The 54,423-nt window shown below is 61.6% G+C and carries 61 protein-coding genes and 1 riboswitch (2 of these 62 only partly in view); of the genes, 35 read left to right on the top strand and 26 right to left on the bottom strand.

What is annotated here, in order from left to right:
- Positions 1-238, bottom strand: the 5' portion of a protein-coding gene (locus J5N58_RS13070) for a DUF1049 domain-containing protein (RefSeq protein ID WP_112827684.1). Its footprint begins 107 nt before the window's first position; only the first 238 of its 345 coding nucleotides appear in the window; it begins with the start codon at positions 236-238; its stop codon lies off the left edge, out of view.
- A gap of 104 nt (positions 239-342) precedes the next feature.
- Positions 343-645 carry an integration host factor subunit beta gene (locus J5N58_RS13065; protein WP_028738774.1) on the bottom strand — a complete coding sequence of 101 codons (303 nt, stop codon included), beginning with the start codon at positions 643-645 and terminating at the stop codon, positions 343-345.
- Between the two features lie 336 nt (positions 646-981).
- Between J5N58_RS13065 and lptC the strand changes: the two genes are divergently transcribed.
- The 6 genes from lptC (at position 982) to ptsN (ending at position 6,124) form a co-directional block, all read left to right on the top strand.
- Positions 982-1,647 (top strand): LPS export ABC transporter periplasmic protein LptC, encoded by a 666-nt coding sequence (lptC, locus tag J5N58_RS13060; protein WP_112827683.1) that lies wholly within the window; start codon positions 982-984, stop codon positions 1,645-1,647.
- Between the two features lie 14 nt (positions 1,648-1,661).
- Positions 1,662-2,225, top strand: coding sequence for an LptA/OstA family protein (locus J5N58_RS13055; protein ID WP_112827682.1), 564 nt, complete (start codon positions 1,662-1,664; stop codon positions 2,223-2,225).
- Positions 2,226-2,307: 82 nt separating this feature from the next.
- A complete protein-coding gene (lptB, locus tag J5N58_RS13050) occupies positions 2,308-3,054 on the top strand; it encodes an LPS export ABC transporter ATP-binding protein (protein ID WP_162748240.1) in 747 nt (248 codons plus the stop codon).
- A gap of 157 nt (positions 3,055-3,211) precedes the next feature.
- Entirely contained in the window at positions 3,212-4,765 is a 1,554-nt protein-coding gene (rpoN, locus tag J5N58_RS13045) for an RNA polymerase factor sigma-54 (RefSeq protein WP_244711084.1), read from the top strand.
- Positions 4,766-4,999: 234 nt separating this feature from the next.
- Positions 5,000-5,584, top strand: coding sequence for a ribosome hibernation-promoting factor, HPF/YfiA family (gene hpf / locus J5N58_RS13040; RefSeq protein WP_112827679.1), 585 nt, complete (start codon positions 5,000-5,002; stop codon positions 5,582-5,584).
- A gap of 75 nt (positions 5,585-5,659) precedes the next feature.
- The gene (ptsN, locus tag J5N58_RS13035) at positions 5,660-6,124 is read left to right on the top strand and encodes a PTS IIA-like nitrogen regulatory protein PtsN (protein ID WP_112827678.1); all 465 of its coding nucleotides are present in this window, start codon (positions 5,660-5,662) and stop codon (positions 6,122-6,124) included.
- A gap of 65 nt (positions 6,125-6,189) precedes the next feature.
- On the opposite strand, the gene grpE is transcribed toward ptsN, so the two are convergent.
- A complete protein-coding gene (grpE, locus tag J5N58_RS13030; RefSeq protein WP_414901845.1) occupies positions 6,190-6,849 on the bottom strand; it encodes a nucleotide exchange factor GrpE in 660 nt (219 codons plus the stop codon).
- 85 nt (positions 6,850-6,934) lie between these two features.
- Complete coding sequence (gene hrcA / locus J5N58_RS13025) at positions 6,935-8,023, bottom strand: heat-inducible transcriptional repressor HrcA (protein WP_112827676.1); 1,089 nt, start codon at positions 8,021-8,023, stop codon at positions 6,935-6,937.
- Between the two features lie 171 nt (positions 8,024-8,194).
- Between hrcA and rph the strand changes: the two genes are divergently transcribed.
- From rph to hemW, 4 genes are read left to right on the top strand one after another with little or no spacing between them, the layout of a single operon-like run.
- Positions 8,195-8,911, top strand: coding sequence for a ribonuclease PH (gene rph / locus J5N58_RS13020; protein ID WP_113338396.1), 717 nt, complete (start codon positions 8,195-8,197; stop codon positions 8,909-8,911).
- 23 nt (positions 8,912-8,934) lie between these two features.
- Complete coding sequence (locus J5N58_RS13015) at positions 8,935-9,351, top strand: VOC family protein (RefSeq protein ID WP_112827674.1); 417 nt, start codon at positions 8,935-8,937, stop codon at positions 9,349-9,351.
- Positions 9,352-9,361: 10 nt separating this feature from the next.
- Positions 9,362-10,006 carry an RdgB/HAM1 family non-canonical purine NTP pyrophosphatase gene (gene rdgB / locus J5N58_RS13010; protein ID WP_244711082.1) on the top strand — a complete coding sequence of 215 codons (645 nt, stop codon included), beginning with the start codon at positions 9,362-9,364 and terminating at the stop codon, positions 10,004-10,006.
- A gap of 8 nt (positions 10,007-10,014) precedes the next feature.
- Positions 10,015-11,196 carry a radical SAM family heme chaperone HemW gene (hemW, locus tag J5N58_RS13005; protein WP_113467039.1) on the top strand — a complete coding sequence of 394 codons (1,182 nt, stop codon included), beginning with the start codon at positions 10,015-10,017 and terminating at the stop codon, positions 11,194-11,196.
- A 124-nt stretch (positions 11,197-11,320) separates the two neighbouring features.
- Here hemW and J5N58_RS13000 read toward each other — a convergent pair whose 3' ends face one another.
- From J5N58_RS13000 to mutM, 5 genes are all read right to left on the bottom strand, one after another.
- Complete coding sequence (locus J5N58_RS13000) at positions 11,321-11,905, bottom strand: class I SAM-dependent methyltransferase (protein ID WP_113467040.1); 585 nt, start codon at positions 11,903-11,905, stop codon at positions 11,321-11,323.
- Positions 11,906-11,969: 64 nt separating this feature from the next.
- Entirely contained in the window at positions 11,970-13,529 is a 1,560-nt protein-coding gene (dnaA, locus tag J5N58_RS12995; RefSeq protein WP_244711079.1) for a chromosomal replication initiator protein DnaA, read from the bottom strand.
- An 819-nt stretch (positions 13,530-14,348) separates the two neighbouring features.
- Entirely contained in the window at positions 14,349-14,615 is a 267-nt protein-coding gene (gene rpsT / locus J5N58_RS12990) for a 30S ribosomal protein S20 (protein WP_112827669.1), read from the bottom strand.
- A gap of 193 nt (positions 14,616-14,808) precedes the next feature.
- Positions 14,809-15,582, bottom strand: coding sequence for an enoyl-CoA hydratase (locus J5N58_RS12985; RefSeq protein ID WP_112827668.1), 774 nt, complete (start codon positions 15,580-15,582; stop codon positions 14,809-14,811).
- A gap of 22 nt (positions 15,583-15,604) precedes the next feature.
- Complete coding sequence (gene mutM, locus J5N58_RS12980) at positions 15,605-16,495, bottom strand: bifunctional DNA-formamidopyrimidine glycosylase/DNA-(apurinic or apyrimidinic site) lyase (RefSeq protein ID WP_112827667.1); 891 nt, start codon at positions 16,493-16,495, stop codon at positions 15,605-15,607.
- Positions 16,496-16,641: 146 nt separating this feature from the next.
- Here mutM and ubiE point away from each other — a divergent pair, with 146 nt between their 5' ends.
- From ubiE to J5N58_RS12955, 5 genes are all read left to right on the top strand, one after another.
- On the top strand, positions 16,642-17,418 hold the full coding sequence (gene ubiE, locus J5N58_RS12975) for a bifunctional demethylmenaquinone methyltransferase/2-methoxy-6-polyprenyl-1,4-benzoquinol methylase UbiE (protein ID WP_112827666.1): 777 nt from the start codon (positions 16,642-16,644) through the stop codon (positions 17,416-17,418).
- A gap of 5 nt (positions 17,419-17,423) precedes the next feature.
- On the top strand, positions 17,424-18,998 hold the full coding sequence (gene ubiB, locus J5N58_RS12970) for a 2-polyprenylphenol 6-hydroxylase (protein WP_112827665.1): 1,575 nt from the start codon (positions 17,424-17,426) through the stop codon (positions 18,996-18,998).
- 113 nt (positions 18,999-19,111) lie between these two features.
- Positions 19,112-19,972 carry a ModD protein gene (gene modD, locus J5N58_RS12965; RefSeq protein WP_244711077.1) on the top strand — a complete coding sequence of 287 codons (861 nt, stop codon included), beginning with the start codon at positions 19,112-19,114 and terminating at the stop codon, positions 19,970-19,972.
- A gap of 82 nt (positions 19,973-20,054) precedes the next feature.
- The gene (gene coaBC, locus J5N58_RS12960) at positions 20,055-21,275 is read left to right on the top strand and encodes a bifunctional phosphopantothenoylcysteine decarboxylase/phosphopantothenate--cysteine ligase CoaBC (RefSeq protein ID WP_244711075.1); all 1,221 of its coding nucleotides are present in this window, start codon (positions 20,055-20,057) and stop codon (positions 21,273-21,275) included.
- The gene (locus J5N58_RS12955) at positions 21,272-21,790 is read left to right on the top strand and encodes a GNAT family N-acetyltransferase (protein ID WP_112827662.1); all 519 of its coding nucleotides are present in this window, start codon (positions 21,272-21,274) and stop codon (positions 21,788-21,790) included. Before coaBC ends, J5N58_RS12955 begins: the two co-directional genes overlap by 4 nt.
- A gap of 7 nt (positions 21,791-21,797) precedes the next feature.
- Here J5N58_RS12955 and J5N58_RS12950 read toward each other — a convergent pair whose 3' ends face one another.
- Positions 21,798-22,610, bottom strand: coding sequence for a class II glutamine amidotransferase (locus J5N58_RS12950; protein ID WP_244711072.1), 813 nt, complete (start codon positions 22,608-22,610; stop codon positions 21,798-21,800).
- Positions 22,611-22,878: 268 nt separating this feature from the next.
- On the opposite strand from J5N58_RS12950, the gene J5N58_RS12945 reads away from it, so the two are divergent.
- Positions 22,879-23,790 carry a pirin family protein gene (locus J5N58_RS12945; RefSeq protein ID WP_113443815.1) on the top strand — a complete coding sequence of 304 codons (912 nt, stop codon included), beginning with the start codon at positions 22,879-22,881 and terminating at the stop codon, positions 23,788-23,790.
- 139 nt (positions 23,791-23,929) lie between these two features.
- Positions 23,930-24,460, top strand: coding sequence for a flavin reductase family protein (locus J5N58_RS12940; RefSeq protein WP_113338409.1), 531 nt, complete (start codon positions 23,930-23,932; stop codon positions 24,458-24,460).
- Here the strand turns inward: J5N58_RS12940 and thiD are convergent.
- The 3 genes from thiD to thiM are packed head-to-tail and all read right to left on the bottom strand — an operon-like array spanning position 24,435 to position 26,697.
- Positions 24,435-25,265, bottom strand: coding sequence for a bifunctional hydroxymethylpyrimidine kinase/phosphomethylpyrimidine kinase (gene thiD / locus J5N58_RS12935; RefSeq protein WP_112827658.1), 831 nt, complete (start codon positions 25,263-25,265; stop codon positions 24,435-24,437). The two genes, J5N58_RS12940 and thiD, sit on opposite strands and share 26 nt — an antisense overlap.
- On the bottom strand, positions 25,262-25,897 hold the full coding sequence (thiE, locus tag J5N58_RS12930) for a thiamine phosphate synthase (protein WP_112827657.1): 636 nt from the start codon (positions 25,895-25,897) through the stop codon (positions 25,262-25,264). The genes thiD and thiE overlap by 4 nt, the downstream gene beginning before the upstream one ends.
- Positions 25,894-26,697 (bottom strand): hydroxyethylthiazole kinase, encoded by an 804-nt coding sequence (gene thiM / locus J5N58_RS12925; protein WP_244711069.1) that lies wholly within the window; start codon positions 26,695-26,697, stop codon positions 25,894-25,896. Before thiM ends, thiE begins: the two co-directional genes overlap by 4 nt.
- Before the next feature lie 55 nt (positions 26,698-26,752).
- Positions 26,753-26,849, bottom strand: a riboswitch (TPP riboswitch).
- A 160-nt stretch (positions 26,850-27,009) separates the two neighbouring features.
- Between thiM and J5N58_RS12920 the strand changes: the two genes are divergently transcribed.
- Positions 27,010-27,684 (top strand): HAD-IA family hydrolase, encoded by a 675-nt coding sequence (locus J5N58_RS12920; protein WP_244711067.1) that lies wholly within the window; start codon positions 27,010-27,012, stop codon positions 27,682-27,684.
- A 31-nt stretch (positions 27,685-27,715) separates the two neighbouring features.
- On the opposite strand, the gene J5N58_RS12915 is transcribed toward J5N58_RS12920, so the two are convergent.
- Positions 27,716-29,299, bottom strand: coding sequence for a peptide chain release factor 3 (locus J5N58_RS12915; RefSeq protein ID WP_113437236.1), 1,584 nt, complete (start codon positions 29,297-29,299; stop codon positions 27,716-27,718).
- A 92-nt stretch (positions 29,300-29,391) separates the two neighbouring features.
- On the opposite strand from J5N58_RS12915, the gene dut reads away from it, so the two are divergent.
- Together dut and J5N58_RS12905 are read left to right on the top strand one after the other, a co-directional pair.
- Positions 29,392-29,865 carry a dUTP diphosphatase gene (gene dut, locus J5N58_RS12910; RefSeq protein ID WP_113467050.1) on the top strand — a complete coding sequence of 158 codons (474 nt, stop codon included), beginning with the start codon at positions 29,392-29,394 and terminating at the stop codon, positions 29,863-29,865.
- The gene (locus tag J5N58_RS12905) at positions 29,862-30,752 is read left to right on the top strand and encodes a GNAT family N-acetyltransferase (protein WP_244711065.1); all 891 of its coding nucleotides are present in this window, start codon (positions 29,862-29,864) and stop codon (positions 30,750-30,752) included. Before dut ends, J5N58_RS12905 begins: the two co-directional genes overlap by 4 nt.
- A 7-nt stretch (positions 30,753-30,759) precedes the next feature.
- Here J5N58_RS12905 and J5N58_RS12900 read toward each other — a convergent pair whose 3' ends face one another.
- A complete protein-coding gene (locus J5N58_RS12900) occupies positions 30,760-31,215 on the bottom strand; it encodes an Lrp/AsnC family transcriptional regulator (RefSeq protein ID WP_244711062.1) in 456 nt (151 codons plus the stop codon).
- Positions 31,216-31,323: 108 nt separating this feature from the next.
- On the opposite strand from J5N58_RS12900, the gene J5N58_RS12895 reads away from it, so the two are divergent.
- Positions 31,324-32,238 carry a DMT family transporter gene (locus J5N58_RS12895; protein ID WP_244711060.1) on the top strand — a complete coding sequence of 305 codons (915 nt, stop codon included), beginning with the start codon at positions 31,324-31,326 and terminating at the stop codon, positions 32,236-32,238.
- A gap of 85 nt (positions 32,239-32,323) precedes the next feature.
- Here the strand turns inward: J5N58_RS12895 and J5N58_RS12890 are convergent, their stop codons facing one another.
- Positions 32,324-32,956, bottom strand: coding sequence for a LysE family translocator (locus J5N58_RS12890; RefSeq protein ID WP_244711058.1), 633 nt, complete (start codon positions 32,954-32,956; stop codon positions 32,324-32,326).
- A gap of 203 nt (positions 32,957-33,159) precedes the next feature.
- On the opposite strand from J5N58_RS12890, the gene J5N58_RS12885 reads away from it, so the two are divergent.
- The gene (locus tag J5N58_RS12885) at positions 33,160-33,774 is read left to right on the top strand and encodes a LysE family translocator (protein WP_112827649.1); all 615 of its coding nucleotides are present in this window, start codon (positions 33,160-33,162) and stop codon (positions 33,772-33,774) included.
- A 144-nt stretch (positions 33,775-33,918) separates the two neighbouring features.
- Positions 33,919-34,887 carry a cysteine synthase A gene (cysK, locus tag J5N58_RS12880; RefSeq protein ID WP_113338419.1) on the top strand — a complete coding sequence of 323 codons (969 nt, stop codon included), beginning with the start codon at positions 33,919-33,921 and terminating at the stop codon, positions 34,885-34,887.
- Positions 34,888-34,964: 77 nt separating this feature from the next.
- Here the strand turns inward: cysK and J5N58_RS12875 are convergent, their stop codons facing one another.
- The 9 genes from J5N58_RS12875 to rsmI form a co-directional block, all read right to left on the bottom strand.
- Positions 34,965-36,497, bottom strand: a complete 1,533-nt coding sequence (locus J5N58_RS12875; RefSeq protein WP_112827647.1) for a YifB family Mg chelatase-like AAA ATPase — start codon at positions 36,495-36,497, stop codon at positions 34,965-34,967.
- Between the two features lie 201 nt (positions 36,498-36,698).
- Entirely contained in the window at positions 36,699-37,646 is a 948-nt protein-coding gene (gene gshB, locus J5N58_RS12870; protein ID WP_244711055.1) for a glutathione synthase, read from the bottom strand.
- Positions 37,647-37,736: 90 nt separating this feature from the next.
- Positions 37,737-38,210: a cupin domain-containing protein gene (locus J5N58_RS12865; protein ID WP_244711224.1), complete on the bottom strand. Its 474-nt coding sequence runs from the start codon at positions 38,208-38,210 to the stop codon at positions 37,737-37,739.
- A gap of 162 nt (positions 38,211-38,372) precedes the next feature.
- Positions 38,373-39,488, bottom strand: coding sequence for a sn-glycerol-3-phosphate import ATP-binding protein UgpC (locus tag J5N58_RS12860; RefSeq protein ID WP_113443819.1), 1,116 nt, complete (start codon positions 39,486-39,488; stop codon positions 38,373-38,375).
- 14 nt (positions 39,489-39,502) lie between these two features.
- Positions 39,503-40,345: a sn-glycerol-3-phosphate ABC transporter permease UgpE gene (gene ugpE, locus J5N58_RS12855; protein ID WP_112827644.1), complete on the bottom strand. Its 843-nt coding sequence runs from the start codon at positions 40,343-40,345 to the stop codon at positions 39,503-39,505.
- Between the two features lie 10 nt (positions 40,346-40,355).
- Positions 40,356-41,237 carry an ABC transporter permease subunit gene (locus tag J5N58_RS12850; RefSeq protein WP_112827643.1) on the bottom strand — a complete coding sequence of 294 codons (882 nt, stop codon included), beginning with the start codon at positions 41,235-41,237 and terminating at the stop codon, positions 40,356-40,358.
- 70 nt (positions 41,238-41,307) lie between these two features.
- Positions 41,308-42,606 carry an extracellular solute-binding protein gene (locus J5N58_RS12845; RefSeq protein WP_113438951.1) on the bottom strand — a complete coding sequence of 433 codons (1,299 nt, stop codon included), beginning with the start codon at positions 42,604-42,606 and terminating at the stop codon, positions 41,308-41,310.
- 125 nt (positions 42,607-42,731) lie between these two features.
- Entirely contained in the window at positions 42,732-43,130 is a 399-nt protein-coding gene (locus J5N58_RS12840) for a YraN family protein (protein ID WP_113437240.1), read from the bottom strand.
- The gene (gene rsmI / locus J5N58_RS12835) at positions 43,127-44,038 is read right to left on the bottom strand and encodes a 16S rRNA (cytidine(1402)-2'-O)-methyltransferase (protein ID WP_113443820.1); all 912 of its coding nucleotides are present in this window, start codon (positions 44,036-44,038) and stop codon (positions 43,127-43,129) included. Before rsmI ends, J5N58_RS12840 begins: the two co-directional genes overlap by 4 nt.
- Positions 44,039-44,288: 250 nt before the next feature.
- Here rsmI and dnaN point away from each other — a divergent pair, with 250 nt between their 5' ends.
- The 7 genes from dnaN to J5N58_RS12800 all read left to right on the top strand — a co-directional run bounded on the left by dnaN (position 44,289) and on the right by J5N58_RS12800 (position 49,218).
- On the top strand, positions 44,289-45,407 hold the full coding sequence (gene dnaN, locus J5N58_RS12830) for a DNA polymerase III subunit beta (RefSeq protein ID WP_113443821.1): 1,119 nt from the start codon (positions 44,289-44,291) through the stop codon (positions 45,405-45,407).
- Positions 45,408-45,528: 121 nt separating this feature from the next.
- The gene (pmtA, locus tag J5N58_RS12825; RefSeq protein ID WP_113443822.1) at positions 45,529-46,125 is read left to right on the top strand and encodes a phospholipid N-methyltransferase PmtA; all 597 of its coding nucleotides are present in this window, start codon (positions 45,529-45,531) and stop codon (positions 46,123-46,125) included.
- A gap of 6 nt (positions 46,126-46,131) precedes the next feature.
- The gene (locus J5N58_RS12820) at positions 46,132-46,722 is read left to right on the top strand and encodes a histidine phosphatase family protein (protein ID WP_113443823.1); all 591 of its coding nucleotides are present in this window, start codon (positions 46,132-46,134) and stop codon (positions 46,720-46,722) included.
- Entirely contained in the window at positions 46,719-47,414 is a 696-nt protein-coding gene (gene pyrF, locus J5N58_RS12815) for an orotidine-5'-phosphate decarboxylase (protein ID WP_162757454.1), read from the top strand. The genes J5N58_RS12820 and pyrF overlap by 4 nt, the downstream gene beginning before the upstream one ends.
- A gap of 72 nt (positions 47,415-47,486) precedes the next feature.
- Positions 47,487-47,774: a DUF1330 domain-containing protein gene (locus tag J5N58_RS12810; protein WP_112827635.1), complete on the top strand. Its 288-nt coding sequence runs from the start codon at positions 47,487-47,489 to the stop codon at positions 47,772-47,774.
- Between the two features lie 113 nt (positions 47,775-47,887).
- Complete coding sequence (locus J5N58_RS12805) at positions 47,888-48,868, top strand: complex I NDUFA9 subunit family protein (RefSeq protein ID WP_113443840.1); 981 nt, start codon at positions 47,888-47,890, stop codon at positions 48,866-48,868.
- Positions 48,869-49,059: 191 nt separating this feature from the next.
- A complete protein-coding gene (locus tag J5N58_RS12800; protein ID WP_244711053.1) occupies positions 49,060-49,218 on the top strand; it encodes a hypothetical protein in 159 nt (52 codons plus the stop codon).
- 72 nt (positions 49,219-49,290) lie between these two features.
- Here the strand turns inward: J5N58_RS12800 and J5N58_RS12795 are convergent, their stop codons facing one another.
- Complete coding sequence (locus J5N58_RS12795) at positions 49,291-50,097, bottom strand: undecaprenyl-diphosphate phosphatase (RefSeq protein WP_112827634.1); 807 nt, start codon at positions 50,095-50,097, stop codon at positions 49,291-49,293.
- A 141-nt stretch (positions 50,098-50,238) separates the two neighbouring features.
- Here J5N58_RS12795 and J5N58_RS12790 point away from each other — a divergent pair, with 141 nt between their 5' ends.
- The 5 genes from J5N58_RS12790 to J5N58_RS12770 form a co-directional block, all read left to right on the top strand.
- A complete protein-coding gene (locus J5N58_RS12790; protein ID WP_112827633.1) occupies positions 50,239-50,931 on the top strand; it encodes a glutathione S-transferase family protein in 693 nt (230 codons plus the stop codon).
- A 10-nt stretch (positions 50,932-50,941) separates the two neighbouring features.
- Entirely contained in the window at positions 50,942-52,087 is a 1,146-nt protein-coding gene (gene queG, locus J5N58_RS12785) for a tRNA epoxyqueuosine(34) reductase QueG (RefSeq protein ID WP_244711050.1), read from the top strand.
- A 12-nt stretch (positions 52,088-52,099) separates the two neighbouring features.
- Positions 52,100-52,975, top strand: coding sequence for an SDR family oxidoreductase (locus J5N58_RS12780; RefSeq protein ID WP_113443841.1), 876 nt, complete (start codon positions 52,100-52,102; stop codon positions 52,973-52,975).
- A 364-nt stretch (positions 52,976-53,339) separates the two neighbouring features.
- Positions 53,340-53,702: a septal ring lytic transglycosylase RlpA family protein gene (locus tag J5N58_RS12775; RefSeq protein WP_113443825.1), complete on the top strand. Its 363-nt coding sequence runs from the start codon at positions 53,340-53,342 to the stop codon at positions 53,700-53,702.
- Between the two features lie 108 nt (positions 53,703-53,810).
- Positions 53,811-54,423, top strand: partial view of an RsmB/NOP family class I SAM-dependent RNA methyltransferase gene (locus J5N58_RS12770; protein WP_113443826.1) — the beginning only. 677 nt of this gene lie beyond the right edge of the window; 613 of the gene's 1,290 nt are visible here — the first part of the coding sequence; it begins with the start codon at positions 53,811-53,813; its stop codon lies beyond the right edge, outside the window.

Genomic DNA, 54,423 nt, shown 5'->3' with positions numbered 1-54,423 from the left:
GTGCGCGCTTGCGATATTTGCCCTGGGTAAACCAGGTAACGGCCGAACCGAGCAACAGGCCGAAAATTACCGCCGAGAAGAGAAATACGAAGAAAGGCGCCGAAATCGAGAGCATCTGATCATCGGGCTGAAACGGATTGAGCGCCAGCCTGACCGTCTGCCGGTTGGCCACAGACAAAACGATCAACACGATTCCGAGAGGTACGAGGATGACCAGACCGAAAATTTTCTTGACCATCGCAAACTCCCGGCGGCAACCGCCCTTTGCTCACATTCCATTCGGACCGCACATTCGCACTGCCCGAGCACGCCCCGCTGCGAGTACCGCGGAGCTGCTTTCGTTCACTCGTCGCCTTCGTCGGCCATGCCGGGATTGAGCCGCTCGCGCAATTCCTTGCCGGTCTTGAAGAAGGGCACCCACTTTTCCTCGACGAAGACTGTTTCACCGGTGCGGGGGTTGCGTCCCGAGCGCGAAGGGCGATTCTTTACCGAAAATGCACCGAAACCACGCAGTTCGACACGGTTTCCGGCCGCAAGCGCATCGGTAATCTCATCAAGAACGGCGTTGACGATATTTTCGACATCGCGGTGATAGAGATGCGGATTGCGCGCTGCGACTATCTGCACCAGTTCCGACTTAATCACGCCCGCCCCCTTGAATGACTTTCCGAATTTGTCGACGGTCCAAGGGTGCCAAACCCAAAAAGGACCGTCAAGGAACAACTTAGCGCGGCAAAATGCCTGCGCCAAGTCGTGCTAAGACATCACAATCGTGGGGGATAATCAACCTTGAAGGCCGTCGCCGGCGCGAGTGCCCGATTAGGGATCGGCCTCGATATCGGCCAAGTCTTGCGCCACAAGGGCCGAGCTTGTATCTCCACATCGAATTTCCATATTGGCAAGCATATGCAATAATGCGAAACGTCCCGTCGAATTTGGCGGCATATCCTTCCGGCGTACGATACCGAACAGGCCTCATTCATGTTGAAACGCACAGACGAACATGCGACGACCGCTGGCCGCCGGCCGGATGGTGACGCTTATCGCACAGCGTTACACCATTCGGCGCGCGTGCGTCGCCTCAAGGTCCTGCTGCCGGTTTCCGCCCTGCTGATCTCGCTTGCCTTTATCGGCGTTTCCCTTGTCCGCGCCTACCTCCCGGCAGAACTGAAGATCGAGTCCGCCAAGATCGAAAACGGCAAGGTCGTGATGGAAAAACCTGCCATCGCCGGCCGCAATTCCGACGGCATCAATTATTCCATGCGCGCGGAACGGGCGCTGCAGGACATCAAGAACCCCAATATCATCGCGCTTGAAACCATCGCCGCCGCCGTGCCGCTGAACGAGAATACCGTCGCCATGGTCAAGGCGCTGAGCGGCGTCTTCGACCGCTCCTCCGATCTTCTCAACATGGACAAGCCCTTCACCATCAAGCTGAGTTCCGGCCTGGAGGCGAGCTTCAATTCCGCTCATCTCGACATCAAGGGCGGGAAGATGGAAACCAACGATCAGGTGACCATCAAGATGAATGAAGCGGCAATTGTTGCGCAGGCGCTCAAGATAACGGATAAGGGACGCATTATCAGTTTTTCAGGAGGTGTTCGTGTAAACGTCGACCCCTCCACCATTCACAAGACGGACAAATGAGAGCCGGACCAGTCATGCATTGCTGCAGTATTTACAAAACGCTCACCCTGGCTGGCCTGCTCGTCGCGACGGGCCTCCTTCCGCTTGCTGCCCCGACGGAGGCACTCGCCCAGGCGACCAAGAGCAAGATGGACGGCCTGAAGCTTTCCAACGATCAGCCGATCCAGATCGAAAGCGACCAGCTTGAGATCCGGGAACAGGATAAAACGGCCCTGTTCTCGGGCAACGTCAAGGTCGTGCAGGGCACGACCACGCTGCAGTCCGGCAACATGACGGTCAAGTACCGCGGGGAAGGTACCAGCGTGACGAGCGGCAATGCCGACATCGAGAACATCGATGTGACCGACAAAGTCTTCCTGTCTTCGGGCACGCAGCAGGCAACGGCCGACCGCGGGCATTTCGACATGGATAGCCAGGTCTTCACGCTTGAGGGCGATCGGGTGGTGCTGTCCGAGGGGCAGAACGTCTTCGTCGGTTGCAGACTGACGGTGCAGATGAACTCCGGAGAAGCCAAACTGGACGCTTGCGGCGGGCGCGTTCAGATCCAGCTCGACCCGAAATCCCAGCAAAAGCAATAGTATCGGCCCGGACGTGAAAATTCCCGCACTCTCAGGTTTGCTCGGCGGCGGTCGCGCAGCGCAGTCGCAATTTGACGCCGAAATGCGCCGCGACAAGACCCGTTACGAAGGCACGCTGATTGCCCACGGTCTGACGAAGACATACGGCACGCGGCGTGTCGTGAACGGTGTATCGCTTGTCGTGCGGCGCGGCGAGGCCGTTGGCCTGCTCGGTCCGAACGGCGCCGGAAAGACGACTTGTTTCTACATGATTACCGGGCTGGTGCCCGTCGACGTCGGCACCATCGCGATCAACGGCAACGACGTGAGCGGCATGCCGATGTACAGGCGTGCGCGGCTCGGAGTAGGCTACCTGCCGCAGGAAGCCTCGATCTTTCGCGGGCTTTCCGTCGAAGACAACATCCGGGCCGTCCTGGAAGTACATGAAAAGGACCGCAGGAAGCGCGAGGCCAAGCTCGACGAACTGCTTGCGGAATTCCATATCGAGAAACTTCGCAAATCCGCAGCCGTCGCGCTTTCCGGCGGCGAGCGACGGCGTCTTGAAATCGCGCGGGCGCTTGCGACCGATCCGACCTTCATGCTGCTCGACGAGCCCTTTGCGGGCGTCGATCCCATTTCGGTGTCGGATATCCAGAACCTCGTGCGCCATTTGACGGCTCGCGGCATCGGCGTGCTGATTACCGATCACAACGTCCGCGAGACGCTTGGCCTGATTGACCGCGCCTATATCATTCACGCCGGTGAAGTCCTGACCCACGGCCGCGCCAACGATATCGTCAACAATCCCGACGTGCGGCGCCTCTACCTTGGCGACAAGTTCAGCCTCTGATAGGCTGCCGGACAAGAAATTCTCCCCAGCCGACCATAGTTCGGCTTGACCAAACCCGATAAAAAAGCAATTTTTGGGCCAGTTGGAAATTTCTCATCTGGCCGCAGCCCGCGGCGTGGGGAATCCGGAGGGATTGTAGGGGAGTTTCGCGTCCGTCATGGCTTTGTCAGCCAATCTTTTCCTGCGCCAGAGCCAATCGCTCGTCATGACACCGCAACTGATGCAATCCATCCAGTTGCTGCAAATGACTCATCTGGAACTCATCCAGTTCATTTCCCAGGAAGTAGAAAAGAACCCTCTGCTTGAATTGGCGTCAGATGACGCGGATTTGGGCGCTGGCCTCCCGTCCGGCGGCGAAACGGAAGGAAGCGGATCGGACGCGGCAGCGGATGACGATCGCGCATCGTCCCTGTCCAGCGACTGGTACGAGCCGGGGCAGGCGAACGCCCTTAACGAGCGGCTCGATTCCAATTTCGATTCCGCCCTTGCCGACGAGGCCTCGGCGACGCGCGCCGATGCGCCGGAACTGCTTGGCCAGTGGAAGTCGATGCCGGGGAGCACCGGCGAAAACGGAGAGGCCTATGATCTCGACGATTTCGTTGCCGGACAAATCAGCCTTCGCGATCACCTGAACCAGCAAATCCCCTTTGCCCTCGTCAACGCCGGCGACAGGATGATCGCTTCGGTCCTTCTCGACCATCTCGATGAGGCCGGCTATCTGAGAGCCGATCTCGACGAGATCGCAACACGCCTCGGCGACGATGTGGCCGACGTCGAGGCCGTGCTGGAGGTGCTGCAGACGCTCGATCCGCCGGGCGTCTTCGCCCGTTCGCTCAGCGAATGCCTTTCCATCCAGCTCAGGCAGCGCGACCGGCTCGATCCGGCGATGGCCGCGCTGGTTGACAATCTCGAGCTTCTCGCCAAGCGCGACTTCAATACGTTGAAAAGACTGTGCGGCGTCGACGAGGAGGATCTTGTCGATATGCTGGCGGAAATCCGCAAGCTGCATCCGAAACCCGGCAGCGGTTTCGAAGCGGGGGGGCTTGAAACCGTCATTCCCGATATCGTCGTTCGCGCCATGCCGGATGGCAGCTGGCGCGTCGAACTCAATGCCGATGCCCTGCCCCGGGTTCTGGTCAATCAGAATTATGCAACGGCGGTCAGCAGGAATGGCGGCACAACGGAGGCCGACCAAGCCTTTCTTTCGGAATGCATGCAGAATGCCAGCTGGCTGACACGGAGCCTCGACCAGCGCGCGAAGACGATCATGAAAGTGGCGAGCGAGATCGTGCGCCAGCAGGACGCCTTCCTTCAGCACGGCGTCGATCATCTGCGGCCATTGAACCTGAAGACGGTGGCGGATGCGATCAAGATGCACGAATCGACCGTCAGCCGGGTCACGTCGAACAAATACATGCTGACGCCGCGCGGGCTGTTCGAACTCAAATATTTCTTCAGCGTGTCGATCGGATCGGCGGAAGGCGGCGATACCCATTCGGCTGAGGCCGTCCGTCACCGCATACGGATGATGATCGCCCAGGAAAGTCCTGAAGCCGTCCTTTCCGATGATGATATCGTATTGAGCCTGAAGTCGGGCGGGGTCGATCTCGCGCGCCGGACTGTGGCAAAATACCGCGAAGCCATGAACATCCCGTCCTCCGTCCAGCGGCGGCGCGAGAAGCGCGCCATGGCGAAAGCGACGACAATCTAGGAGTGCATCCCCACCCCCGCAGGTTGACGGCGCATTAACAGACTGTTGACTTTTGCAGGAGGTACCGCTAGAAGCCCGCCCCGATCAACACGGGTTCACATTCGCTCAATCTTATCCCCGACCGAGGACCCGATACACGGGATAGAGACCGACAATACCGCTTGAAGAGCTTGGATGCGTGCGGCGCTTGGCGTAAACTGACGCCTGCAAACCAACTATAAGAAGGGAAACTCCATGAGTGTGCGTGTATCCGGCAAACATATGGAAATCGGCGATTCCTTCCGTCAGCGGATCGGAGAGCGGATTGGAGAAGCCGTCACGAAATACTTCGACGGAGGGTATTCGGGCCAGATCACCGTGACCAAGTCGGCAGCCGCAGCGGCGCAATTCGTTGCAGACTGCACGGTTCATCTGGATGCCGGCGCCAATCTCCACGCCACCGGCTCGGCCAATGACCCGCAGATTGCTTTCGACATCGCGGCCGACCGCATCGAGAAGCGCCTGCGGCGCTACAAGCGCAAGCTCAAGGATCACCATCCCGCCGGCATGGCGGCGTCCGCGATCGAGGTGCCCTATACCGTTATGGATGCTCTTTCCGAAGAGCATGACGAAGTGCCCGAGGATTATGCGCCGACTATCGTTGCGGAAAGCACCAAGAAGCTCCGCACGATGACCGTCGCCTCCGCCGTGATGGCTCTCGACATGACCGATGAGCCGGTCCTGCTGTTCCGCAGCCCCGGCAAGGAAGAACTGAACATCGTCTACCGCCGCAACGACGGCAATATCGGCTGGATCGATTCCGCCAATATCAAAGCCTGATAAGCACAGCGCAAGCGGCGGTCTCCGGCTGCCGCTTGCTCCCATTCTTGTCTCGGCGACATGAAGGATTTTGAAATGGCCTTGGCAGATTTGCTGCAACAAGACGCGGTCGTTCCCGCCCTTCGGGTGAACTCCAAGAAGCAACTGCTTCAGGAACTTGCGGCCAAAGCCTCCAAGCTCACCAATATTCCCGAACGCGAGATATTCGACGTCATCCTGCAGCGGGAGCGTCTGGGCTCGACGGGGGTCGGCAACGGCATCGCCATCCCGCATGGCAAGCTCACCAACATCAACACGATCACGGGCGTCTTCGCGCGGCTTGAAACGCCTGTCGATTTCGAAGCGCTTGATGACCAGCCGGTGGACCTCGTCTTCCTTCTGCTCGCGCCGGAAGGCGCAGGCGCAGACCACCTCAAGGCTCTGTCACGGATCGCGCGCGTGCTGCGCGACCAGGATCTGGTTGCCAAACTGCGTGCGACGGATTCGGCCTCTGCCATCTATGCCTTCCTCAATGAGGAACAGGCATCCAACGCAGCCTGACCATCATTCTCCGCATATGAAAAAGCGCCCTTTCGGGCGCTTTCATGACATCGCGGATTTTTTCCTCAGCCGTTCTTTTCGGCGGTTGCCTCAGCTGCCGCCTCGACCTTGGGGCCGCCCTTGGCGACGCCTACCATGGCCGGGCGAAGGACGCGGTCGCCAATCGCGTAACCGGCCTGCACGACCTGAACGACGGTATTGTTCGGCACTTCGGGATTGGGGATTTCGAACATCGCCTGATGAAAGTTCGGATCGAACTTCTGCCCTTCGGCTTCGATCTTGCGCACGCCATGGCGCTCAAGCGTTGCAAGCATGCCCCGCTCCGTCATTTCGACGCCCTCGATGAGTGCTGCCAGTCCGGCATCGGCTGCAGCACGAGCCTCCTGCGGAATGGTGTCGAGCGCACGGCGCAGGTTATCGGAAACCGCCAGCATGTCACGTGCAAAGCCCGTTACCGCATAGGTCTTAGCATCCTTCACATCACGTTCCGTGCGACGGCGCAGATTGTCCATTTCGGCCGCAAGGCGCAGGAACCTGTCGCGAAGCTCGGCATTTTCCGCCTTCAGGGCTTCCGCGGGATCAACGGCCACTTCCAGGCCCGCATCAGCCTCGGCCGCAATCTCAGGCGCCTGGCTTTCGGTTACTGTCGGGTCGGTTTCGTTCTTCTTGGTGTCGTCGGTCATGACGTCCTCCGAGTGATTGGCGTTTCGAACCGGTTTTCGAATTTGTGCCCGATATCAGGGTTTAACGTGGAAAAATCAAGGCTTGCGGACCAACAAGAAGGAGACAGCGTCTCCTTGGCCGCGCCAGCTAGCGTCCTGATCGCGAAAGCCGCGCCATCAATTGCGCGGTGTAATCGACCATCGGCACGATACGGGAATAGTTGAGCCGGGTCGGCCCGATGACGCCGACGGCACCGACGATGCGGTCCTCGCCGTCGCGATAAGGAGCCACGATCAGCGAAGAGCCGGAGAGCGAGAACAACTTGTTCTCGGAGCCGATGAAGATCCGCACCCCAGGCCCGCTTTCTGCCAGATTGAGGATTTCGACCAGGCTTTCCTTGCGCTCGAGATCGTCGAAAAGCAGGCGCAGACGATCGATATCCTCCGAGCCGGCCAGTCCTTCCAGGAGGTTCGCCCGTCCGCGCACGATCAACCGCGTGGGCTTTTCCTCGTCCCGGCTGCCCGACCAGACCGCAAGACCCCGCTCGACGAGATCCTGGGACAGGGTGTCGAGTTCACCCGCCACCTGCTGCTTGAGCTTCTCGATCTGGTTGCGCAGTTCGACGAGCGTCTGGCCGGAGAGATTTGCGTTGAGGAAATTCGCGGCTTCCGTGAGCTGTGAGGCCGTGACGCCGGCCGGCAGATCGATGATGCGGTTTTCGATCTGGTTATGCTCGCCAACAAGCACCGCCAGCGCCTTGGTCGGCTCGAGCCGGATGAATTCGACATGCTTGAGAACCGGATCACTCTTGGCAGCGATCACCAGCCCAGCCCCGCGAGAGAGGCCGGAGAGCATCAGGCTTGCCTCGGTCAGCAGGTTTTCCATCGGCTGGTCCGGACCCGGCGGACGGATCTGGCGCTCAATGCTGTCACGCTCCTCGGCCGAGAGATCACCGACCTGCATGAAGGCATCGACGAAAAAGCGCAGGCCGAGCTGTGTGGGCAGGCGGCCGGCGCTCACATGCGGCGCATAAATGAGGCCGAGATCTTCGAGATCGCTCATCACGTTGCGAACGGATGCAGGCGAGAGCGACATCGGCAAGAGCCGCGAGAGATTGCGCGAACCGAGAGGATCGCCCGATTCCAGATAGCTTTCCACTATACGCCGGAAGACCTCCCTGGAGCGATCGTCCAGTGACGCCGTCACGTCCTTGACCGGTGTCGTCGTTCGAGCCATCAGTCGCGCGAAGTCTTTGTGTCTGTCATCAGGACAAAATATAGCCACTCCATGGCCAATCACAAACCGGAAAATGGGCCAAGTCCGGGCCTTATCCGACGCGCCATGGTTTTTCTTTGCAAATCGTCGGCGCGGACCTTAGAAGGCCTTTGGGCATCCAAGGAGAACGCAATGCGGCCATCAGGCAGAAAAACCGACCAAATGCGCAAGGTCTCGTTCGAGCGCAATTTTTCCAAGCATGCGGAAGGCTCCTGCCTCGTAAAATTCGGCGATACCCATGTGCTGTGCACGGCAAGCCTCGAGGAGAAGACGCCGCCATGGCTGCGCAACAGCGGCAAGGGCTGGGTCACCGCGGAATACGGCATGCTGCCGCGCGCGACCGGCGAGCGCATGAAGCGCGAAGCCGCGTCCGGCAAGCAGGGCGGCCGCACGCAGGAGATCCAGCGTCTGATCGGCCGTTCGCTGCGCGCCATCGTCGATCTTGAAGCACTCGGCGAACGCCAGATCACCATCGACTGCGACGTGATCCAGGCCGATGGCGGCACCCGTACGGCCTCGATCACCGGCGCATGGATTGCCCTTTACGACTGCCTGAAGTGGATGGAAGCCCGCAACATGGTAAAGGTGGAGAAGGTCCTGAAGGATCACGTCGCCGCCATTTCCTGTGGTATCTTCGCCAACCAGCCGGTCATCGACCTCGACTATCTGGAAGACTCCTCCGCCGAGACTGACGCGAACTTCGTCATGACCGGCACCGGTGCCATCGTCGAGGTTCAGGGAACCGCCGAGGGCGTTCCGTTCTCGGAGGAGGAATTCCTGACGCTGATGCGGCTTGCCCGCAACGGCATCGGCGAACTGGTCAACCTGCAGAAACAGGCGATCCTCTAAGGGTCGCCTCCACGGAGAGAAGGGTGAGCGACGCACTGGAAGGCATTCTCGAGACCGCTCTCTATGCGTCGGACCTCGACGCAGCCGATGCCTTCTACGGAGACGTTCTCGGGCTTGAGAAGATCACCCGGCATGACAACCGCCATATCTTCTACCGCTGCGGCCAGGGAATCCTGCTGATCTTCAACCCGGCGGAAACGATCAAACCGGTTGCCGTCGGATCTCTGCCTGTCCCGAGCCATGGAACGAATGGGCCGGGACATGCCTGCTTCCGCGTGTCGGGCGAAAGCCTCGATGCGGTTGCGGATCGGCTGCGCGGCGCCGGCATCGCGATTGAGGCAGACTTCCGCTGGCCGAACGGAGCCCGCTCGATCTACTTCCGCGATCCGGCGGGCAACAGTCTCGAATGCGCCGAACCCCGGCTCTGGAATATCGAATAGGATTTTTGGAATGCGTAAGCTCGACACCCGCACCATCGTCGTCGCCAGCCACAATGCCGGCAAGATCGCCGAAATCGCCGACCTGATCGGTCCCTTCGGCTTTTCTGCCAGATCGGCTGCCGAACTCAAGTTCGAGGAGCCTGAAGAAACCGGCACGACGTTCGAGGAGAACGCGGCCATCAAGGCTCTGGCCTCGGCCAAGGCCGCCGGCATGCCGGCGCTATCGGACGATTCCGGCTTGGTGATCGACGCGCTTGACGGTGCGCCGGGCGTCTATACGGCCAACTGGGCCGAACGCGAGGATGGCAGTCGCGATTTCGCGATGGCGATGGAGAAGGTCGAGAAGGCTCTTTCCGAGCGCGGCGCAGTGGCGCCGGATCAGCGCACTGGCCGTTTCGTCAGCGTGCTCTGCCTTGCCTGGCCGGACGGACATACGGAATTATTCCGCGGCGAGGTCGAAGGTACGATCGTCTGGCCGCCGCGCGGCACCGCCGGCTTCGGCTACGATCCGGTATTCCAGCCGGAAGGGCATGACACCACCTTCGGCGAAATGACCGCCCAGGAAAAACACGGCTGGAAGCCCGGCGATGCGGAAGCGCTTTCGCATCGCGCACGCGCTTTCAAGCTTTTCGTCGAAACCTGCCTGGAGGCTTGATCCCGCCTATGGCCGAAGCGACGCCGCTCCTCCTTCCCGACACCGGCGAGCCGGGCTTCGGCGTCTATGTGCATTGGCCGTTCTGCGCGGCCAAATGTCCCTATTGCGATTTCAACAGCCATGTCCGCCATCAGTCGGTCGACCAGCCGCGCTTCGTTTCGGCCTTCCTGCGCGAGATGCAGGAGATGCGGCGGCTCAGCGGCCCGAAAACCGTCACCAGCATCTTTCTCGGCGGCGGTACGCCTTCCCTGATGGCACCGGAGACGGTGGATGCGATCCTGAACGGTATTGCCCGTCACTGGCATGTACCTGAAGGCATTGAAGTCACCATGGAGGCCAATCCCTCCAGCGTCGAGGCAACGCGTTTCCGCGGATATCGGGCTGCGGGCGTCAACCGGGTATCGCTCGGTGTTCAGGCGCTCAACGATCCGGACCTCAGGTTCCTGGGACGGCTGCATGACGTCGCGGACGCGCTGAAGGCAATCCGGCTTGCGCGCGATATCTTTCCGCGCATGTCATTCGACCTGATCTATGCGCGGCCCGGCCAGACCGTCGAGGCATGGGAAAGGGAGTTGCGTGAAGCGATCTCCTACGCTGTCGACCATCTGTCGCTCTATCAACTGACGATCGAGGAAGGCACCGCGTTCTACGGCCTTCACAAGGCAGGCAAACTCATCGTTCCCGACGGCGAGCAATCCGCGTTCCTCTACGAGGCGACACAGGAGATCACGGCGAGCGTAGGCCTGCCCGCCTATGAAGTGTCGAACCATGCGCGTCCGGGCTGCGAAAGCCGGCACAATCTCACGTATTGGCGCTACGGCGACTATGCCGGCATCGGCCCCGGCGCCCATGGTCGGTTGACGCGCGGCCGCGACAAGATCGCCACCGCCACCGAACGTGTTCCCGAAGCCTGGCTTGCGGCGGTCGAAGAGAAGGGCCACGGCATGCTGGATCAGGAAATTCTCGGTTTCGAGGAACAGGCAGACGAACTGCTGCTGATGGGCCTCAGGCTGCGCGAGGGCGTCGACCTTGCCCGCTGGCAGCAGCTTTCCGGCCGCGATCCCGATCCAGCCAAAGAACAGTTTTTACTGGAACACGGTTTCATAGAGCGCCTCGGCAATTCGCGCCTGCGCTGCACGCCTTCCGGCATGCTGGTGCTGGACGCGGTGGTGGCAGATCTCGCCTGCTAAGCGCTCCGCACGCTAAACCTTTGTTTATCGCATGTGTTGCTGCAAAACCGCTGCACATTTTTATCCGCAAGAAATGTCCCATGCCGTTCGATGAAGCCTTCGTCCGCCATGTTAGGGCAATCCTCTATGACAGGGCGGTTACGTGAAGCCATTCGGTCGGCTCGTCGTCGTAGCCCCCGCCCGTCGTACTTTCGATCGACGGCGCGCGCCAGCCTGCATCGCGATAGGCCGATGAAAGCCACTCGGGCGACGGCCGGTTGTAATAGCGTCCGAAACGATCGGAACCTTCGGTCTCGCCGGCCTTGTAGCTCGCATAAAAGATCCCGCCCGGACGCATGGCGAGAAGAATGCGCGCGAGTACACCGCAAAGGTCGGCTCGGGGGACGTGCAAAAGGCAGGCGCTCGCCCAGACACCGTCATAGGCATTCACCTCGGCGATCTCATCGAAACGCAGAACCCGGACCGGCAGGCCCAGCCGCCTTTCAGCCTGGACCGCCATCGCCGCAGAGCCGTCCGTCGGGACGACGTTGAAGCCGTTCGTCATCAGCCATTCGCTATCCTCGCCGGCACCGCAGCCAAGTTCGAGGATTGTGCCACCCGGTGCCACGCGCGCGGCAAATACCGCCAACCGCTCGGTCGGCAACTTGCGCGACCGGCTCGCATAGACCTCGGCATTGTCATCGTAGAAGGGGAGGATCGGCCGATCCATCGACAGCTCACATGCGGACTTCAGGATACAAAGGAAAGGGCCGGTATCGCTACCGGCCCCCTTGTCAGGCGTTGTTTTCGTTGATCAGTCGCTTCAAAAGTTCGATCTCATGGCTAAGTTTCGTATCTTCGGCCACCAGTTCCTCGATCTTGCGCACAGCATGAAGCACGGTCGTATGATCCCGACCACCGAAACGCCGGCCGATCTCCGGGAAAGAACGGGGGGTGAGCGTCTTCGACAGATACATCGCGATCTGACGCGGCTTGACGATGACGCGGGTACGGCGATTGGAAACGAGTTCCTGGCGCGAGACATTGTAGTGGCGCGCAACGATGCGCTGGATGTCCTCGATACGGACGCGCTTCTGTTCGGACGCCCCGACCAGATGAGCCAGCAGCTCATCGACACGCTCAACCGAGAGATTGGGCTCGAAAGAACGGCGGAAAATCAGCTGGTTGAACGCCCCTTCCAGATCGCGGCCGCTGCTTGCGACGTTGCGGGCGACATGTGACAGGATTTCGAGCGGAATATCCAGGGACGCATCGTCCTTCTTGGCGGCTTCCAGACGGGTCTTCAGCATCTCGAAGCGCATCTCGTAGTCGGGCGCTTCCATTTCGATCGCCACGCCGCCCTGAAGGCGCGAACGGACGCGCGGATCGAGCGATTCCAGCTCCCAGGGCGCGCGGTCGGCGGCAACCACGACCTGCTTGGCGCTATCGAGCAACATGTTGAGAAGATGGCAGAATTCATGCTGGATCATTTTGCCCTGCAGGAACTGCATGTCATCGATGATAAGAAGGTCGATCGCTCGCAGCGAGTCCTTGAGCGTCAACGCATCATTGTCGCGGATCGCGGTGGCAAACCGCCACATGAAATATTCGGCCGTCAGATAGACCACGCGAGGCGCGCGCGGGCTCTGGATCGCCGCATTGGCAATCGCCTGCAGAAGATGCGTCTTGCCGAGGCCGACGGAGGAATGAATGAAGAGCGGGTTGAAGCGAACAGCGCCGGCACCGGCCTCAGCGATCGTCTTCGCAGCCGCCAGGGCAACGCGGTTCGAAGCGCCCTCGATGAAGCCGTCGAAGGTGAAGCGGGAATCAAGCGGAGAGCCGAACAGCGGACCGTTCGGCGCCGTCCGCGAGGCGCCGGCATTGCCGGGGGGCGGCGCGATCTGGCCGATGGGCTGGGCGGTGGATTTGCGCGCAGGGGCAACCGGAGCTGCGGCGTCCACTGCGGGCGCGCGATCTTCGACAGCAGAGCCTCGGGTGTTGCGGCTCGCGCTGCGCACCAGGATCTCGACCTTCAAGATCGCCGGATCCTCCTGGCGGAAGATGCTGGTGATGAGATCGAGATAGCGATTGTTGATCCAGGATTTCAGGAAGGTGGTCGGAACCGTGAGACGAATTTCGCTCTTCGACGCCGAATGCAGCTTCAACCGACCGAACCAGCTCGCATAGACGTCCGGACCGACTTGAGCCTTCAGCCGCTGGCTGAAACGCTCAAACAGGACATCACGCTTCATTTCAGTATTTTCTCCTGCTCCTTCGGAGCGCACGGCGCCTACCGCCGTGTGTGCGTGGTCCCCGTTTACCACAGCACCGGCCATCACAGTATTTATTTGCATTTTGCCGCCTTCCAAAACTTATCATTCGCGCCGGGCGTCTTTGTACCGCGCCCGGCAACTGCCTCAGCCACACGCCACAGACCGCATCGCATCATGCAATGGATCCGGCGTCCCCCAATCCGTCATGCGCAGCCACCCCAGCCACGGGGTCATCGGCCGTCACACCGGAAGCCTCCGAAAGTTCATCCTCGACATGAACCCCGGCGGCCGCCGTCTACTTCTTCTCACCATTTCGCCGACCTTAGCGGCCGACACAGAAGACAAACTTCTCCGTCACGGAAACCAAGGGTCTCCGGCGTAAAATCCACACTGTTTGAAAAAACGGGATACGAAGATCCCGCCCAGGGAGCGGTGAGTGCCCTGAACACCGGCTTTCGCCGGCTAAGACTGCTCCGGAGACAAGCTCCGCGCGCCCTGTTGAGAAGCATTAAGGCAGGATCAAAAGCCAAGATCAACAGTGAATTTTACGCAAAATTAAGAGCCGGCCATTGACTCTCACGCCTCGCTTCGAGTGTCACAATTCTCCAAAAAAGAATCGCTTTTAAATCAACGAGATTCCGAAACGGGCGAAGTTCCGCCACAAAAAAACGACCCGAAAATAAAAAATCCTTGACTCGAAAGCAGGGGCGCCTGCCCTTAAGTAAAGCGCCCACCCAACAAAGATCCTCCGGTAAATATTTGAAAAATAACGATTTTTTATGTCACCTCAATGACACGCAATCGTTAAACAATGCAACCAGAAGAAACGATTAGCCGGATAGCAGAAAAAGCCCGGCTTTGCAGCCAGGCTTCAATAAAATGTCAAAATTGCGTCTTGAATTAGGCGGAAAGGGCCTTCACACGCTGGGCAAGACGCGAGATCTTGCGGGAAGCGGTGTTTGCGTGAACCACGCCCTTGCCTGCAGCGCGCTGCAGTTCCGGCTGGGCGGCCTTCAGTGCGTCCTTGGCGAGTGCTGCGTCACCGGAGGCGATCGCTTCTTCAACCTTGCGAATGAAACCACGTACCCGCGAACGGCGAGCCTTGTTGACTGCAGTGCGGCGAGCGATCTTGCGGGTCGCCTTCTTCGCCGAAGTTGTATTGGCCATGGATGCCTCTCTTCGAATTCAAACCAATCTCCTCCAACGCCGCGTCGGGTCGTTGCGACCTGCCAATTCAGCCATTGGGGAGCTTATTTCGGAAAAGCCAGCGGCTTTCCCAACCGTGGGCGGGCATATACCGGGAAAGCGCGGTTCCGTCAACGAGCAATTTCAACGAAATCACGCCTGCCCATCCAAGACCTCAGCGGTTTTTGAAGTCGGCCCTCCGCTTCTCGATGAAAGCGGCCATGCCCTCCTTCTGATCTTCCGTTGCGAAAAGCGAATGGAAAAGGCGGCGCTCAAAGCGCAACCCCTCGCCAAGGGTCTGCTCGAATGCCCGGTTTACGGCTTCCTTGGCCATCCGCACCGCCGGCTGTGAAAAGCCCGCAATCTTCTCGGCCGCCGCCACCGCTTCCTCGACAAGCCGCTCGGGTTCCACGATCCGTGCAACGAGACCGGCGCTTTCCGCTTCCTGCGCGTCCATCATGCGGCCGGTCAGGCAGAGATCCATCGCTTTTGCCTTGCCGACGGCGCGCGTCAGGCGCTGGGTGCCCCCCATGCCGGGTATCACCCCGAGCGTGATCTCCGGCTGACCGAACTTCGCCGTCTTCGAGGCAATGATGAAGTCGCAGATCATAGCGAGTTCGCAGCCACCGCCCAAAGCAAAGCCGGAGACCGCCGCTATCAGCGGCTTGCGGAAGGAGGCCACGTCGTCCCAGCCGCTGATGAAATCGCCAAGATAGGCGTCGATGAAATTGAGCGACTGCATTTCCTTGATGTCTGCGCCGGCCGCGAAGGCCTTCTCCGAACCGGTCAGCACGGCGGCGCCTATGGCATCGTCGGACTGGATCGCCGTCAGAACCTGCCGTAGTTCGTTCATCACCGTCGAATTGAGCGCGTTCAGCGCCTGCGGACGGTTGAGCGTAATCAGCGCAACCCGACCCCGGGTCTCCAGCAATATGGTCTCATAGCTCATCGACATTCTCTCCCTTGCTTCCTCATTTCTGGCAGATGCGGCAATAGAAGCTCGACCGTCCCGACTGTGTGATCCGCTCGACGGCGCCGCCGCAACCCGGCGTCCGGCAGGCGGCACCCTCCCGGTCATAGACATTGAAGCTGTGCTGGAAGTAGCCGAGGGACCCGTCCGCCTGGATGTGGTCGCGCAGCGAGGAGCCTCCCGCGGCAATGGCGTCGGCGATGACGGCGCGGATTGCCTCCGTCAGGGCGAGCAATTGCTGTTTTGGCCGGCCCGTCGGCGTCACCAGCGTGGCGGCTGTGCGTTCGGGCGAAAGATGCGCACGCCACAGCGCCTCGCAGACATAGATATTGCCGAGGCCGGCGATGATCCTCTGGTCGAGCAGTGCGCTTTTCAGCGTCTGCTGCTTGCCGGCGAAACGGGTCGCCAGATAGTCGGCGGACAAGGCGTTGCCGACGGGCTCCGGCCCGAGATCGCGAAAGGCGGGATATGCCTCAAGCTCGTTGCGCGTGGTCAGGTCCATGAAGCCGAAGCGGCGGGGATCATTATAGATGACGCGGGAGCCGCCATCCGCCCCCTCCAGATGAAATATCACATGATCATGCTTCTCGTCCTTGGAGCGCGGATGATGGAAATCGCCCGGCACGTCTCGCTGTCCGGAGGCCTCGATGCGAAAGGAACCCGACATCCCTAGATGGGCAATCACCGTCGCCCCATCATCGAGATCGATCAGCAGGTACTTGGCGCGGCGCGACAGGGCAAGAATCCGCCGGCCGGCAGTGCGTGCGGCAAAATCCCGCGGCAAGGGAAAGCGCAGGTCCGGCCGGCGCAGTTCAAGCCGCCGGATGACGGCACCCTCCATGGTCGGCGACAATCCGCGCCTGACGGTTTCGACCTCTGGCAATTCCGGCATCAGGCCCCATCTTTCTGTTTGAACGGCGGCCTTAACGGTCTATAGACCAGCGCAATGGCTCCGCCGCCGATACCAGGCCCGGAGATAGCGCGCCTGGCGCGTTTTCGCTATGGTCTTTTCGACCAAGAACGAGATGGAGTGAATTGATGGCCGAGAGCCGGACTTCCGCCGAGGGCGGCATGGAAACCTCCTACGGCTTCCGCGAAGTCGCGGATGGCGAAAAGCAGGGTCTGGTCAACGAGGTCTTCCACAAGGTCGCCAAGCGCTACGACATCATGAACGACGTGATGTCGGCGGGCATGCATCGTGTCTGGAAAGACGCCATGGTCGCGGCCCTCCACCCGCGCAAGGACCCCGCTTACAGAGCGCTCGACGTGGCCGGCGGCACCGGCGACATCGCCTTCCGCATCGTCGAGGCCTCCGGCCGGCTCGCCCATGTCACCGTCCTCGATATCAACGGCTCCATGCTCGGGGTCGGTGCGGAGCGGGCGGAGAAGAAAGGGCTCTCGGAAAACCTCACCTTCGTCGAGGCGAATGCCGAAAGTCTTCCCTTCGACAACAACAGTTTCGACGCTTATACGATCGCCTTCGGCATCCGCAACGTTCCGCATATCGACGTGGCGCTGAAGGAAGCCTATCGCGTGCTGAAACGCGGCGGTCGGCTGCTGGTGCTGGAATTTTCCGAAGTGGACATGCCGCTTCTCGACCGTGTCTATGAGGAATGGTCGTTCAAGGCGATCCCGCGCTTCGGCAAGATGATTACCGGCGATGCCGAGCCCTATCAGTATCTGGTGGAATCGATCCGCAAGTTCCCAAACCAGCGCGATTTCGCCGCAATGATTTCCAAGGCCGGCTTCTCGCGTGTGACCTTTACCAACTACACCGGCGGGATCGCCGCGCTGCATTCCGGCTGGAAAATCTGATCTTCATGAGCACGATCGGAGCATATTTCCGCCTCGCGCGGGTAGGCTGGGTGCTGGTCAGGGAAGGCGTGGTCTCCGCGCTTCCCTCAGATGGACTTCCCGCGATGGTGGGCGTTGCCAAATCGGCGGCCGGGCTCCTCACGCGCAAGCGGGCGAAACGGGAAGAGCGTTCCGACCGACTGGCGCGCGCCGTCGAGCGACTGGGCCCCTCCTACGTAAAGATCGGCCAGTTCCTGGCGACCAGGCCTGATGTGGTCGGCGCAGACTTTGCCGAAGACCTGTCCGGCCTGCAGGACCGCATGGCCTTCTTCCCGACGGATGCAGCCAGGGCCTCGATCAGGGAATCGCTTGGACGATCGGTCGACGATCTCTATGTCTCCTTCGGCGAACCGATTGCAGCGGCCTCCATCGCCCAGGTCCACCCCGCCGAAGTCGAGACGACCGAGGGCCGCAGGAAAGTCGCCGTCAAGGTGATCCGTCCGGGCGTCCGCCGGCGCTTTGCCGCCGATCTCGAGGCGATGTATCTGGTCTCGCACCTGCAGGAGCGTTTTTTGCCGCACACCCGCCGGCTGAAGCCGGTCGAGGTCACAAAGACGCTGGAACAGACGACCAAGGTAGAGATGGACCTGAGGCTCGAGGCTGCGGCGCTTTCCGAAATCGCGGAGAATACCCGCAATGACCCAGGTTTCCGCGTGCCCGAAGTCGACTGGGAGCGCACTGGCCGCGACGTCGTCACGATGGAATGGATCGACGGCATCAAGATGTCCGATGTCGAGGCCTTGAAGGCTGCGGGCCACGATCTCGATCAACTCGCCGACACGCTGATCCAGTCCTTCCTGCGCCACACCCTCAGGGACGGCTTCTTCCATGCCGACATGCATCCCGGCAACCTCTTCGTCGCTCCCGACGGTATGATCGTCGCCGTGGACATGGGGATCGCCGGGCGCCTGGGCAAGAAGGAACGGCGCTTCCTCGCCGAGATCCTCTACGGCTTCATCACCCGGGATTATCTGCGCGTCGCGGAAGTGCATTTCGAAGCCGGCTACGTACCGTCCCATCACAATGTCGCGAGCTTCGCACAGGCGATCCGCGCCATCGGCGAACCTATTCATGGCCAGCCGGCCGAGACCATCTCCATGGGCAAGCTTCTGACCCTGCTCTTCGAGGTGACCGAGCTCTTCGACATGGCGACGCGTCCCGAACTGGTCATGCTGCAGAAGACCATGGTAGTGGTCGAGGGCGTGGCGCGGATGCTCAATCCCCGTTTCAACATGTGGAAAGCTTCCGATCCGGTGGTTTCGGGCTGGATCCGCGACAATCTCGGTCCGAAACGGATCGCGACCGATCTCAAGGATGGCATGAAGGCCGCGTTCAGGCTTGCCGAAGCCCTCCCTGAGATCGCCGCGAAGACCGAGAAATTCCATGCCGAAATCATGCAGATGAGCGAGAACGGCCTGCGCTTCGATGCGGAAACCGCAGACGCCATCGGCAAGGCCGAGGCACGCCACAGCCGATCGGGCCGTCTGGCGCTCTGGATCATCGCGTTCGCGCTCATCGCGATCGCCATCCAGATCGGTTGACCGAGCCGCTGCCATGGCGGCGGCACATATCTTGCACCGTGTCTCGCATGCCAACCGGACCCGCGCGGCCACCATGCTGCCGAAGCCGTCCATCCGCATACGGAGACACAAGCATGACCAGACTTTCAGACAGCCTTCTGGACCATCTTCTGCTGCAGGACGTACCGTTTGGAGACCTGACCACCGACAGTCTCGGGATCGGCGAGAGGCCGGCGTCCATCACCTACAGTGCGCGCAACCCCATGATGCTCTGCGGCAGCGAGGAAGCCGCTCGGATGCTCGAGATGAAGGGAGCACTTGTCCAACACCTCATCCCGAGCGGCCGGCTTCTGGCTGAGGGAGAACCGTTCCTGGTGGCCACCGGCAATGCGGAGGCTCTGCACGCCGTGTGGAAAATCTCACAAACCCTTGTCGAATATCTTTCAGGAATTGCGACACGGACCCGCCGGATCGTCGATGCCGCTCATCGCATCGCGCCGGAGACCGTGATCGCCTGCACCCGCAAGAACTTTCCCGGCACGAAGGAAGCGAGCACAAGGGCCGTGCGCGCAGGCGGCGGCATGATGCACCGGCTCGGCCTTTCCGAGACCATCCTTGTCTTTCCCGAGCATCGGACCTTCATCGCCGAACCTGCAGCACTGTGGATAGCCGCACTCAAGGCCAGGGCGACCGAGAAGAAAATCGTCGTGGAGGTCGACAAGCTTGCGGATGCCGAAGAGCTGATGTCCTGCGGCATCGACGTCATTCAGCTGGAAAAATTCTCTCCGGAGGATACCGCACGGGCGGTGGAGATCGCCCGGAGGCATTCCCCCATGCCAGCCGTTGCAGTCGCCGGCGGCGTCACGGAGGACAATGTCGGCGCCTATGTGGAAGCAGGCTGCCGACTGATCGTCACCTCCTCTCCGTTCTTCGGCAAGCCATGCGACGTCAAGGTCGTGCTCCGGCCCCGGCGGACGGAGCAGGCCGAAACGTGACGGACCTTGTCCCCGCGAAAATCAATTCCGCTTTTCCGTTCCTTGAGATAGGTTCGCCGCAAACGGGAAATCGGACCATCACATGAGCTTATCCGGGAAACGCATTCTTCTCGTCATTTCCGGCGGTATCGCCGCCTACAAGAGCCTCGATCTGATCCGCCGTCTCAGGGAACGAGGGGCATCGGTGCGGCCCGTCATGACGGAGGCAGCCCAGCAGTTCGTGACGCCGCTGGCCGTCGGCGCGCTTTCGGCAAGCCATGTCTACACCGATCTCTTTTCCCGCGAGGATGAGCAGGATGTCGGCCATATCCGTCTGGCCCGAGATTGCGACCTGGTCGTCGTCGCCCCCGCCAGCGCCGACCTGATGGCGAAGATGGCGAACGGGCTTGCCAACGACCTTGCCTCCGCTGTTCTGCTCGCAACAGAGCGACCGATCCTCCTGGCGCCAGCCATGAACCCGAAGATGTGGACGAACGCCGCAACACACCGCAATGTCGCGACCCTTCACGGCGACGGCGTCGGATTCATCGGCCCGATGGCCGGGGAAATGGCGGAAAGCGGCGAAAGCGGCCTTGGCCGCATGGCCGAACCGCTCGATATCGTCGCCGCCGTCGAAGCCCTGCTCGATGCCGGCCTCAAGCCTCTTGCCGGTCGGAAGGCCATCGTGACGTCGGGACCGACGCATGAGCCGATCGATCCGGTTCGTTACATCGCCAACCGCTCCTCCGGCCGGCAAGGCCACGCGATTGCGGCGGCGCTGGCGAAACTTGGCGCCGAGGTCACGCTTGTTTCCGGCCCCGTGACGATCCCCGATCCGGCCGGCGTCACGACGCTTCACGTTGAGCGGGCGGAGGAGATGCGGGATGCGGTAATCTCGCATCTACCCGCCGATATCGCCGTCATGGTCGCCGCCGTTGCCGACTGGCGCGTGGCGACATCGGCCGACCAGAAGATCAAGAAGACGCAGGGAGAAGGCCCCGCCCCCCTGCAGTTGATCGAAAACCCCGACATATTGAAGACCGTGGGCCACCACGAGAAACGGCCGAAAATCGTGGTCGGCTTTGCGGCCGAGACTCAGGATGTCGAGCAAAACGGCCGCATCAAGCTTGAGAGGAAGGGCGCCGACCTGATCGTCGCCAATGACGTTTCCGCTGAAACCGGCATCATGGGCGGCATGCGCAACAGCGTTAAGGTCATTTCCCCGACCGGCGTCGACGTCTGGCCGGATCTCGCCAAGGACGAGGTGGCCGGCCGTCTGGCGGAGCTCATCGCCGAAAAGCTCGCCCAAGGAGCGGGGTCGTGACATACAGCCTGCGTCCGGCGCGTCTTTGCGACGCGGCGAAGCTGCCGAATGTCGAGCAGACCGCAAGCGAACTCTTTCGGACAATGCCCGAAATTGGTTGGCTGGCCGATGCCGGCAATATCCCGGAAGACCTTCATCGCGCCCGCATTCCGGATGGCACAACCTGGGTCGCAGAGGGCGCGGACGGTGAAATCCTAGGCTTTCTCAGTGCCGAAGCCACGCCTGACGCGCTTCACATCCTCGAGCTCTCCGTCCTGCCAGCGCATCACCGCCAAGGGATCGGCACCGGCCTCATCGAAACGGCAACGGCCTTTGCGCGAGAGAAGGAACTTGGCCGGGTTACCCTCACGACCTTCCGCGATGTGCCCTGGAACGCACCATTTTATGCACGAATAGGCTTTTCAATGATCGAAGACGTCAATCTCGACGCATATCTGCGCGGCCATCTCGATGACGAGGCAGCACTTGGGATGCCGCGCGAGCGGCGATGCGCGATGGAACGAGCGATCCGATAGCCGGCACTTACTCAGCGGCCTGCGTGGTGATGTCGGTTGCAGCCAGTTCAGGCTCGAACGCCACGGCGTCGAGCCCGTCCTCGCTCAAAATTACGGCGCTACCGTCGGGGATTTCGACCCAGGTGTCGGTTTCGTCGTTCAGCGGTTCCGAAACGAGGCAATAACCGCCCTTGCCACCCATGGGTGCCGCGTAGAGGGTCGGCGCCTGGGCATCCGTCGCATAGCGCACCGCGTAGAGGGTACGGCCATCGGAAAAGGCGGCGGTGAAGCGCACTCGTGCGGTTCCCGTCAGATGCCGGCTCATATGCTCGACGAAACCCACCGCCTCCGCCATTGCCTCCAGCGGACGTTCCCGCAGACCGAATTGCAGGGCGAGCAGGAACATAAGCTCGGAATCGGTGGTTCCCGCACGGGCGTGGAAATGCTCGTCATCCAGCATGGTTTCCATCGGACGTCGCAGACGGTCGAAATGATCGATCTGGCCATTATGCATGAAGGACCAGTTGCCGTTGACGAAGGGATGACAGTTGTCGCGGCGGGTCGCACCATGGGTCGCCGCCCGCACATGGGCAAGAAAAAGCGGCGAGCGGATCTGGCGGGCAAGACTCTTCAGGTTGCAGTCGGACCATGCCGGCAACACATCGCGGAACCGGCCGGGCTCCGGCCGGTCGCCATACCAGGCAAGGCCGAAACCATCGGCATTCGTTGCGGTCTTGGCCCGCGTGGCGCAATGGGACTGTTCGATCAGCGAGTGGGCGGGAGACGTGACCAGTTCCTCAAGATAGATGGCTTCTCCGCGATAGGCTGCCCAACGACACATTCTTTCTCTACTCCATGGCCCGCCGGCCAGAGCGGTTACCGTTACGAAAAGGCGGGCACGTCGATCCCGCCAGTTTTCGCTCGAATAGTTAGCGAAGTATAAACACCTGCGTTATTGATGACAGAATTCTGACAGTGCGGGCAATCACTTTTTGCACTGCGGCATTTCGTTTTGTGAACACTGCGTTCCCGGCAGCCGTCTTCGGCGGGGCCGGGGTTAGACTATATTGGACGCCAAGTGAGAAACGCGCCCCAAAGGAACAGGAAAAATGTCCATTCGCCCCGTCAAGCATGAGAGCCGCGCCACGCCCACCATGGAAGGCGCCGGCGTGAAGCTGCACCGCGTCTTCGGTTTCGGTGATCCGTCGATGACCGACCCCTTTCTGATGATGGACGACTTCAGGAACGACAACCCGTCCGATTATATCCGCGGCTTTCCCTGGCATCCGCATCGGGGCATCGAGACCATCACCTATGTGCTCGCCGGCACCGTCGAACATGGCGACAGCCTCGGCAACCACGGCCTGCTCGGAGCGGGCGACCTGCAGTGGATGACGGCCGGCAGCGGCATCATGCACCAGGAAATGCCGAAGGGCGATTTTGCCGGCAAAATGCACGGCTTCCAGCTCTGGGCCAACCTGCCCTCGTCGCTCAAGATGACCGCGCCGCGCTACCAGGACATCAAATCGGCGGATATTCCCGTCGTGGTCGATGACGACGGCACGTCCGTCCGGGTGATTTCCGGAAGTTTCTGGGGCAAGAGCGGACCGGTCGACGGGATTGCAGCGGAACCTGTCTATCTCGACATCTCCGTGCCGCCGGGCAAGCGCAAGAGCATTCCCGTCGACACCTATCGCTCGGCTTTCGCCTACATCTTCGCGGGCGCCGGCACGTTCCGCGACGCCTCCAAGCCTTTCGGGGTCAAGGTCGAGAAGGAATACCAGGGAGAGGAACTGAACATCCGCGACCTCTCGGGCAACCGGACGCTCGTCGTTTTCGACACCGGCGACGAGGTAACCGTGCAGGCCGGCGATGAGGGCATCCGCTTCCTGCTCGTGACCGGCAAGCCGATCAAGGAGCCGGTAGCATGGCATGGACCGATCGTGATGAACACGCGCGAGGAGCTGATGCAGGCCATGCGCGAGTTGCAGAACGGCACCTTTATCAAGGCCGGCCACTGACCTCCCGGCATGAAAACTGACATGTTCGACGCCGGGTCTCGCGCCCGGCGTCGCGGCACCTTCGGCCGTCGACAGCCTGAAGCGCAGAGCCTAGTCTGTCTCGCATGGGGCTCGGGGCTGAACTGCAAAAGGTACCGTCATGAAGGAATTCCCGCTTTCCAAGGTTTATCAGCTTATCGAGCCTGGACCCGTCGTGCTGCTCACAACAAGCTACGGCGGCAAAGCCAATGTCATGACGATGTCGTGGCATATGATGATGGAATTCACACCGCCGAGGCTCGCCTGCATCGTCAGCGGCGCCGACTACAGTTTCATCGCGCTTACGAAGACCGAGGAATGCGTGATCGCCATTCCCTCCGTCGAGATGGCCGAAAAGGTGGTGGCCATCGGTAACTGCTCGGGGCGCGACACCGACAAATTCTCGGAGATCGGGCTGACGCCGCTTCCGGCAACGGAAATCGCCGCGCCCCTTATCGCCGAATGCTTCGCCAATCTCGAATGCAAGGTCGTCGATCAGGATTTCGTCGAGCGCTACAACCTCTTCGTCCTCGAAGTGGTGAAGGCCTGGCACGATCCGACAAGGACCATGCCAAAGACCATTCATCACAAGGGCTACGGCACATTCGCCGTCGATGGCGAGGACATCACGCTCGATTCGAAGATGCCGTAGGGCTCGCCTGCCAGAAACGATGAAAATGATGGACCGGCCCGTGCCCGGAGCCGACGGAGAGATCGCCCGATGCCGCGACTGCTCCAGCGAGCCAGGCTTTCGCGGTGGCGACGGCCTCGACCGGAGACAGGCCCATGGCGAGACCGGCGGCGACTGCGCTCGACAGCGAGCAGCCGGTGCCATGGGTGTTCTTCGTCACAACACGCGGCGCCTCGAACCAGTGCGTTTCCTCCTTTGAGACGAAGACATCCGGGCTTTCCGACCCTTCGAGATGTCCTCCCTTGACGAGAACGGCAGCCGGGCCGAGCGTAAGCAGAGCCGTACCCTGTTCCGCCATAGCCATTCGATCGGGAGCTTCTCCCATGCCAAGCAGGGCGGCCGCCTCAGGCAGGTTCGGCGTCAGCAATGTCGCGAGCGGCAACAGGCATTCGGTTAAGGCAGCGACCGCCGACGCATCGAGCAGCGCCGCGCCACCCTTGGCGATCATCACCGGATCGAGCACCACCGGCACATCGGGATAGGCGGTCAGCACGCCGGCGACAGCACGGGCAATGCCGGCATTGGCGATCATGCCGATCTTGACCGCATCGACCCGGACGTCTGCAAAGACCATGCGGATCTGTTCGGCCACGAATTCCGGCGGCACGGCATGCACGCCGGAGACCCCCTTGGTGTTCTGGGCCGTCAACGCCGTCAGCGCTGCCATACCGTAAACGCCAAAGGCCGAGAAGGTCTTGAGATCGGCCTGAATGCCCGCTCCCCCCGAGGGATCGGAGCCGGCGATGGACAATACATTGCGGATCATCGGCGTGCCCTCCGGATCGCCTCTGCAAGTTCCGCTGTTGCCGAGGCAGGATCAGGCTGGCCGCAGATGGCGGAGACGACGGCAAGGCCGACCGCGCCTGTCGCAAGCGTGTCGGCGACATGCTGAAGCTTCAGCCCTCCGATGCCGACGACCGGCACGGGGCTAGCCGCAGCGACCGCCGCAAGCCCCTGAAACCCGATGGCCGGCGGATGACCGGGCTTGGTCGAGGTTGGAAAAACCGGTCCGACGCCGACGTGATCGATGACCGACGGATCGAGTGCATTGGCCAGTTCGACGCTGCCGATAGAAAGACCGAGGATCATGTCCGGCCCTATCAGCCTGCGCACCTCGGCAACGGGCATGTCGCTCTGGCCGACATGCACGCCGTCGGCGCCGATAGCAATTGCCGCCTCGACGTCATCATTGACGATGAGCGGCACGCCGGAACCGGCGAGGGCGGCTTTCAGCGCCCGGCCGGTCTCGATCATGTCTCTTGTCGCCGCCTTCTTGTCGCGCAGTTGGACCAGCGTCGCGCCGCCGGCAACGGCGAGCCGGGCCGTTTCCACCATGCCTATGGGTTCGCACAGCACCGGATCGAGGACCAGATAAAGGGAGAGATCGACGTTTTTCATAGCCGTTCGATCCTTGCTTCGCTATCCAGCACCTCCGGTGTGAGGGCAGCGAGAGCGTCGAGGAAACGCCAGCCGAACGAACCCGGACCGTCCGATCCCGCAGCCGCCCGCTCACCGGCCACGGCAAAATGCGAGAGAGCCGCGACGGTTGCCGAAAGAGGATCTGCGGGACGGATGGCGACATAGGCGCCGACGAGGCAGGTGAGCGAGCAACCGAGCGCCGTCACCTTCGGCATCAGCGCGGAGCCGCCGGAAAGCCTGACTGTATGGCGGCCATCGGTGACGAAATCGGTCGTGCCCGTCACCGCGACGACACAAGCCTGACGTCTGGCAAGTTCGTTTGCCGCTTTCTCGGCAAGTTCCACCGGGTCGCGGCTGTCGACGCCTTTCGCGCTGCTCGTACCGCCAGCAAGGGCAATAATCTCGGACGCATTGCCACGGATCACCGTCGGGGCGAGCGTCAGAAGCTCGGCCGTCACCTTGCGGCGATAGGCGGTGGCAAAATGCGCAACCGGATCGAACACCCATGGCCGGCGGGCGGCGGTCGCTGCGCCGATCGCCGCCTTCATGCCGGCAATCCATTGCGGCGAGGCCGTGCCGATATTGACGGTGAGCCCGCCGGCGATGCCGGCAAATTCACCTGCCTCCTCCTCTGCATGGACCATGGCAGGCGAAGCGCCCGCCGCCAACAACACATTGGCGGCAATGTTCATCGCGACGTAGTTGGTGATGCATTGCACCAGCGGTGCCGTCTCGCGCATCTCGCGCAACAGGTTTCCGGGAAACTGGATCTCGTTCATTTGCCCCTTTCAGGCGGGGCAAATCGGCAGGAACGCGACAGTCACGAAGACGGGTGAGCGATCCCGAGCGACTCCCTCCGCCAGCATTATCTGGTTCAGGTTCGAAGGGTACGTCTCAGCCCGTCTTGCGACGAGCGCCCCTGTCTCTCAACACGGCTGTTATAGACCGCGCCTCGTCCGCTGTCACCTGTGAAAGCCGAACACAATAAGCGCCTCCTGCACCACGCGGTTTTGAACCTCAAGCGTTTGCCGCCCACCGCAAAACCGGCTATCTCCTTGCCGATCATGACCATCTGCTTCGGAGAGCCGACATTGACCACCAGCGGAACCACAGTCTTCGACAAGCGCTATGCCGGTTTCCTCTTCGACATGGACGGTACGCTGCTCAACTCCATCGCCGCGGCCGAGCGGGTCTGGAGCCGATGGGCGGAACGGCAGGGCCTCGATGTCGAGGCCTTCCTGCCGACAATGCACGGCAAGCGCGGCGTCGATACCATCCGGGGGCTCGGTCTTCCCGGTATCGATGTCGAGGCAGAAGCGCTGGAGATCGAGCGCGGCGAGATCGAGGATGTCGAGGGGGTCGTGGCAATTCCCGGCGCAGTCGAATTCCTCAAGTCGCTGCCACCGAAGCGCTGGGCCATCGTGACCTCGGCACCGGTCGCGCTCGCGCGGGCGCGGATCGAGGCCGCCGGCCTGCCGCAGCCGCCAAGAATCATCACCGCAGAGGATGTGAAGATCGGCAAGCCCGATCCGGCAGGCTACCTGCTCGCGGCCCGTCATCTCGACATGCCGTCGTCACGCTGCCTCGTATTCGAGGATGTTTTGGCGGGCGTGAAGGCCGCCGAAGCGGCGGGCGCGGACGTCATGGTGGTTACCGCCACCCACGGCCACAGGATGGAAACGTCCCATGCGACGATCGCCTCCTATGAAGGCATGACCGTGCATCTCGACGGCACCGGCGAGATGCGGATCGTCAGGGAAGCCTGACCATCCGCATCATGAATGGATAAAGCCGGTATCACGCCGCCTTGGCGACGTGATATTCCTTGATCGCAACCATCTTCACGGCCGGATAGCGCTCTGACTCGTAACGCAATGAAAAGCCGTCCTGCGCCATGAAAACCGGATCGCCGTCGAGGTCTCGGCAGATATCGCCCCGATGCGACGACATGAACTTGTCGAGATCGACCGGCTGCTCGGCGGAGATCCAGCGGCAGACCGAAAAGCGCGACATTTCGAAGGAAACCGGCAAGCCGTATTCAGCCGACAGGCGTTCCTTCAGAACGTCGAGTTGCAGGGCGCCGACGACGCCAACGATAGCGGGCGAACCGTCTTCCGGCTGGAAAAGCTGGACGACGCCCTCTTCCGCCATCTGCTGCAGGGCTTCCTTGAGCTTCTTTGCCTTCATCGCATCTTCCAGACGCACGCGGCGCAGGATTTCCGGCGAGAAGTTCGGCACGCCCTGGAACACCAGCGGTTCGCCTTCGGTCAGCGTGTCTCCGATGCGCAGCGTGCCGTGGTTCGGAATGCCGACCACGTCGCCGGCATAGGCCGTATCGGCAAGCTGGCGCTGGGATGCGAAGAAGAACTGCGGTGCGGTCAGACCAAGCTGCTTGCCCGTGCGAGAAAGCCTCGCCTTCATGCCGCGCTCCAGCTTGCCCGAGCAGATGCGGGCAAAGGCAATACGGTCGCGATGGTTCGGGTCCATATTGGCCTGGATCTTGAAAACGAAGGCCGTCATCCTGTCTTCCGCCGCATGGACGGTGCGGATATCGGCCACCTGATCGCGCGGCGGCGGCGCGTAGGCACCAAGCGCGTTGATGAGGTCGCGAACGCCGAAGTTCTTCAGCGCCGAGCCGAAAAAGACCGGGGTCATATGCCCTTCGAGGAAAGCCTTGCGGTCGAAGGGACGGCAGGCCTCGCGGGCAAGTTCCAGTTCATCGATGAAGACCTGGCGCTCGTTTTCCGGCAGACGATCTGCAACCGCCTGCGGACCGTTGACGGGCGTCGGTTCGACCTGCGTGTCGGAGCCGCGATAGGTGTTGTCGGCAAGGTTGTAGGAGCCGCAAAACGTCTTGGAACGGCCGACCGGCCATGTGATGGGCGCGGTGTCGAGCGCCAGCTTCTCCTCGACCTCATCCAGAATCTCGAAGGGATCGCGGCTTTCGCGGTCCATCTTGTTCACGAATGTGATGATCGGAATGTCGCGCATGCGGCAGACTTCGAAGAGTTTCAGCGTCCGAGGCTCGATACCTTTGGCGGCATCGATGACCATGACGGCAGCATCGACCGCCGTCAGCGTGCGATAGGTGTCGTCGGCGAAGTCCTCGTGGCCGGGCGTATCGAGAATGTTGAAGACATTGCCTTCATATTCGAAGGTCATCACCGAGGTAACGACCGAGATGCCGCGTTCGCGCTCGATCTTCATCCAGTCCGAACGGGTCTGGATGCGATCTTTCTTGGCCTTGACTTCGCCGGCGAGCTGGATCGCGCCGCCGAACAGCAGCAGTTTTTCGGTAAGCGTGGTCTTGCCGGCGTCCGGATGCGCGATGATCGCGAAAGTGCGGCGGCGGGATACCGCCTCTGCGAGCGTTTCAGCCATGAGTGTGAATCCTGTGGAATTGCCGCGTATCTAACGACTAAAGGCCGGCAATGCAATTGACCTGCGGCTTTCGCGGGCAAACTAATGGACGCATGAACATCCATAACGACATTCGCCCCACGCTCAAGCTCGTCCGCCTGCCGCATGGTGAGGATCTGCCGCTGCCCGCCTACGAGACGGCCGGTGCCGCCGGCATGGACCTCAGAGCCGCCCTTGCCGACGATCAGCCGATCACGCTTGCGCCTGGACAGCGCGCGCTCGTTCCGACCGGTTTCGTCATGGAAATCCCGGAGGGTTTCGAGGCGCAAATCCGTCCGCGTTCCGGCCTTGCCTTCAAGAACGGCATCACCTGCCTCAACACACCCGGGACCATCGACAGCGATTATCGCGGCGAGGTGAAAGTGCTGCTCATCAACCTCGGCGACCAACCTTTCGAGATCACCCGCGGCATGCGCATCGCCCAGACGATCATCGCTCCGGTAACGCAGGTTCGGGTTCAGGAAGCAACCGAGGCTTCCACCACCAATCGCGGCGCGGGCGGATTCGGCTCCACCGGCGTGGCATGAGCCCGCCCGACAGGCCGGGCCTCCTCTTCCGTCAGGACTATTTCGATGATCCGGCCGGATGGTCGGCGATCAAGACGCTGCTCATCGATATCTTCAACGTCGATATCAGTGCCCTCGACGGACTTGGCGGTCATGACCGCAGCAGCTTTCCTTCGGCCTATTTCGACGGCGACGGCGATTGCGTCGCCAATCTCAGCGCCTTTTCCATGCCGATGATGGTCGATGGACGCGTCATCAAGGCTGCCGGCTGGCAATCGGGCGCGGTGCGGCCCGAATATCGCGGTCGTGGCCTCTATCAGGACCTCATCCACATCACGCTCGAGCGCTGCGACGAGCAGGAGTTCGAGGCCATCGTGCTCTACACGGACAAGCCCGGCCTCTATGAGCCGCATGGCTTCCGCACCGTACCGCAATACAGCTTCAAGGGGCAAGCGCCGGCCGCGTCCGGCAAACCACGGTCGGCCCGCCCGCTCGACATTGACGCGGATCTCGATTTGTTGCGGAAGCTACTCGCCGGCCGCATGCCGGTTTCCAGCCGCTTTGCCGTTGCCGACCAGCGACTGATGTTCCTGCTGAACTGTCATCTGATCGAAGATATCAAGCTCTCCCTGCTCGCCGACGAGGAGGCTGTCATTGTGTGGCGGCTGGCGGAAGATGGAGCGTTCCAGCTTCTCGACGTCGCCGGCCCCCGTATTCCGCCGCTTGCCGAGATCGCCGCCGGTCTTGGTATCGCACCTGTTTCCGTCGAGGCATTCATCACGCCGGATCGCCTTTCCTGGGAATCAGAGGCCGTCGCGGACACCGGAACGCAGGTCTTCATGATGCGTGCGCCGGACGAGCTTTTTCCGAGAGGGCCGACCTGCATCTCCCCCATGGCGGAGTTCTGAAATCGGCTTAAGCGACCGGCGGCGGCAGGCGTCGCTTCACCGGCGTCGACTTTATCATAGACGTATTCGTCTGCGCCCGCTCCACCACGCGTTCGAGGATGCGGTCCAGATCGGTCATGCTGCGCACGGCCATGCGGCAGATGAAGCAGTCGTCGCCCGTCACCTTGTCGCATTCTGTGATCTCGGGCGTCTGCTGAATGATCCGCTCGACGATATGCAGCATACCCGGCAGCGGGCGTACCCGGACAATCGCCTGCAGGGGATAGCCAAGCGCCTCCAACTCCACATCCGCGCTGTAACCGGTCAGCACGCCCCGCTCCTCGAGCCGGCGCAACCGCTCCGAACAACTGGGCGACGAAAGACCCGCTTTCGCCGCCAGTTCCTTCAGCGAGATGCGCGCATCCTCGGCCAGTGCCTCGACGATCCTGCGATCCGCAGCATCCAGAGAAAGATGAGCCTCCACGAACTATTCTCCTAAGAAAAATACCCGAGAAAGACTATCAGCCTAATCGAAGACCAGCAATATCCCGGAAGACCGTAATAGAATGCAGCCACAACAACGGAGAGAACAATGGCTGACGCATCACGACGGGGAATCTGGGAAATGACTGCCGCCATGGCTATGTCGGGAACCATCGGATGGTTCGTGGTGATGTCGGGCGAGCCGCCCGTCAACGTCGTCTTCTGGCGCTGCCTGTTCGGTTTTCCGGCGCTGCTCCTGATCTGCCGGCTTGGCGGCCATCTGCGTTGGGCCGCGTTCGACCGGCGCCGGCTGATGCTGGCAATCGCGGGCGGCATGGCACTGGTCCTGAACTGGCTGGCGCTCTTTTCCGCCTATCCTCTTGCCTCCATTTCCGTCGCCACGATCGTCTACAACGTTCAGCCCTTCCTGTTGGTCGGCCTGGGCGTCCTGTTTCTCGGGGAGAAGGTCTCCCGCAGCAAGGTCTTCTGGCTGATCGTCGCCTTTGCCGGCACTGTGGCGATGACGATGGGCGGGGTGCAGGTTGGGACAGCCGCGGGGCCGTCCGGATATCTTCTCGGCATCCTGCTCTCGCTGACGGCCGCCTTCTGCTATGCGCTTGCGGCTCTCGCCGCCCGCCAGCTCAAGGGTACGCCGCCGCAGTTGATCGCGCTGGTACAGGTGGCGACCGGCGCCGTCATGCTTGCCCCGCTTTCGGACTGGACATCGCTGCCTTCCACGCCGGCCACGTGGTCGATGCTCGCGACGCTCGGCTTCGTGCATACCGGCCTGATGTATGCCCTGCTCTACAGCGCCATCCAGCGGCTTCCGGTCGCGCTGACAGGCACGCTGTCGTTTCTCTATCCGGTCGTCGCCGTGCTCGTCGATATATTCGCCTTCGGCCATGTGCTGACCGCAACGCAGGCGGTCGGCGCCGCCGGCATCCTGCTTGCCGCCGTCGCCGCCACGCTCAACTGGGCGCCACCGTTTCTCAACTCGCTCCGCACAAAGGAAAACCGTGCATGAGCACCTGCAGCCTTCGCCTGTGCCGAAGAGACACGCTGCATCCTGCGCTACGACCGCAGCTTCATGCGCTTGGTCTTTTGATTGGTCAGCGCTGCGCTTCGGTCACCATCCGCAAGGCGAGCGCGGCAAGTACCGTGCCCATCAACCAGCGCTGCACGACCATCCAGAAGGGACGGCCGGCAAGGAAAAGGGCAATGGACCCCGCCATCAACGCGATCAGGGAATTGACCGTGACGCTGATGGCGATCTGCATGCTTCCCAGCACCACCGACTGCAGGAGTACGCTGCCCTTGGCGGGATCGACGAATTGCGGCAGCAGCGAGAGATAGAGAACGGCGGCCTTCGGATTGAGAATGTTCGTCACGAGCCCCATCACGAAGAGCTTTTGGGGGCTGTCCTTCGGCAGGTCGCGCACCTGAAAGGGCGAGCGCCCGCCCGGCTTCAGCGCCTGCCATGCCATCCACAGGAGATAGGCCGCGCCTGCGAATTTCAGGACATCATAGGCGAAGGGCACCGCCATGATGAGAACGGTAATGCCGAGCGCCGACATCAGCATGTAGAAGACGAAGCCGAGCGCCACGCCGCCAAGCGAAACAAGGCCGGCAACCGGCCCCTGGCAGATGGATCGCGACACCAGATAGATCATGTTCGGCCCGGGCGTGAGCACCATGCCAAGGCAGATCAGGGCAAATGCGAGGATGACAGGCGGAGAAGGCATCGGAAATCCAATTGGAAATGTCGGACAAAGGCGGGCGCCGCAAGCCTATGCGGGCCAGAACACCCGCCGCAAGCACAATCCTGTCACCATTGCAAGTTCGCGCGAGGAACGATAGGGCGTCACCGAAGACCGGAGCAATACCGGCAACCGGATTCGCGGCCCAGTCCTGGTCGCGGGAACCCGTGTTTCACGAGGAGGAAACCATGACACCCGCCACCCTGCTCGCCTATAGCGGCGCCCTCTTCATCGCCGCCGCCATTCCCGGGCCGGGCATGACGGCGATCGTCGCGCGGGCCCTCGGCTCCGGTTTCCGTCCGACATTCTTCATGGGGCTCGGCCTCATCCTTGGCGACCTCTGCTATCTGACCGCGGTCGTCCTCGGTCTCGCCCTGGTGGCGCAGACTTTCACCACGCCGTTTCTCATCATCAAATATCTCGGCGCACTCTATCTCTGCCACATCGCCTGGAAACTCTGGACAGCCGGACTGCTTCCACAAGACATCGAGGCGCAGCGCTCGACCCATGCCGGCCTGTCGTTCCTCTCCGGTTTTCTACTAACGCTCGGAAACCCCAAGACCATGCTCTTCTACGTCGCGCTGGTGCCGACATTGCTTCCTCTCGACAAGATCGGCGCGCAGGATTACGCGCTGCTTGTGAGCATTACTTTCGCGGTGCTGATGGCGGTTCTGGTGCCTTACATCCTGCTCGCCTCGCAGGCCCGGTCGCTTCTGAAAAAGCCGGCAGCCCTCAAGGCCCTGAACCGCTCGGCGGCCAGCGTTCTGGCCGGTACCGCCGCCTATATCGCCACCCGCGCATAGGCTGGAATGACTTTCGCAATCGAGGCATCGGGTCGCAGCGTTTTTTCCAGACTATCGGCGCCAAGCGGATGAAGGCTTCTGGCGAGCGGTCGGTTTTGATCCTATTGTGATTTCCGACAAAGGGCATTTCCAGGGAGCAAGATCATGTCGGAAGCCAAGAAGCCGGGCCGCGGCCGCGTCTACAACTCGATCACCGAGACCATCGGAGACACGCCGATCGTGCGCCTCGACAAGCTCGCGAAGGAGAAGGGAGTGAAGGCCAATCTTCTGGCAAAGCTCGAGTTCTTCAATCCGATCGCCTCGGTGAAAGATCGTATCGGCGTCGCCATGATCGAAAGCCTCGAGGCTCAGGGCAAGATTGCGCCCGGAAAGACCACCCTCATCGAGCCGACCTCCGGCAACACAGGTATCGCACTCGCCTTTGCCGCCGCGGCAAAGGGTTACAAGCTGATCCTGACCATGCCGGAAACCATGTCGATCGAGCGCCGCAAGATGCTGGCGCTGTTCGGCGCGGAACTGGTCCTGACCGAGGGGCCGAAGGGCATGAAGGGGGCAATCGCCAAGGCCGAGGAACTGGCCGCGACGCTGCCGGACGCCATCATTCCCCAGCAGTTCGAAAACCCTGCCAATCCGGAAATCCATCGCAAGACGACCGCCGAGGAAATCTGGAACGACACGGATGGCAAGGTCGACATCTTCGTTGCCGGTATCGGCACGGGCGGCACCATCACCGGGGCCGGCCAGGTGCTGAAAGCGAAAAAACCTTCGATCAAGGTTGTCGCCGTCGAGCCGGCCGACAGTCCCGTGCTCTCCGGCGGCAATCCCGGCCCCCACAAGATCCAGGGCATTGGCGCCGGTTTCGCTCCGAAAATCCTCGACACCGCGATCTATGACGAAATCGTCACCGTCACCAATGATGAAGCTTTCGAAACCGCGCGGCTCGTGGCACGGCTTGAGGGTGTACCCGTCGGTATCTCCTCCGGTGCCGCGCTAACGGCGGCGATCAAGGTCGGCAGCCGCGAGGAAAATGCCGGCAAGACCATCGTCGTCATCATCCCGTCCTTTGCCGAGCGTTATCTGTCGACGGCCCTTTTCGCCGGCCTCGGCGAATAACAGCCGTCCGGCTCTGCACCGCATCAAGGGGCGCGACATGGCGCCCCTTTCGCCTTCCGGATTCATCCGGCCCAGCTTCACGCGGCGGCAGAGAGCCGTTCCGACGGGATTCTATAGGAAATCGCCTCGGCGAGATGGATGCGCCCGAGCATCGCCGCTCCGTCGAGATCCGCAAGCGTTCGCGCAACCTTCAGCACCCGATGATAGGCTCGGGCTGAAAACCTGAATTTCTCCGCCGCATCCCTCAGGAGTTGTGTGCCGCCGGCGTCCAGTTCCGCAAACTTTTCGATCATCGCCGTCGAGCAACGGGCGTTGGTCGCCACGCCCGCGATACCGGCCGTCGCAAAACGCTCCCGTTGCCGTTCGCGGGCAGCGGCAACGCGACGGGCGACATCTTCGCTTCGCTCGGCCGCCATCGGCTTGATGAGGTCGGTGGCCGAAACGGCCGGCACATCGATGCGGATATCGATGCGATCCATCAGGGGGCCGGAGATCCGTCCCTGATAATCGGTGAGGCAACGCGGGCCGCGGGCGCAGGTGTGTCCCGGCTCTCCCGCCATGCCGCAGCGACAGGGGTTCATGGCCGCCACAAGCTGGAAATCGGCAGGATAGGAGACCCGGTGATTGGCCCGCGCGATGATGCATTCGCCGGTTTCCAGGGGCTGGCGCAGCGCATCCAGCACCTGCGGCGAAAACTCCGGGAACTCATCGAGGAAGAGTACGCCGTGATGTGCGAGCGAGGCTTCGCCCGGCCGTGCCCGCAGACCGCCACCGACAAGAGCTGCCATGGTGGCGGAATGATGCGGCGTGCGGAACGGCCGCCGGTCGGAAAGCTTGCCGCCCGAAAGCTGGCCGGCAACGGAATGCACCATGGAGACATCCAGCAATTCGGCGGCGGAAAGCGGCGGCAGGATGGACGGCAGGCGAGCTGCCAGCATCGATTTACCGGAGCCGGGAGGCCCGACCATCAACAGATTATGGCCACCGGCGGCAGCGACTTCCAGCGCCCGCTTGGCGCTCTCCTGTCCCTTGATATCGGCGAGGTCAGGCAGATTGGCGGCGGGCGCTCGTATCGCCGGTTGCGGCCGGGACAGAACCTGGGTGCCGCGAAAATGGTTGGCAAGCGCAATCAGGCTGCGGGGTGCCAGGATATCGATGTCCGACCCCGCCCAGGCAGCCTCGGCGCCGCTTTCGGCCGGGCAGATCAGGCCCTTGCCCATGCCGTTCGCCCCGATTGCGGCGGGAAGGGCGCCGGCCACGGCGGCAATCGTCCCATCGAGATTGAGTTCGCCGATGACGACATAGCCGGAAAGCGCATCGGCGGGAATGGCGCCAAGTGCGGCCATCAGGCCAAGCGCGATCGGCAGGTCGAAATGCGAGCCTTCCTTGGGAAGATCGGCGGGAGCGAGATTGACCGTCACCCGCTTCGGCGGTAGCGCCAGTCCCGAGGCATGAAGCGCTGCCTGTACCCGTTCCCGGCTTTCGGCCACCGCCTTGTCCGGCAGGCCGACGATCTGCATGCCGATCTTGCCCGGCGCGACCATCACCTGAACATCGACCGGAACACCCTCTATGCCCTGAAATGCAACCGTACTGACACGCGCCACCATCGCCCGTTCCCCTGCTCGCCCCTCAGCTGGCCATCTGCGCAACTACATCTTGCGCGGGCTGCCGATTGCAATCTTGCACGATCGCAATGCAAAAACAAGAACATTAACGGAACAAATTCGCGCTAAAGTCGGAAACGGGTTGTCGCCGGTTGCATTTGGCGAACAAAACCGGATCGCACACGGCTGCGATCCGGAGCGCGGTCAGGCGCGCTTCTTTTCGATGGCGTCCCACAGGAGCGCTGCAATATCGGCGCCACCGAATCTCTTCACTTCGCGAATGCCGGTGGGCGACGTCACGTTGATCTCGGTCATGTAATCGCCGATGACATCGATGCCGACCAGCAGGAAGCCACGCTCCCTCAGCGCGGGCCCAATGCGGGTGCAGATTTCCTTCTCGCGTGCCGTGAGTTCGGTTGCCTCGGCCCGACCGCCGACATGCATGTTCGAACGGCTGTCGTGTTCGGCCGGCACGCGGTTGATGGCGCCGACGGGTTCGCCGTCAACCAGAATGATGCGCTTGTCGCCCTTGCGCACCGCCGGCAGATAGGCCTGGGCAATGAAGGGCTCACGGAACATCTGGTGGAACATCTCGATCAGCGACGAGAAGTTGCGATCGTCGCGAGCGGAATGGAAGACGCCGGCACCGCCATTGCCGTAAAGCGGCTTGAGGATGATATCGCCCATCTCCTCACGGAAGCGGGCGATCTCGCCTGCATCGCGGGTAATCAGCGTCTTCGGCGTGAGATCGGCAAATTCTGTGACGAAGATCTTCTCCGGCGAATTGCGCACCCAGGCCGGATCGTTCACGACGAGCGTCTTCGGATGAATGCGTTCGAGCAGATGGGTCGAGGTGATATAGGCCATGTCGAAAGGCGGGTCCTGCCTGAGCAGGACCACATCCATGGTCGAGAGATCGACCTGTTCGGCCTCGCCGAGCGTGAAATGGTCGCCCTTCACGTCACGCAACTGCATCGGCTGGACGGTGGCGAAGATGCGGCCGTCGCGCATGCTGAGCTGGTTCGGCGTATAGTGAAAAAGCCGATAGCCGCGGGCCTGCGCCTCCAGGCTCATTGCGAAAGTGGAGTCCCCCGCAATATTGATGGTGGAGACGTGGTCCATCTGGACCGCGACATTGATAATCTTCGCCATGACCCTGCCCCTGTTGAAAGCCTTGGAGATTTAGGCTTCCTCAAGGCCAAAGGCAACGTCCCGCGGTCTTCAATTTTGCTGATAGGCGGATCAGCCGAGCACGCTTTTTGCGGTCGGGGAACGCAGCGCGTTGCGGATACGGTAAAGGATCGCCAGCGGCTCGGGAAAGGGTTTGCGCAGGAAGGCGATCTTGCGCACGTATTCGTCCACGCGCCAGGTTGCCCAGGTGCCGCCGCGGAAATAGGCGATATCGCCTGCCCGCAGGATGCGCTCCGTGCCGTCTTCCGCGGTAACGTGCACCTCGCCCTCCTGGATCACCACGGTTTCGTCCCAGCCGAAATACCAGCGGAATTCCCCCGCCGTGCAATCCCATACGGCCGTCGAACTTGCTTCGTCTGCGCTGGTGGAATGATCGCCGACGCGGGCGATCGGCGTTCCGCGAATGATCCATTCGGGATTGATCGGCGCGGGCTTCAAAGCGAGATGGCCGCTATTGGCCGAGACGACCGGCGGGACATCGCCGAAACGGCGCGAGCGCGGCATCGTCATCAGCACGCCGGCCATGCCGGCAATCAGGAGCTTCAAAGGCATTTCCGTTCCCATCAGCTTGTGAATTTCGCGGGAACGCTACCAAAGAGCGGTTATATTACCGTTCGCAGGATCGCTAAAATTGCAGCAATTCGCCGCCCCGGATCGAGGCGGCGAGGCTGCAAACGGTGGAGACGATCATGCCGGAGACGTTTCCATCACCGGATTTGCCTCTCCGACCTGCGGCACCTCCGTCGATGAAGCCGCGATCCGCCGGCCGTTGGCGCGATCGAAGAAATGCAGACGCTGCGGCATGACCGCGAGACGCATCTGCGCCGGAATTTCCGTGCCGAGCGCAATGACGGCAGTCAGTGGCTGGCCGCCGACAAGACCGTGGACGAGGCGATGGGCACCGAGTTCCTCGACATAATCGACCTTGAACGGCAGAGACGGTTCGTCTGCGGCGGCAGGCATCAGATCCTCCCCCCGGACGCCGACAGTCACCTCGCCTTCAACCGGCAGGCCGCCCGGAAATGAGATCGCCGCATCTCCGACGGAGAGTTTCCCGCCTTCCACCATCCCCTGCACAAGGTTCATCGCGGGAGAGCCGATGAAGCTCGCAACGAAGGTGGAGGCCGGGCGATGATAGACCTCGAGCGGCGTACCGATCTGCTCGATCGCACCGCCATTCAGCACCACCAGCCGGTCGGCAAGCGTCATGGCCTCGAGCTGGTCGTGGGTCACGTAGATCGCGGTCGTGCCGAGACGGCGCTGCAGCTTACGGATTTCTCCGCGCATAGTGACACGCAGCTTGGCATCGAGATTGGAAAGGGGCTCATCAAACAGGAAGACCGCGGGCTTCCGCACGATGGCCCTGCCCATCGCAACGCGCTGGCGCTGGCCGCCCGAAAGTGCCCGCGGCTTGCGTTTCAGATAGGGCTCGATCTCCAGCATACGGGCAGCTTCCGCCACACGCGCTTCGATTTCCGCCTTTGGCGTCTTGCGGTTCTTCAGGCCGTAAGCGAGGTTGTCGTAGACCGTCATGTGCGGATAGAGCGCGTAATTCTGGAACACCATGGCGATGTCGCGGTCGGCGGGCTCGATCTGGTTGACGATGCGGTCGTCGATGCTGACCGTGCCCTCCGAAATGGTCTCCAACCCGGCGACCATGCGCAAGAGCGTGGACTTGCCACAGCCGGACGGACCGACGAGCACGATGAATTCGCCATCGGCGATATCGATGTCGATGCTTCTGACGGCGCGAACCCCGCCGTCGTAGATCTTCGAGACCTGGTCGATATGAATGGAAGCCATGGGCTCAACCTTTCCTACTTGTCGGTTTCCGTCAGGCCCTTGATGAACCAGCTCTGGAAGATCACCACGACGATGACGGGCGGCAGCATGGCGAGCACGGCCATGGCGAAAGCCTCGTTATAATCGGGGATCTGCGAGCCGACCCATACCTGCAGGATCTGCTTGATGCCGCGCATCAGGGTGTAGAAGCTTTCGTCCGTCGTCATCAGCAGCGGCCAGAGATATTGGTTCCAGCCATAGACGAACATGATGATGAAAACCGCCGCGATCATCGTGCGCGAGAGCGGCACCAGCACATCGAAGAAAAACTTGATCGGCCCGGCACCGTCGATGCGCGCGGCCTCCAACAGCTCGTCCGGCACGGACTTGAAGAACTGCCGGAAGAAGAAAGTGCCAGTCGCCGACGCCAGAAGCGGCAGGATCAGCCCGGTGTGGGTGTTGAGCAGGCCGAGGTCGCTCATCACCTGATAGGACGGCATGATGCGCACTTCTAGCGGCAGAAGCAGCGTCGTGAAGATCAGCCAGAAGGCAAGCGTCGCGAAGCGGAAGCGGAAATAGACGATGGCATAGGCGGCCATCATCGACAGCACGATCTTGCCGACAGCGAAGCCGACGCCGAGGATCAGCGAATTCCAAGCCATGGTCAGGCCGGTCACCTGGCCTGTAAAGCCGCCGCCATGGAACAGCACCCTGCTATAGGTCTCGTCGAACTGGTCGCCGATCGCCAGCATCAGCCCCTTGGAATGGATTTCAGCGGCGCTGTGCGTGGATGTGGTGAAGGCGACCACCAGCGGCCCGAGCATCAGGACGACGCCGGCGATCAGGATCAGGTGGTCGAAGAACTTTGTTCTGTACATGCGCCTCTCCTCAACCGTAGTGAACGCGGCGTTCGATGAACCGGAACTGGATCAGCGTCAGCACCAGGACCACCACCATCAGGATCACCGACTGGGCCGAGGACGCGCCGAGATCGTTGCCGCGGAAACCGTCGAGATAGACCTTGTAGACAAGGGTGATCGGATTGTTGGCCGCCTTGTCCTTCACGATGACGTCGATGACGCCGAAGGTGTCGAACAGCGAATAGGTCATGTTGATGATAAGCAAGAAGAAGGCGGTCGGCGTCAGGAGCGGCAGGATGACCGTCCAGAAGCGCCGCGTTCCCGACTTGCAGTCGATCGCCGCGGCCTCGCGAATGGAGGTTGGAATGCCCTGCAGGCCGGACAGGAAGAAGATAAAATTATAGGGGATCTGGTTCCACACAGCGACGGCCACCATGGCAAAGGCGGTGTCGAAGTAGTTGATCCCGACCTTCATGTGCCAGCCGAACAGCGAGACGAATTTCACGAAGGGGCCGATATGCTGGTCGAAGAACATCATACCGATCAGGCCCGCGACCGGGGGCGCGATGGCATAGACGACGATCAGCAGTGTCCGGTAGGCCGATTGGCCGCGAATGACGGCATCGGCTTTCAGCGCCAGGAGCAGGCCGAGCGACAGGGTAAGAAAGGTGACAATCAGGCTGTAGGCGATCGTGAAACGGGCGACCTTCAGATATTCCGCGGAATTGAGGGCGTCGGTGTAGTTGCTCAATCCGACGAAACTTGCGCCGAAGCCGAAGGGGTCTTCGATGAAGAACGAGGAATGGATCGCCTGCGCCGACGGCCAGTAGAAAAAGATCGCGATGATCGCGAACTGCGGCAACAGGAACAGATAGGGTAGAAATCGCGAGGAAAACTGGACGCGCTTCATCGGGTGCCTTTCAAAGCAAACCCCGGGGGCGCAGCCCCCGGGAGCTCATCATCACATCAGGTTCCAGAAATCAGCCGGCCGTCTTGGCGAAGCGGGCGAGCAGCTCGTCGGCTTCCTTCTTGATGGTTTCCATCGCGTCCTTCGGCGTGGTTTCGCCGGAGAAGATACGGTTGTATTCGCGCTCCATCACCGAGCGGATCTGCGGATAGAAGCCCAGGCGGTAGCCCTTGTCCCACTCGGCGCCCGGCAGCGAGAGCTGCTGGATACCGACTTCGGCGGCCGGCTTCTCGGTGTAGTAGCCTTCCTTCTTAGCCAGCTCGTAGGCCGCCTTGGTGATGGCGACGTAGCCGGTCGACTGGTGGTAGAACTTCTGGATCTCGGGCGAGGTCAGGAAGTGGAAGAAGGAAGCGACGCACTTGTTTTCGGCTTCCGGCTTGCCGGCCATGGCAAACAGCGAGGCGCCGCCAATGAAGGTGTGCACGCCTTCCGGAATGATCGACTTCCAATAGGGCAGGAAGGTTGCCGAGAAGGGCATGGTCGCGGTCTTCTGCAGGCCGCCGAACGAACCCGAAGAACCGATCCAGAGCGCAACCTTGCCTTCTTCGAAGGGCTTCTGGTTGTCGTTCCAGCCGGCGCCGTAGTAGCCGAACAGGCCCTGGTCGTACCAGGCCTTCAGCTTTTCATACATCATGACGTGGTTCGGATCGGTCACGTTGATCTTCGTGTCGACGATGCTGTCGTAGCCGTTGTTGTTCGAAGCGAACTGCAGGTTATGACGCGAGAAGAAGTTCTCGGTGAATTCCCAGGTGAGCTGGGTCTGGACGAGCGGAATGTAGCCGGCTTCCTTGAGCTTCGGAGCGATGGCTTCGAACTCTTCCCAGGTCTTCGGAGCTTCGACACCGGCCTTCTTCAGGGCGTCGGTGTTGATGTACATGATCGGAGCCGAGGAGTTGAACGGCATGCCAACGAACTTGCCGGTGGAGTCGGCATAGAAGTAACGAACGCCTTCGATGAAGTCTTCGCGGTTGAAGTCATAGCCGGCCTGCTTGATGAGGTCTTCGGCCGGAATGACGGCGCCCTTCGCGTTGATGATGGTGGCGGCGCCTGCGTCGAAGACCTGCAGGATGTTCGGCTGCTCGCCGGAACGGAAGGCCGCGATGCCGGCGGACAGGGCTTCTTCATAGGAACCCTTGGAGACCGGCGTCAGCGCGCATTCGCTCTGGGCTTCGTTGAACTTCTGGGCGACTTCGTTGATGACTTCGCCGTTACGGCCGCCCATGCCATGCCACCAGGTGATGTTGGTCGCAGCAAGCGAGGTGCTTGCGGTCATGGACAGGGCCAGCGCTGCCAGTGAAAGCTTCTTGAACATGGATAAATCCTCTCCGCCGGTGTTGGGGTGAGGACTGCATTATTCGGCTTCTGTGACGCGCCCTTGAAACTTACATGACAGGGGGATGACAATCCGCAATCCCATGTCGCGGATAGGTCAGGTGGTTAGAAAGCGTCGATGAAATGCCGTGGCCATCGGCCTGGAACGATGGCCACGATATCGCATCGGACCGAAAGAGCCGTCGCATCCCGCTGGCGCGACAGCCAGTGATCGCCTGCGGAACGGATACGCTGCTGCGAGGAAAAGCCGACCGCATCGACGGCCCTTTGGGCGCTGTCCCGGGCCTTAACCTCCACCAGCGCGATCACAACGCCCTTTCGGGCAATGATATCCACCTCCCCGCCCCGGCTGCGGTAACGCATGGCGACGATGCGATATCCTTTCATGAGGAGATAAAGGGCCGCGACATATTCGGAGACCCGGCCGCGCCGTTCGGCCTTCATCCGTCCGCGATTTGGACCGGGGCTCGTCTTCTGCTTTTCCCCGGGCCGGATATCGCTCATGCTGCGCCCTTGAGATCGAGCAGTCGCTGATAGAGTTCCTTGCGGGGAAGACCGGTAATCCTAGACGCTTCCGTCGCGGCCTTGGCGGTCGGCAGACTGCCCGCAAGTTCGAGAAGAAGACCGTCCACTTCGCGCGCATCGGGTGCGGCCTTTTCCGGCGGCGGGCCGACGACCAGCACCACCTCGCCCTTCACCGCCTGGTCGGCATAGGCGGCGGCAAGCTCCTTGAGCGTACCGCGCCGGAATTCCTCGAAGGTCTTGGTCAGCTCGCGGCAGACAGAGGCCGAGCGCTCCGAACCGAGCACATCGGCGGCCGCGACAAGCGTATCGCCGATCCGATGGGGGCTCTCGAAAAAGATGAGCGTCGCCGGGACCTCGGCGAGTTCCGCCAATCGGTCGCGCCGGGCCTTGTCCTTGGTGGGCAGGAAGCCCGCAAAGAGGAAGGCGTCGTTCGGCAGGCCGGAGCCGACCAGCGCCGCAAGGGGAGCGGAGGCGCCGGGGATAGGCACCACACGGTGGCCAGCCTCGATCGCCAATTGCCCGAGACGATAGCCGGGATCGGAAACGAGCGGCGTGCCGGCATCCGAGACCAGAGCGACGGACTTGCCCGCCGCAAGCGCTGCAATCAACCGCGGCCCCGCCTCGGCGGCATTGTGTTCATGATAGGCGAAGGGACGGTTCTGAATGCCGTAACGGTCGAGAAGGACACGGGTGACGCGAGTGTCCTCGCAGGCCAGCACATCGGCGCCAGCCAGCGTTTCCAGCGCCCTCAGCGTGATATCGCCGAGATTGCCGATCGGGGTCGCGACCAGATAGAGCGCCGGCTGAAGCGGCCGGGCCGCGACACGCGCATCGTTCACCCGATAGGTCCGTTCGCGGCCGTTTTCGTCGTTCCTGTCGCCCGTCACTTTGCTTCCCGTTCACGCCTGCACATCGATCACCCTTTATCGCCCCGCCCCGGCCAAGGGGCAAGGCAATCCTTTCCTCTGTGGATTAACGTTGATCGTATCGAATTGACACGAGGTCGGCACCGTCCCTCTTGCAATCCATGCGCAATTGCTGCCATTTTGCCCGTCCACATCATCCGGCCGCAGCCTGCAGCCGGAAAGAGCATTGCGGTCCTCCAGCGACCGCGACAGGTCGAAAGCGGTAGCGTCCATGCGTATTACTCTTGAACGGTCCAACCTTCTCAAATCGCTGAACCATGTGCATCGCGTGGTCGAACGGCGCAACACGATCCCGATCCTGTCGAACGTGCTGCTGCGGGCCGAAGGCGCAAGCCTCGCCATGAAGGCGACTGACCTCGACCTCGAAATTACCGAAGCCACCCCGGCCATGGTCGAACAGGCCGGCGCCACTACCGTTCCGGCGCATCTGCTCTATGAAATCGTCCGCAAGCTGCCGGACGGCGCAGAAGTACTGCTCGCGACCAATCCGGACGGTTCTTCCATGACGGTCGCTTCCGGCCGTTCCAAGTTCTCGCTCCAGTGCCTTTCGGAAGCCGATTTCCCCGACCTCACGGCCGGCAACTTCACCCATGCCTTCAAGCTCAAGGCAGCCGACCTGAAGATGCTGATCGACCGGACGCAGTTCGCGATTTCGACAGAGGAAACGCGCTACTACCTGAACGGCATCTTCCTGCACACGATCGAGGCCGGCGGTGCGCTGAAGCTGCGCGCGGTCGCGACAGACGGACACCGGCTGGCCCGCGCCGACGTCGAGGCTCCCTCGGGTTCGGAAGGCATGCCGGGCATCATCATTCCGCGAAAGACTGTCGGCGAACTGCAAAAACTGGTCGACAATCCCGATCTCGTCGTCACCCTCGAAGTGTCTGATGCCAAGATCCGCCTGACGATCGGCTCCATCGTCATGACCTCGAAGCTGATCGACGGCACGTTCCCGGACTATCAGCGCGTCATCCCGACGGCAAACGACAAGGAAATGCGGGTCGATTGCCAGACTTTCGCCCAGGCCGTCGACCGCGTTTCGACGATTTCCTCGGAGCGCGGTCGCGCGGTGAAGCTCGCCCTTTCCGATGGTCAGCTGCTCTTGACGGTCAACAACCCCGATTCCGGCAGCGCCACGGAAGAAGTGGCTGTCGGATACGAGAACGACCCGATGGAGATCGGCTTCAACGCCAAATACCTGCTCGACATCACCGCGCAGCTTTCCGGCGACGACGCGATATTCCTGCTGGCCGATGCCGGCTCGCCAACGCTCATTCGCGACACGGCCGGCGACGATGCGCTTTATGTGCTGATGCCGATGCGCGTCTGACGATAACTATTCCTTTGGATTTTTATCCGTCCGCGCCAAAAAGCCTTGTTTTTGCGACACATTGATCCAACATTCGGCCTGCGGATGAACCGCGGTTGAAGCTGGGCATGGAGGCGTGGCAATGGCATTGCGCTTGAAAGAGCGGTTCGAGAAAAAGTTCGACGACGAAATCCGGTTCTTCAAGGGCATGATGCAGGGCCCGAAAACGGTCGGAGCCATCGCCCCCACCTCGTCGATCACGGCGCGGCGCATGGCCAGCGTTGTCGATACTGTCCACTCCGGCCTGCCGGTGCTGGAGCTCGGACCCGGTACGGGCGTCATCACCAAGGCGATCCTCGCCCGGGGCGTGAAACCCGAGGATATCGTTTCTGTCGAATATTCCGAGGATTTCTTCCAGCATCTGACGCGGACCTACCCCAAGGTCCGCTTCGTTCATGGCGATGCCTTCAGCCTCGGTAAAACGCTCGGCGCACTGTCGGAACAGAAATTCGATTCCGTCGTCTCTGCGGTTCCGCTCCTCAATTTCCCCATGGAAGCGCGCATCAGCATGCTCGAAGACCTGCTCGACCGCATTCCCGCCGGCCGGCCCGTCATGCAGATCTCCTATGGTCCGGTCTCACCGATCATCGCGCGTCCCCATCGCTATCACATCCAGCATTACGACTTCATCGTCCGCAATATCCCGCCGGCCCAGCTCTGGGTCTATCGCCGGGCATAACCGGCGATGTTCGGTCTCTACATCACCCATCCGCAGGTCCGGATCGATCCTGACGTTCCCGTTCCGCAGTGGGGGCTTTCCGATATCGGAGCGCAGCGAGCGCGAGCCGCCTCGGCCCTCCCGTGGGTACGCCAGCTGAGACGCATCGTTTCAAGTGCCGAGGTGAAGGCCATGGAAACGGCCGCGATCCTGGCCGAGGCCACAGGCATCGGTTATGAAACGGTGGAAGCGATGCATGAAAACGACCGATCAGCCACCGGCTTCCTGCCGCCCGAGGAATTCGAGAAGGCCGCCGACTGGTTTTTCGCACACCCCGGCGAGAGCTTTCGCGACTGGGAAAAGGCAGTGGATGCGCAACGGCGGATCGTGAGCGCCGTCGAAACCGCGCTTGACGGGCACGGCCCCTCAAGTCCGATCGCCTTCGTCGGCCATGGCGGCGTCGGAACTCTCCTGAAATGCCATCTTGCCGGCCTTCCTATCGCCCGCAACCGGGACCAGCCGGGCGGCGGCGGCAATCTTTTCGCCTTCTCCCTTGCGGATCGGCGCGTCACATGCGACTGGACGCCCATGGAAAACTGGCAGGGAGTGGACCATTGAGCGCACGTGAACGCCTGATCGTCGGACTGGATGTACCGACGCTCCGCGAGGCCGAAACCATCGTCGACAAGCTGGCGAACGACATCCTCTTCTACAAGATCGGCTATCAGCTCGCCTTCGCAGGCGGTCTTGAATTTGCCCGCGATCTTGCCGCCAGCGGCAAGAAGATCTTTCTCGACATGAAGCTTCTCGACATCGACAACACGGTTGCCTCAGGCGTCGAGAACATCGCGAAGATGGGCATGTCGATGCTGACGCTGCACGCCTATCCGAAGGCAATGCGGGCAGCGGTCGAGGCGGCCCGGGGCTCCGGCCTCTGCCTGCTCGGCGTGACCGTGCTCACCTCCATGGACGAGCAGGACCTGATCGACGCCGGCTACGAATACGATCCCCACACGCTGGTCCTGAAGCGCGCCGAACAGGCGCGCATCGCCGGCATGGGCGGTATCGTCTGCTCGGCGGAAGAAGCCGCAGCCGTGCGCAAGATCATCGGCCCGGACATGGCACTGGTGACCCCGGGCATCCGGCCGGCCGGCGCCGACAAGGGCGACCAGAAGCGGGTGATGACGCCTTCCGATGCTTTGAAGGCGGGCTCCAGCCATCTCGTCGTCGCCCGACCGATCGTGAAAGCGCCCGACCCCAAGGAAGCGGCCCGTGCGATCCTCGCCGAAATGGACGCGGCCTTCGCCTGAGGCGCGTCGGACGGGAAGACGCATCACATCAGCGAGATCATCGCGCGAAAGGCGCAAGCAGGGAGAGAGAAAATGCCCAAAGGTTACTGGATCGCCCGTGTCGATATTCGTGATCCCGAGCGCTACAAGGATTATGTCGCCGCCGCCAAGCCCGCGTTCGAGAAATACGGCGCGAAGTTCCTCGCCCGGGGCGGTGCGTTCACGGAACTCGAGGGCAAGGCCCGCGCCCGCAACGTGGTGATCGAGTTTCCGTCCCACCAAGCTGCCGTCGACTGCTACAACTCGCCGGAATACCAGATCGCCGCCAAGATCCGCCAGGAAGTGGCCGATGCGGAGATGGTCGTCGTCGAAGGCGCATGAGACCATCGGAAGCATGCAATGGCGGAGGTTGGCCCTTTCGCTGACAAAGGGATTCGGCTAAGAGACGCAAAGACCACAACGCATTCCGCGCCAGCCTTTTCATGGAGCCCATCATGACCCTGTCCAACCTGCCGCCGCTCGTCACCGTGTTTGGGGGATCGGGCTTCGTCGGGAGGCATGTCGTCAGGGCTCTGGCGCGTCGCGGCTACCGTATCCGGGTTGCGGTGCGCCGTCCGGACCTCGCCTTCCACCTGCAGCCGCTCGGCAATGTCGGGCAGATTTCCTTCACCCAGGCAAACCTTCGCTATCGCGCCTCCATCGACGCTGCGGTTCAGGGCGCCGATTATGTGGTGAACTGCGTCGGCATCCTGTTCGAAAGCGGCCGCAACAGCTTCGACGCCGTCCAGGAATTCGGTGCCCGCGCCGTGGCGGAGGCCGCCCGCGCCGCCGGAGCCAAGCTCACCCATGTTTCGGCCATCGGGGCCGATGCCAACTCGCCGTCGTCATATGCCTCCACCAAGGGCAAGGCTGAAGCCGCGATCTTCTCGATCCTGCCCGATGCCGTCATCATGCGCCCCTCCATCATCTTCGGACAGGAAGACGGCTTCTTCAACAAGTTCGCCGGCATGGCCCAGCGTCTGCCTTTCCTGCCGCTGATCGGCGGCGGCAAGACGCGATTCCAGCCCGTTCATGTGGAAGACGTCGCCGAGGCGATCGCCCGCTCCGTGGACGGCAAGCTCGCTCGCGGCAAGATCTACGAACTCGGCGGCAAGGATGTGCTGACCTTCCGCCAGTGCCTCGAGACCATCCTTGAGGTCATCGACCGCAAGCGTCCCTTCATTCCGATGCCCTTTGCCGTTGCCTCGCTGATCGGCTCCATCTCGTCCTCGATCCCTTTCGTCAAGCCGGCGCTCACCAGCGACCAGGTCAAGCTCCTGAAGGTGGACAATGTGGTTTCCGACGCCGCCAAGGCCGACGGCCGCACTCTCGAAGGCATGGGAATCAATCCCGTGGCGCTGACCTCGATCCTGCCGACCTACCTCGTGCGCTACCGTCCCCACGGCCAGTTCAACGGTGCCGGAAAGGCTGCCTGAGGGCAGCCACGGGCAATTTTGCCCATCCCAGCGTTGCACAAAAGACGCAGCGGTAAAATAGCTGCGTTAACCGGGAATTCAGCAAGATCTTCTATTGATGAGCGTATCGGCAATGCGTAAACAGTCCACCTGTTCTCGCCTTGCAACCTGATCGGCGACGAATCACAGCATCATTCTCAAGAGGCCTCTTCATGGGTAAGTCTATCGCACTGTTTTTTGCGTGTGCGGCACTGGTGATCCTCGCCGGATCTTTCGTGGCACCTTCGACAGTAGCTGCCCGCAAGGGCAACTGCGCTCCTGCCTACGGCGTCGACCCCTGCAGCACCGGCTCCATCGCCGTAACCCAGTAAGCCTGCTTCTCATATTCCCTATGAAAAAGGCCGGACATTTGCCCGGCCTTTGCTGTTTGGAGAACCGCCCGGTCAGTAACCGAGCGCCAGGGCCACCAGCCCGATGCCGCCGACGGCGATACGCCACCATGCGAACGGCGCATAACCCCGCCTCGATACGAAATCGAGCAATGCACGGACCACCAGCAGAGCCGAAACGAATGCCGCAATAAAGCCGATCGCGATGATCGCGCCGTCGTCGAAGCTCAGCGAATTCCTGTTCTTGTAGAGATCCAGCGTGAAGGCGCCGACCATGGTCGGCATGGCCAGGAAGAAGGAAAATTCCGCAGCGGAGCGCTTGTCGGCGCCAAGCAGCAGCGAACCGACGATGGTCGCGCCCGACCGGGAAACGCCCGGGATCATCGCCACACACTGGCAGAGACCGATCTTGAAAGCGAGCGGCAGGGGATAGGTCAGTGCGTTCTTGTACCTGGGCGTGAAATGCATGCGGTCGACCCACAGCAGCACGATCCCACCGAGGATCAGGGTGACGCACATCAGTGCAGGGGTCTCGAACAACACCGACTTGATGAAATCGTGGGCCAACGCGCCGATCACCGCCGCCGGAAGGAAGGCGACCAGGATCGACAGGACGAAGCGGCGGCTGGAAGGGTCCGACGGCAGGCCGATGGCGATCAGGAAAAGCTTGCGGAAATAGACGCTCAGGATGGCGAGGATGGCGCCGAGCTGGATCAGCACGGCAAAGGTGTTTCCCGGCGATTTGAAGCCAAGGAAATGGCCTGCGAGCAGCACATGCGCGGTGGAGGAAACCGGGATGAACTCCGTGAGGCCTTCAATCAGGCCAAGGAAAAGCGCGCTGAGAATGGATTGATCTTCCATGGTGATTCCTTGAGGGGGAGGGACAAGAGAGCGATTTGCTTGTATTGCGCGAACCAAGCTCATATAGCTTGGAAGCCGTGGTCATGACCAGCCGCTATACGCGTCATGCCGGAATCCAACAGCCATAGAATTCGAGTAGCAATGCCGACGTTGTATCATCATCCCATGTCCACCGCGTCCCGGTTCATCCGGCTGGTGCTGTCCGAATACGGCTTCCAGGTGGACCTGGTGGAGGAACAGACCTGGGAGAAGCGGCGGGAATTTCTTTCTCTCAATCCTGCCGGCACTCTGCCGGTTTATGTCGACGACAACATGCGTACGCTCTGCGGAGCGACCGTCATCAGCGAATTCCTGGACGAAACCCATGGCGTGCTGAAACGTGACCGCCGGCTGCTGGCCGAAGACCCTTTCCAGAGGGCAGAAATCCGCCGGCTGACGGAATGGTTCCTCCAGAAGATGGAGCATGACGTCACCAAGCCGCTGGTGCGCGAGCGGGTTCACAAGCTGCTGATCCCGAACGGGCTCGGCGGCGGCGCACCGGACTCCAAGATCCTGCGGACCGCGCGCACCAATATCCGCCAGCACATGAAATATCTGAGCTGGCTCGCGGGCTCCCGCACATGGCTTGCCGGTGACCGGCTGAGCTATGCCGACCTTGCCGCCGCATCGGCGATCTCGGTGCTCGACTATCTGGGTGAAATAGAGTGGTCAGAATTCCCGATCGCCAAGGAATGGTATCAGCGCCTGAAATCGCGCCCATCCTTCCGTCCGCTGCTGGCCGAGCGGGTGCGCGGCCTCACCCCGGTCTCGCATTACGCGGACCTCGATTTCTGACGAGGCCGGCATGGCTGCGCCTGCACCCGACGAGCGGAATGACAGGCGGCGCGCCGGCCTGACGGCATTCCTGAAGAGTGAGGCGGCAGCGCAGGGGTTTTCCGTCTGCCGCATCACCCCGCCCGATTCGATACCGGAAGCGCCGGAACGACTCGCCGCCTTCATCGCAGCGGGCCGACATGGCACCATGGCCTGGATGGCGGAAACGCAGGCGCGGCGCGCCGATCCCCGTATATTGTGGAGCGAGGTCCACTCAGTCGTGATGTTCGGGCTGAATTACGGGCCGGACGAGGACCCCCGCGCCTTGCAGGCCAAACCGGACAAGGGCGCCATTTCAGTCTATGCGCGCAACCGCGATTACCATGATGTGATGAAAGGCAGGCTGAAGGAGGTTGCCACGCGCTTTGCCGCGCGGGCCGGCGCTGACGTGAAGGTCTTCGTCGATACCGCGCCCGTGATGGAAAAGCCGCTGGCAGCGGCAGCCGGGCTCGGCTGGCAGGGCAAGCACACCAATCTGGTCAGCCGCGAATTCGGCTCCTGGCTTTTCCTCGGAAGCCTGTTCACCACCGCCGAACTCGATATCGACACGCCCGAGATCGATCACTGCGGCTCCTGCCGCGCCTGCCTTGACGCCTGCCCGACGGATGCCTTTCCGGCACCCTACCAGATCGATGCACGGCGCTGCATTTCCTATCTGACCATCGAACACAAGGGTATCGTCGCGAGGGAACTGCGGCCGGCCTTCGGCAACCGGATCTATGGTTGCGACGACTGTCTCGCCGCCTGCCCGTGGAACAAGTTCGCCCAGGAAGCGAGCGAGATGAAGCTGAAGGCGCGCGAAGATCTCCTGGAGCCAGAACTGCGCTTCCTCCTCTCTCTCGATGACGCCACGTTCCGCACCTTCTTCAGCGGCTCGCCGGTGAAGCGCATCGGCCGCAACCGCTTCATCCGTAACTGTCTGATCGCTGCCGGCAATTCCGGCAGCGCGGAGTTCGCCGACATCTGTTTTACCCTCATGGACGACGAGGCGGCGGAGGTGCGCGGAATGGCAGTCTGGGCGCTTTCACGCCTGCTGCCGACGGAGACGTTCAAGATGCTGCGGGAAACGCGGCTGCATATAGAAGAAGACGCAGACGTGCGGCAGGAATGGAATTGAGGGACAATGACGATGCATATGATGATCTTCGGCGCGGGCTATTCCGGCAAGGCAATCGGCGCGCTCGCGGCGTCCCAAGGCCATGAGGTCTCCGGCACCACCCGCAGCCCTGAAAAGGCAGTGGCACTTTCCGCATCCGGCATCCGCCCCCTTCTCTTCGACGGCACGACGCTGACCGATGAACTGAGGAGCGAATTCGCCACCGTCACGCATCTGGTCCAGTCGATCGCGCCGGGCCGCGACGGCGATCCGCTTCTCCGCCTGCTGGGCGGCACGCCGCTTTCGGAAACCATGCCTTCGCTCGAATGGGTCTCCTATCTTTCCACTGTCGGCGTCTATGGCGACCATGGCGGCGCCTGGGTGGACGAAGAAACGCCAGCCAAGCCCGTGTCACAGCGTTCCGTCGAACGGGTGGAGGCGGAACAGGCCTGGCAGTCGCTGGCCAAGGCCTCCGGCCTGCCGCTCGCCATTCTCCGGCTTTCCGGTATCTACGGCCCGGGCCGCAACGCCTTCGTCAATCTCGCCAATGGCACCGCCCGCCGCCTTATAAAGAAGGACCAGGTGTTCAACCGCATCCGGGTGGAAGACATCGCGGCGGCTGCGGCATTCCTCGGCGAGCGACGTATTGGCGGCATATATAATGTCACCGACAGCGAGCCCTGCCCCCCGCAGGATGTCGTTTCCGAGGCGGCGAGGTTGATGGGCGTGGAGCCGCCGGCCGAGCAGCCTTTCGAGACAGCGGAACTGACGCCGATGGCGCGGTCATTCTACGGCGAGAACAAACGGGTTTCCAACGCCCGTATCCGCTCACTCGGCTTCCGGTTCCAATACCCGGATTACCGGATATCGCTCGCCGAGATGTGGTCCAAAAACCGCTGGAACAAATAAGCTGCGGGCCTCGTTTACCCCGGTTGACCACACGCTGAGAGAGTGTCGATAGAGACGCTCGCCCCTGAATCACCATAATTAGGGCGGCAAATATGGCGTGGCGGATTTTTTTTGCGCGATTTTCTTCGTGATCGCTTCATTTTGGGATTCACCTGAAATTCCATTCCATTTATCGCCTGTAAATAAACGATTTTTTCTGGATTATTTATAAACCGTTAATTCGACGATTCGAGTTGCGTAATCACGAATGTTACAGTCTGTAATGTTACGTGATCGACATGAGGCACGTTTTTGCCATTTTTTCCCATGCTTAAGCCCCGCCACGCAAAAACTTTGCGGAGTTCAACAACAAGGGAAATACAAATTGACGAAGATCCGGCGCTCTACCTTCACCTCGGCAATGATTGTCGCGCTCACGGCTTTCGCCCCGCTCTCGGCTCATGCGGCCACTTCATGCGGTGGCGCATCCTGGTATGCACTCAGATCCAAGACTGCTTCCGGTGAACGTATGAACCCGTCGAATCTGACTGCGGCCCACAAGTCGCTGCGTTTCGGCACCAAGCTGAAGGTCACCAACGCCAGGAACGGCAAGAGTGTCGTCGTGCGCATCAACGATCGCGGCCCGTTCATCCGCGGCCGGGTGCTCGACCTCTCCAAGGCTGCGGCCCAGAACATCGGCATGATCAGTTCCGGCCACGGCAAGGTCTGTTACGAAGTTATCGGCTGATTGGCCGATATCCGCAAAGTGGTGCCGACGCACCGCTTCTGAGGCGGGACGCTTGCTCTTGCCTGCATTCGCCGCTACCACGCTCTCTTCGAATGCAGGAGAATGAATATGCGTCTGGGCGGCCGACTTGCCGGTGCGATCGAGGTTCTGAACGATATTGAAACGCGCCGCCGTCCAGTTGCGGATGCGTTGAAGGACTGGGGTCTCGCCCATCGTTTTGCCGGTTCCGGCGATCGCGCGGCCATCGGCAACATCGTCTACGACGCCCTGCGCATGAAACTTTCCCATGCCTGGCTGATGGACGACAACAGTGCCGCGGCACTCGGGTGGTCGGTGCTGCTGCGTCAGTGGGGCTATACCGCAGAAGCCTTGGCCGCCGAATTCGACGGCGACAACTTCGCTCCCCAGCCTTTGACGGCGGACCATCTGTCCGCCTTTTCCAGCCGCAGACTGGAAGACGCCCCACTCCATATACAGGGCGACATTCCGGATTGGGTTGAACCCTCCTTCGAGAAGGCCTTCGGCGAAGGCTGGCTTGCGGAAGCAAAGGCGCTTGCCGAGCGGCCGACACTCGATCTGCGCGTCAACACCCTGAAATCCACCCGCGAGAAGGCGCTCAAGGCGCTCGACCGTGCAGGCGCGCAGGCCGCGGCAATCGCACGCTTCGGCATGAGGGTCTCGGCCGGCGAGGGACCGTCGAGACTTCCCAACGTCACGGCCG

It is taken from the genome of Paenirhizobium cremeum (genome assembly GCF_022884085.1).
In the GTDB taxonomy this organism is placed as follows: domain Bacteria; phylum Pseudomonadota; class Alphaproteobacteria; order Rhizobiales; family Rhizobiaceae; genus Allorhizobium; species Allorhizobium cremeum.
Note: the sequence above shows the minus strand (reverse complement) of the source record. Positions and strands in the feature narration are given on the sequence as shown.

What these genes read in the sequence shown, in the direction of transcription:
- queG (WP_244711050.1), top strand. Translation starts at nt 50,942, where the DNA reads ATGGCTGCGCCTGCACCCGACGAGCGGAATGACAGGCGGCGCGCCGGC.
- J5N58_RS12945 (WP_113443815.1), top strand. Translation starts at nt 22,879, where the DNA reads ATGTCCATTCGCCCCGTCAAGCATGAGAGCCGCGCCACGCCCACCATG.
- J5N58_RS12800 (WP_244711053.1), top strand. Translation starts at nt 49,060, where the DNA reads ATGGGTAAGTCTATCGCACTGTTTTTTGCGTGTGCGGCACTGGTGATC.
- rpsT (WP_112827669.1), bottom strand. Translation starts at nt 14,615, where the DNA reads ATGGCCAATACAACTTCGGCGAAGAAGGCGACCCGCAAGATCGCTCGC.
- J5N58_RS12985 (WP_112827668.1), bottom strand. Translation starts at nt 15,582, where the DNA reads ATGAGCTATGAGACCATATTGCTGGAGACCCGGGGTCGGGTTGCGCTG.
- J5N58_RS12850 (WP_112827643.1), bottom strand. Translation starts at nt 41,237, where the DNA reads ATGAAGCGCGTCCAGTTTTCCTCGCGATTTCTACCCTATCTGTTCCTG.
- thiE (WP_112827657.1), bottom strand. Translation starts at nt 25,897, where the DNA reads ATGAAAAACGTCGATCTCTCCCTTTATCTGGTCCTCGATCCGGTGCTG.
- J5N58_RS13055 (WP_112827682.1), top strand. Translation starts at nt 1,662, where the DNA reads ATGCATTGCTGCAGTATTTACAAAACGCTCACCCTGGCTGGCCTGCTC.
- J5N58_RS12865 (WP_244711224.1), bottom strand. Translation starts at nt 38,210, where the DNA reads ATGGCCGGCGTGCTGATGACGATGCCGCGCTCGCGCCGTTTCGGCGAT.
- J5N58_RS12820 (WP_113443823.1), top strand. Translation starts at nt 46,132, where the DNA reads ATGTTCGGTCTCTACATCACCCATCCGCAGGTCCGGATCGATCCTGAC.
- cysK (WP_113338419.1), top strand. Translation starts at nt 33,919, where the DNA reads ATGTCGGAAGCCAAGAAGCCGGGCCGCGGCCGCGTCTACAACTCGATC.
- J5N58_RS12875 (WP_112827647.1), bottom strand. Translation starts at nt 36,497, where the DNA reads ATGGTGGCGCGTGTCAGTACGGTTGCATTTCAGGGCATAGAGGGTGTT.
- rpoN (WP_244711084.1), top strand. Translation starts at nt 3,212, where the DNA reads ATGGCTTTGTCAGCCAATCTTTTCCTGCGCCAGAGCCAATCGCTCGTC.
- J5N58_RS12790 (WP_112827633.1), top strand. Translation starts at nt 50,239, where the DNA reads ATGCCGACGTTGTATCATCATCCCATGTCCACCGCGTCCCGGTTCATC.
- J5N58_RS12780 (WP_113443841.1), top strand. Translation starts at nt 52,100, where the DNA reads ATGCATATGATGATCTTCGGCGCGGGCTATTCCGGCAAGGCAATCGGC.
- dut (WP_113467050.1), top strand. Translation starts at nt 29,392, where the DNA reads ATGAACATCCATAACGACATTCGCCCCACGCTCAAGCTCGTCCGCCTG.
- modD (WP_244711077.1), top strand. Translation starts at nt 19,112, where the DNA reads ATGACCAGACTTTCAGACAGCCTTCTGGACCATCTTCTGCTGCAGGAC.
- rdgB (WP_244711082.1), top strand. Translation starts at nt 9,362, where the DNA reads ATGCGTAAGCTCGACACCCGCACCATCGTCGTCGCCAGCCACAATGCC.
- ubiE (WP_112827666.1), top strand. Translation starts at nt 16,642, where the DNA reads ATGGCCGAGAGCCGGACTTCCGCCGAGGGCGGCATGGAAACCTCCTAC.
- J5N58_RS12860 (WP_113443819.1), bottom strand. Translation starts at nt 39,488, where the DNA reads ATGGCTTCCATTCATATCGACCAGGTCTCGAAGATCTACGACGGCGGG.
- thiM (WP_244711069.1), bottom strand. Translation starts at nt 26,697, where the DNA reads ATGAACGAGATCCAGTTTCCCGGAAACCTGTTGCGCGAGATGCGCGAG.
- J5N58_RS12895 (WP_244711060.1), top strand. Translation starts at nt 31,324, where the DNA reads ATGGCTGACGCATCACGACGGGGAATCTGGGAAATGACTGCCGCCATG.
- hrcA (WP_112827676.1), bottom strand. Translation starts at nt 8,023, where the DNA reads ATGGCTCGAACGACGACACCGGTCAAGGACGTGACGGCGTCACTGGAC.
- pmtA (WP_113443822.1), top strand. Translation starts at nt 45,529, where the DNA reads ATGGCATTGCGCTTGAAAGAGCGGTTCGAGAAAAAGTTCGACGACGAA.
- mutM (WP_112827667.1), bottom strand. Translation starts at nt 16,495, where the DNA reads ATGCCGGAATTGCCAGAGGTCGAAACCGTCAGGCGCGGATTGTCGCCG.
- J5N58_RS12805 (WP_113443840.1), top strand. Translation starts at nt 47,888, where the DNA reads ATGACCCTGTCCAACCTGCCGCCGCTCGTCACCGTGTTTGGGGGATCG.
- ptsN (WP_112827678.1), top strand. Translation starts at nt 5,660, where the DNA reads ATGGCCTTGGCAGATTTGCTGCAACAAGACGCGGTCGTTCCCGCCCTT.
- dnaN (WP_113443821.1), top strand. Translation starts at nt 44,289, where the DNA reads ATGCGTATTACTCTTGAACGGTCCAACCTTCTCAAATCGCTGAACCAT.
- J5N58_RS12905 (WP_244711065.1), top strand. Translation starts at nt 29,862, where the DNA reads ATGAGCCCGCCCGACAGGCCGGGCCTCCTCTTCCGTCAGGACTATTTC.
- J5N58_RS13000 (WP_113467040.1), bottom strand. Translation starts at nt 11,905, where the DNA reads ATGGATCGGCCGATCCTCCCCTTCTACGATGACAATGCCGAGGTCTAT.
- J5N58_RS12795 (WP_112827634.1), bottom strand. Translation starts at nt 50,097, where the DNA reads ATGGAAGATCAATCCATTCTCAGCGCGCTTTTCCTTGGCCTGATTGAA.
- J5N58_RS12950 (WP_244711072.1), bottom strand. Translation starts at nt 22,610, where the DNA reads ATGTGTCGTTGGGCAGCCTATCGCGGAGAAGCCATCTATCTTGAGGAA.
- J5N58_RS12810 (WP_112827635.1), top strand. Translation starts at nt 47,487, where the DNA reads ATGCCCAAAGGTTACTGGATCGCCCGTGTCGATATTCGTGATCCCGAG.
- lptC (WP_112827683.1), top strand. Translation starts at nt 982, where the DNA reads ATGTTGAAACGCACAGACGAACATGCGACGACCGCTGGCCGCCGGCCG.
- ubiB (WP_112827665.1), top strand. Translation starts at nt 17,424, where the DNA reads ATGAGCACGATCGGAGCATATTTCCGCCTCGCGCGGGTAGGCTGGGTG.
- J5N58_RS12840 (WP_113437240.1), bottom strand. Translation starts at nt 43,130, where the DNA reads ATGAGCGATATCCGGCCCGGGGAAAAGCAGAAGACGAGCCCCGGTCCA.
- gshB (WP_244711055.1), bottom strand. Translation starts at nt 37,646, where the DNA reads ATGGCGAAGATTATCAATGTCGCGGTCCAGATGGACCACGTCTCCACC.
- thiD (WP_112827658.1), bottom strand. Translation starts at nt 25,265, where the DNA reads ATGATCCGCAATGTATTGTCCATCGCCGGCTCCGATCCCTCGGGGGGA.
- J5N58_RS12940 (WP_113338409.1), top strand. Translation starts at nt 23,930, where the DNA reads ATGAAGGAATTCCCGCTTTCCAAGGTTTATCAGCTTATCGAGCCTGGA.
- lptB (WP_162748240.1), top strand. Translation starts at nt 2,308, where the DNA reads ATGCGCCGCGACAAGACCCGTTACGAAGGCACGCTGATTGCCCACGGT.
- J5N58_RS12915 (WP_113437236.1), bottom strand. Translation starts at nt 29,299, where the DNA reads ATGGCTGAAACGCTCGCAGAGGCGGTATCCCGCCGCCGCACTTTCGCG.
- J5N58_RS12885 (WP_112827649.1), top strand. Translation starts at nt 33,160, where the DNA reads ATGACACCCGCCACCCTGCTCGCCTATAGCGGCGCCCTCTTCATCGCC.
- hemW (WP_113467039.1), top strand. Translation starts at nt 10,015, where the DNA reads ATGGCCGAAGCGACGCCGCTCCTCCTTCCCGACACCGGCGAGCCGGGC.
- J5N58_RS12845 (WP_113438951.1), bottom strand. Translation starts at nt 42,606, where the DNA reads ATGTTCAAGAAGCTTTCACTGGCAGCGCTGGCCCTGTCCATGACCGCA.
- dnaA (WP_244711079.1), bottom strand. Translation starts at nt 13,529, where the DNA reads ATGCAAATAAATACTGTGATGGCCGGTGCTGTGGTAAACGGGGACCAC.
- hpf (WP_112827679.1), top strand. Translation starts at nt 5,000, where the DNA reads ATGAGTGTGCGTGTATCCGGCAAACATATGGAAATCGGCGATTCCTTC.
- coaBC (WP_244711075.1), top strand. Translation starts at nt 20,055, where the DNA reads ATGAGCTTATCCGGGAAACGCATTCTTCTCGTCATTTCCGGCGGTATC.
- rph (WP_113338396.1), top strand. Translation starts at nt 8,195, where the DNA reads ATGCGGCCATCAGGCAGAAAAACCGACCAAATGCGCAAGGTCTCGTTC.
- ugpE (WP_112827644.1), bottom strand. Translation starts at nt 40,345, where the DNA reads ATGTACAGAACAAAGTTCTTCGACCACCTGATCCTGATCGCCGGCGTC.
- J5N58_RS12890 (WP_244711058.1), bottom strand. Translation starts at nt 32,956, where the DNA reads ATGCCTTCTCCGCCTGTCATCCTCGCATTTGCCCTGATCTGCCTTGGC.